A 46884-nucleotide genomic window follows, 5' to 3' on the forward strand; every position below is an offset into this window, starting at 1 on the left:
CCACCCCCACCGAGACCCGGATCAGGCCGTCGGCGATGCCGGCGGCGAGACGGACCTCGCGCGGCATGTTGACGCTGGTCGTCGAGGCCGGGTGGGTGACGAGCGTGCTCACCCCCCCCAGGCTGACGGCCAGTTTGCCCACGCGCAGCGCCTCCACGCACCGCGCGCCCGCGGCGACGTCCCCCCGCACCTCGAAACTGAGCATCCCGCCGAACCCGCGCGTCATCTGCCGGGCGGCGACCGCGTGCCGGGGGTGCACGGGCAGACCGGGGTAGTGCACGCGGGCGACCTTGGGATGGTCGGCGAGGTGCCGGGCGAGCGCGAGGGCGCTGGCGTTATGCCGGTCCACCCGCAGCCCCAAGGTCATCAGCCCGCGGAGGAGCAGGTATGCGGCGAACGGGTCCAGCACCCCGCCGAAGGTCCGCATCGTTGTTATGCATCGCCGGATCAACTCGCGCGATCCTACGATGACGCCGGCCGTGACGTCGTGATGGCCGCCGAGATACTTTGTGGCGCTGTGGCAGACGAGGTCGACGCCGAGCGCCAACGGCGTCTGGTTGTACGGCGTGGCGAATGTGTTGTCGGCGATCGTCCGGGCGCCGTGGGCCCGCGCCAGCGCCGCCACCCCCGCGATATCGATCACGCCGAGCAACGGGTTGTTCGGCGTCTCGATGTACAAGAGGCGAGTGCTCGGCCGAAGCGCCCGCTCGTACGCGCCGACGTCGGGATCGTCGAGCAGAGTCGCCTCAACGCCGTAGCCGGGCAGCACCGTGTTGAACAGGCCGAACGTCGCCTGGTAGACGGCGTTGGGGGCGATGACGTGATCGCCCGCGCGCAGGAGGCTCACCGCGGCGGTGGTGATCGCCGCCATTCCGGACGAAGTGGCGAGCGCGGCCTCGCCGCCCTCCAGCAGGGCGACCTTCTGCTCGAACGCATCGGTCGTCGGATTGCCCCAGCGGGTGTAAAAATACCCGGTCCCGGTCTCTGCGCCGAGCCGCGCCCCTTCCTCGACCGTATCGTACCGGAACGTCGCCGTCTGGTAGATCGGCGTCACCACCGATTTGTTTGCGTCGGGAACCTTTCCCCCGTGTATGGCCCTCGTGTTGAACCCCCACTCGTGTGCCGCCATCCGCGATGCCTCCTTACGTCCCCTGCCGAGAGTACTCGCCCATGACCACCCCCGCCAGGATCGCGGCCGCCCCCACCGCCTGGCGCCCGTTGAGGCTCTCCCCCAACCACAAGATCCCAAGGGCCAGCGCGGCCACGGGTTCAACCGTGAAGAGCAGTCCCACCCTCGCCGCAGAGGTAAACCGCTGGGCCCACGTTTGGACCAGATACGCCACCCCGGTGGCCGCCACGGCCATGAACGCCACCGCGCCGAGCGCCGGCAGGGGCACCTCACCCGGGAGGCGTTCAAACATCCCCGCCGCCGCAGCCAAGACCGCCACGGTCCCGATCTGGATGGTGGCGAACCCTCCCGGGGGAAGCGCGGCCGCGAACCGTCCGACGAGGACGATGTGCACCGCGATCGCGCCGGCACAGCCGAGCACCAGCAGGTCCCCCGCTCGCGGGCGCATGCCCTGCCAGGCCAGCAGCCACAACCCGCACGCGGCGGTGATCACCCCGGCGACGGTCAGGGGGGACGACCGCTGCCCGAGCCAGATCATGGCGAGCAACGGCACGATCACGACGTTCATCCCCGTGATCAGGCCGGCCTCGCTCGCCGTCGTCGAGCGCAGCCCGAGGGTTTGGAGCGCGTAAGCGCAGAACAACACGGCCCCCGTCACGACCCCGCGGCCGACCGCCTCGCGATTGGCGGATCGCAGGTCGCACCGGACGAACGGCAGCATCAGGACCGTCGCCAGCGCGAACCTCAGCCCCAGGTATTGGAACGGGCCGAGGTGACGCAGCACGATCTTGCCGAGCGGGAATGTCGCACCCCACACCACCGCCACGCCCACGAGCGATACGGCGGCGGCGGTGCGCTGCAGGGCCGGAGGCATGCCCTTGCGTTCGAGGGGCGTGGAGGCTCCTCCTCCGGACGCGTGCCTCGGCACAGCGCAGGAGATTCCCCCGCGCGGGCCCGAACCACTGCCCGTGCCTATCGGCGCCCACGTCTCGATCGCAGGCAAGATCTACCAGGCGATTCCCCGAGCCCAGGCGCTGGGCTGCGAGTGCCTCCAGATCTTTTACGGAAGTCCCCGGCAATGGCGCCTCGTCTCCTATCTTCCGCAGGATCTCGCGGAGTTCAAGCGGCGGCGGGCCCAGGCCGACCTCGGCCCGCTGGTCGCCCACGCGCCCTACCTGATCAATCTCGCCTCGCCCGACCCCCGCCTCCACCGGCGCTCGATCGATGCGCTGGCGCACAGCCTTCAAGGAATGGACGCCCTCGGGGGAAAGGCGGTCATCACCCACATCGGCAGCGCCATGGGCAGCCCCTGGCGGACGGCGCGCGCCCGCGTCGCGCGGGCCCTCCGCGCCGCCCTACGCCGCTGCGCGCACACGCACATCCTCCTCGAGGGCAGCGCGGGCGGGGGCCTGGGAGGGACATTTGCGGAGCTGCGCGAGATCATTGACGAAGCCGGAGGGCACCGCCGCCTCGGCGTCTGCTTGGATTCGGCCCATCTTTTTGCGGCCGGCTGGGATCTGCGCACATCGGCCGGCGTCGCCGAGTTGGTCGAGGCGTTCGACCGGGCGGTCGGGATGCGCCGTCTCCGGGCCCTCCACCTGAACGACTCCAAAGCCCACCTGGGATCCCACCTCGACCGCCACGAGAACATCGGGGAAGGCACCATCGGCCGGGCGGGGTTCCGCGCGATCTTCGGACATCCCGCGCTGCGCGATCTCCCCGCCTTTCTGGAGACGCCGGGGTTCGCCCGCGCCGGTCCGGACCGCGAGAACGTCGAGCGGCTCAAACAGCTGAGGGCCGCGGCCCTGCGCGCGGCCGAGATCTCCGCATGAAGTGCGCGACCCATCCCGACAGGAACGCGCTCGGCTACTGCGCGCAGTGCGGAAAACCGCTCTGCAAGGAGTGCCTGGTCCGGCTGAGAACAGGGAACTACTGCGAGGAATGCGCGAACAATCCGGGCGGCCGAGTGGCCAGGCCGCGCCGGCGCTTCCCCTGGTGGACGATCGCCCTCGTGGTGATGGGAATCCTCGCCCTCGCCTCGGTCCTCCGCTCGTTCATCCGCTGAACGCCGCCGGGAAAGGCGTCGCCGGACCGAGTCCCCCAAAGGGTCGATCAGTCCCCCGTCGCCGGCGATGGAATTCCCGGCCGGGGTGCGGGGGCTTCGGGAGCGGCCCCCATCCGCACGAACAGATCCTCCAGGATCACCCGCGGGTTCCCGTTATGCCGGAGCGCGGCCTTCGCCGCTTCGATGGCGTCGACGACGCGCCGGAGGTCTTCCGCCCGCCGGCGTCCGGCCCATTCCGCCACATCGCCTTCGCAGTCTCGGTTGGTGAGGAGGTCCGGATCGCCCGCCGCGCGCCAAACGACGAGATCGCGGAACCACCACTGCGCGATGTCGAGCCATCGCTCCACCTCATCCCGTTGCCTCGCCACGGCTTCCGCCGCGTCGAGGGCGCTGATGACATCCCCGCGCTCGACGGCCCGGAGCACGGCGAGCACCTCCGCGCGGCGGGTGAAGGGCTCATCGCCCGCGCCCGCGGCGTCGAGCGCGGCGCCGACACGACCGCCCGCGATCGCGGCCAGGTAGCGGGCGCGCGGCGGCGGGACGCCCGCCCGCGAAACCAGCGCCTCGGCGACCGCGGCGGACGGCACGAACGAGAAGCGCACGAGCTGCGACCGGGACACGAGCGTGGGGACGAGCGCTTCGGTCGACTCCGAGAGGAGGATGATCACGCTGCGAGACGGCGGCTCCTCCAGGACCTTCAGCAGGCTGTTGGCGGCCTCGGCCCGCATCTGCTCGGTGTCGACGATGATGAACACCTTCCACTTTGCCTCGTAGGGGGGATAGGCCGCCTCATGCTTGAGGTCCCGGACCTGATCGATCGCCACCGCGCGGCGTTCCCCTCCGGACTCGGCCCGCCCCGGGGTGATCACCCGGAGATCGGGGTGGGTCCCGACGGCGACCTTGCGGCAGGCCGGGCAGGTCCCGCACGCGTCGTCCCCCCCGCCGGCGGTGCAGAGGAGCGCCTGGGCGAAGGCGCGCGCGGCGGTCTGACGACCGACCCCAGCGGGGCCGACAAAAAGGTAGGCGTGGGAGATGCGGCCGCTGCGGAGCGCCCCTTGGAGCAGCCGGCGGGCGTGCGGCTGGCCGATGAGGTCGCGAAAGGGCATGGGGGGCGCTGGCCCTAGATCTTCACCAGCCGTTCCACGTCCACGACGAAAACGACGGCGCCCCCGACTTGGACTTTGACCGGCGCGGAGATGTAGGAGTCCACCGGCTCGACCACCGGCGGCAGCGGACTGACGAGCTGCTCCCGCACGTGACAGGTTTTCTGGATGATCGCGAGGACGTTTTCTACCCGGCTCTCGTCGACGCCGATGAGGATCGTGGTATTGCCTTCCCTGAGAAATCCCCCCGTGCTCGCCAGCATCGTCGCCTGAAACTCGGCTTTGACCAGATCCTCCATCAGGCGCCGCTTGTCTTTATCCTGGACGATCGCAAGGATCAGTTTCATCGGGACCCCTCCCTGCCGGGCCCCTCTCCCCGGCGACCCAGCATCTCCACAACAACCCGCCGGATCTGGTCCTGCACGGCGCCTACAGGGCCCCGCGCGTCGATCACCGCGATGCGTTGGGGCTCCTTCTGGGCTAGGGAGAGAAACCCCTCCCGGACCCGCTGGTGGAAGGCCAGCACCTCCTGTTCCATCCGGTCCCCCGCCCCCCGGGTGCGGGCGGAGACGTCGGTCTTGGCCCGGGCCCGCGCGAGCCCGGTGGCGGGGTCGATGTCCAGCAGCACGGTCAGATCCGGCGCGAGGCCGTCGGTCGCGGCCGCGTTGACGCTGCGAACGACCTCGACATCGAGGCCCCGCCCGACCCCCTGGTAGGCCAGCGATGCGTCGACGAACCGATCGCAGACCACCCACCGGCCGGCCCGAAGGGCGGGGACCACCACCTCCCGAACGAGTTGTGCCCGGGACGCGGCGAAGAGGAGCATCTCCGTACACGGTGTCATGTCGCAATGTGCGGGGTCGAGCAGGAGGGTTCGGATCCGCTCGCCGATCGCGGTCCCCCCGGGCTCGCGGACACAGACCACCTCCCGACCGCCGCCGCGGAGATAGTCCGCCAGCAACCGACCTTGCGTGGTCTTACCCGCCCCCTCGGGGCCCTCCAGGGTGATGAAGATCCCCCGCGAGGGCAGTGGGGAGCGCACTACGGCCCCGGCCTCCCCGCGGGGGTCATTGCGGGTAGATCACCACCCGCCGGAACGGATCCGTCCCCTTGCTTTCGGAACTCAGCCCGTACCGCTGAATGAACTGGTGCTGCATCCGCCGGATATAAGAGTTCTGCGGAGACAGTTCGACCGGCTGGGCCGATGCCATCACCTCGGAGATCGCCTCTTCGACCTCGCGCAGGGCCAGGTCGTCGCTGCTGAGACGGTTTTCGATCCCGAAGACCGTCCGCAGGCAGGACTCGATCTGGGAGAGCGTGTTGCTCTTGATCACATGCATCCGCAGCCCGCGCGTGCCGGCCTCCCGCACCCGTTTCGGCTGGCGCTTCTCCTGCGATTTCAGGGTGATGAGGAGATCCGCGTCGGCCAGGGTATTCGCGATGCCGGCCGGCACCCGCAGCTCGTGGATCGCCCGCTCCAGTCGATTCCGGCTCACGGCGTAAGGGTAGATCCGGACGATCTTGGCCGGAGCCTTGACCGCGGGCGGGTGACCGTCGAGAACCGCCGGCAAGCGCGGCTCCTCATCGCCGCTGATCCGCACCTCCCCCTCGGGGGTCCGGGTGCGAATCTCGGGGTGCGGAACGTCACCCCGGAGGAATCGATCCACGACGTGGGCGACATCGTGGTGCACCGCCAGCTTGTCCTGTTCCTGGATCTCGATCACAACCTCGAACGTGGGCGGGGCTTTGCGCTCCAGCACGGTCTTTTGGGTGCCACGGCGGCGTGCCTCTTCATCGCTCAGCGTTACGGCCTGGATACCGCCGACGAGATCGCAGAGGGTCGGATTCTGCAGCAGGTTGTCCAGCGTGTTTCCGTGCGCGGTAGCGATCAATTGGACGCCCCGCTCGGCGATCGTACGGGCGGCGAGCGCTTCGGCTTCCGTGCCGATCTCATCGATCACGATGACCTCGGGCATGTGGTTCTCCACGGCCTCGATCATCACCGCGTGCTGGAGCTCCGGGTACGGCACCTGCATGCGCCGCGCCCGTCCGATCCCCGGATGCGGGATATCCCCGTCCCCCGCGATCTCGTTGCTCGTATCGACCACCACGACCCGCTTGCCGATCTCATCGGAGAGCACCCGCGCGGCTTCCCGCAGCAGCGTCGTCTTGCCGACCCCCGGCCGGCCGACGAGCAGGACGCTTTGCCCGGCTTCGATCACATCGCGGATGATGTCGACGGTCCCGAACACCGCACGCCCGACGCGGCACGTCAGCCCGATGATCTCCCCGACCCGATTCCGGATCGCGGAGATTCGGTGCAGCGTCCGCTCGATCCCGGCCCGGTTGTCCTTGCCGAAGGTTCCTACACGTCCGATGACGTGCTGCATCTCCTCGCGGCTAACGAACTCCTCCGCGAGGCGGACGGCGCGGCCGGGGAACCGCGCCTCGGGCTCGCGGCCCAGGTCGAGCACGACCTCGAGCAACTCATCCAGTTCGGGCTGCTGCTCAATAGCCGAGCGAATGGGGGGAGGCAGGACGCCGAGGAGCACGTCCAGGTTGTCGGTGATGTGGATCTGGTGTCCGCTCACCCTGCGTCACCTCATCCCGGAATGCCGGGCGTTCGGTTGGCCCCCCGGGGGAAACAACAAGGAGGAGAACCCGGCTGCCTGGCTCTCCCCCAAACGGTATCGCGCCCGATATGCGGCTGGAACATCGCTGCTTCCATTATAGGGGGAGGGCCCACCGCCTGCAACTGATTCAACGGGCGTCCTCGTGGGCCGGCCGGTCCCAGGCCGCGGCGGGGGGACCCCCGATCACTCCACAGCGACGATCAGGCACTTGAGGTACCTCAGTTCGGGCATCGCGGGGTGGACCGGGTGGTCACGGGCCTGAGAACGTACCTCCAGGATACGGATGCGGCGCCGCGCGTCCCGCGCCGCCTCGTTCACCACCGCGACGAGATGTGCCTCGCTGACGTGATACGAACAGGAGCACGTCACGAGCCATCCGTCCGGACCCAGCACCTTGAGCGCGCGAAGGTTGATCTCCTTGTATCCGGCGAGACCGCCGGCGAGCGCCGCCTTGGTCTTGACGAAGGCCGGAGGGTCCAAGATGACCAGGTCGAACCCGGGTCCCGCAGCGGCGAGTCGCCGCAGCCCGTCGAACGCGTTTTCGCGCAGCCACCGGCACCGGTCCGAACAACCGTTGCGCGCGGCGTTCCGCTCCGCCCCCGCAACGGCGGCGCCCGAGATCTCCATCCCGGTCACCGAGACCGCCCCGTGGGCGGCGGCCTGGATCCCCCACGCCCCGGTGTACGCGAATCCGTCGAGGACGCGGGCGCCCGCGGCGAGCTCCGCGGCCCTCGCCCTGTTCTCGCGCTGGTCCAGGAAGAACCCCGTCTTCTGGCCCGCGGCGATGTCCACGAGGAAGCGGCAGCCTCCTTCCTCGACCTCCACCTCCGTCGGCCCGCCGCCTCGAATCCACCCGGTCTGGCGCGGGAGCCCTTCAAGCCGCCGCACCGTCGGATCGTTGCGTGCGTAGATCCCCCGCGGGTGGACGATCGCATCGAGTAACCCGGCGAGCATCTCCTTCCGCTTATCCATTCCCAAGGTGAGGGTCTGGATGACGAGCACATCGTTGTAGCGGTCGACGATCAACCCGGGCAGACCGTCGCCCTCGCTGTAGACCAACCGGCACGCGGTCAGCGCCGCGCCGAGGCGTGCGCGGAGCGCCGCGGCGCGGTTTAGGCGGTCGGCAAAGAATGCCTCATCGAGCGGGCGGTCGTCGGTGGTAAAAAGGCGAACCGTGATCACCGAGCGGGTGTTGAGGAGCCCCACCCCCAGGTGGCGCCCCGAGGCCGTCCGCACCGCGACCGCGTCCCCGTCCTCCGGCTCTCCCTCGATGCGGGCGATCTCGGTTCGGTACACCCAGAGGTGGCCGGCGCGAAGGCGCTGTTCGCGGCCGGGGCGGATGACGACCGCGGCGGGGGCCGGAGGAACCCTACCCGATCTGGCGGGAAGGGTGCCGGGGGCGGGAGCCATGGGGGCCGACTCGGTCGCCGATGTGGCAACACGGCACCAGCACGCGGCGGGAGGTCAAAAGAGGCTGGTCTGCGCCGGTTGATCCGCCTTCGGCTCTTCCGCGGCGCCCCCGAAGATCCGGATCTCGCCGAACACCCCGTCGTACCCCGGCCGGATCTGCACGCGTCCCTCGCGCACGCGCCGCAGACCCTCCACGACCCGTGGCCGGGCGTACCGGGTCACCTCGTCCAGCGGAACGTCCATGAGGACGGCGAACTCATTGCCGAGCGCCTGGACCAGCTTGAGGTACTCCTCGCGCACCGTGTTGGTCCCCGGCTGCGACCCGAGGGCTTCGGCGATGATCTCCTCGAGCGGGATGAGGTGGCGAAACGGCACCCGTCCGGGCCCCGCCGCCTCTTCCTGCCGGCTGGCCAGGGCATCAACCCTCGACATCACCCCCACCGTCAGGGGCCGTCCGCACGCCGGACAGATTCCCCGATGGGCGCGGGTGTCTTTGGGAGCGAGCCGCTGGTTGCAGGCCCGGTGGCCGTCAAAGTGATATTTCCCTTCTTCGGGGAAGAACTCGATCGTGAACAGGAATTTGCTCCGATCGCGCCGCCGCAGGATCCCCAGGATCTCCGAGTAGTCGAGGGCGCAGTCGAACACGTTGGCCTCTCGGCCGAGCTTTGCCGGTGAATGCGCATCGGAGTTGCTCACCAGCATCACCCCATCCAGTTCGGCGATCCGCCAGTTCATGGGGGGGTCGCTGCTCAGCCCGGTCTCCACGGCGTGGATGTGTCGCACCTGGTCACCGAAGCATTCCTGGAGGGAGTCGAACCCGGAGTTGCTTCCGTAGAGGGAAAACCACGGCGTCCAGACGTGCGCGGGAATCAGCATGCACTCGGGGGAGACCTCCATCACATACTCGACCAGCTTGTCGCTGGGCAGCGACAGCGTGGGGCGTCCGTCGGCCATCAGGCTCCCGAATCGCGCCAACACGGCGTTGATCCGATCGACCACCTCGAAGCTGGGGGCGAGCAGGATGTTGTGGATCTTCCGCAGGCGCCCGCCCTGCGGATAGATGTTGCTCACCTCAGAGGTGAGCAAAAAATGCCGGTCGCCAAACGTGTAGAGACCCCGGCCGTTGGGCTTCAGCTTAGCGCGGAGTTCGCGCAACCACACGGGATGGGTAAAGTCTCCCGTGCCGACCAGGGTGATGCCCTTCAGGGTGCACCATCGCGCCAAGGCCTCGACATCCATTTCCCGGCTGGTGGCGCGACTGAATTTCGAGTGCAGGTGCAGATCCGCGACGATGCGCATGGGAGAGAATTCGTCCCACCGAACGCTTATCCTCTTCGACGGGTTAGACTTGCGCCAGCATGCCGTGCAGGAGGGCTTTGCCGACGATCGAGAACAGCGCGGGCCGTCGCAATCCCGCGACGCCGAGGCCGCGCAGCAGCGGGAGGAACAGACGGGACTGGAACTGCGTATCGCCGACGTGTTCCACGCTGGAGCGGATCTGCGGGCTCTCCGCGATCAAGCGGAGCAGGACGTCCAGGTCGGCGTCCGACAACCGGTTGATGGCGCGGCGCCCGTACGCCGTGAACGCCACCTCGCGCCCAAACCGCCGCCGCCAGCGCCGTTCGTACTCGGCGAGCGCCGAGCGCTCCCCGGCAACGTACCGGGGTGCCACCTCCCCGGCGATGCGACCGGCGATCATCGCGTAGTAGATGCCGCCGCCGGATGTCGCCTTCACCTGGCCGGCGGCGTCTCCCACGATGATCATGCCGTCCGTACTCGCCGGACCGCCCGGCCCCACGAGCCCGACGCGACCGGCGACCTTGGCCTCCACCACCGCCCCGGCGAACCGGGCGCGCACCGCGGGGTGCGTGGCCAACAATCGGTCGAGGTACCAGACGGGGGGCCGGCGGGCGATCAGGGGATCGACGCACAGCCCCACCCGGGCGCGGTCCCCACCCAGCGGCATCACCCAGGCAAAGAAACCCGGAGCGACCGCCCGGCCGAAAAAGACCTCCGGGGTATCCACCGCCATGCCGCCCACCCCGCGCATCTGGTACTGCAGGCCCATCGCGTAGCGGCACGGCAGGGAAAGCCCGAGCGATCGGGGAAGTCTCGGCGCGGCCCCCTCGGCGTCGATCAGCAGGCGGCAGGAGGTCTCAAAAGCTTGACCGCGTTCCTGGCCGCTGACGATCATCCGGTCGCCCCCGCGGCGGGCCTCGGTGACGCGGATGCCCACCCGAACATCCACCCCGGCGGAAACGGCGCGCTCGACCAGCCAGCGGTCGAAGGCCACCCGATCGACGACATAGGAGTCGACGGTCGGCCGGCGGACGCGCACCCGGACCCCCCCGGGGGAGTGAAACACCGCCGCGCTGACCGCGTTCAGGGCCAGGGATTGGGGGATTTCGAACTCGGAAAACGCATGGCGCGAGAGCTTCCCGGTGCAGTGACTGGGCAGGCCGACGGAACGGTGCTCTTCGACCAGGAGCGTGCGCAGCCCGCCGCTGGCCGCGGCGCGCGCGGCCTCCGCCCCCGCCGGGCCGGCACCGACGACGATCACGTCATACCCCATCACCGAGGTGTGGGGGTTCGGGACCGCATCTGGGACTTCCTTTGCGGTCCCGCTCGTTGTGAGAAGTGATGACGATTCAACTCGCCGCGGCGCTCTCCCTGATCCTCCTGCTGGCGGCGCCGACGCCCGGGCCCGCGGTCGTCGCCCCCGAGGAGATCGTGCGGGAACTCGTCGATGTGCCTGGCGCGGCCGAGCCTCACACGCCGCCCGAATACAACCGTGCGCGGGCGTTCCGGTACCATGCGCCCGGCGGTCCCGCCCCCGCGGTCGTCCTCGTCCTCATCCCGGGGCTGAACTCGGGGCCGAACACACTGGACGTCCTGGCACGGGCGCTGATCGCCGGCCACGGCCCGGGGCTCGAGGTCTGGGCCGTGGCGCCGCGGGCCACGTTGCTCCAGGACCGCCGAGGCATCGTCGCGGCGCTGGCCTTTGGAAACCCCGACTTCGCGCTCGGGTACTATTACGGGGCACTGCCGATCGACGGCCACACCTTCCACCTGCTCAAAGGGTCGGAGGTCCCGTACATGGCCTACTGGGGATTGGACGTCCACCTGCGCGACGTGCACGCGCTGATCCATGAGGTCCGGCGTCGCGACCCCGCGGCCCGCGTGGTGCTGGGGGGACACTCCCTCGGCGGGGTCTTCGCCGCGGCCTACGCGGGGTATGACTTCTCCTCCATCCCCGGAGCAAACCCGTCGACCGCACCGCCCTCTCCTCCAGACATCGGCGCCCGAGGGATCTCCGGGCTGCTGTTCGTCGACGGCATGCCGCTCCACGTCCCCCTGCGCCTCTCGCCGTCCCGGTATCTCCACGGGGTCCGGATTCCATCCTTTATCCGCATCCCCGGGCTGGAAAACCTCATCACCACCGACCCTTCGAAGCGCGTCGCGCCGTTCACGAAAACCAGCAAGCTCGCGCGGACGCAGGACAGCATCCTCGTCGATGTGGTGAGCGTGTACGCGTACTTGAAACCCAACGACCGCAGCTACTTCCCGTTCTATCCTCGCCGGGGGCTGGCAATCACGAACAGCGCCCTCGTCGCCGCCATCTTCTCCGATCAGATGCAGCCCGATCGATTTGTCCGCGCCGCCGTCGAAGTCCCCGTGGGGGTGTTCAAGCGGGTGCCCGATCCGACGGGGATCAACCTGAGCGGACTCCTCGATCTGCAGGGCGGGCGGCCGGCACCCGGGCATCCCCTCATCTATCTGCCCGAGGAGAAGGGGCAGCCGGGGGTGCGCGTGCACCTGCGCCAGCTGCTGGGCGCCATCCTCAGACCGGGGGGGGAATTCACGGAATGGTACTTCCCCTGGAGGATCGTGCTCGACGTTGGGCTCGCAGATACCCTGGACACCAGCGACGCGTTTTCCCGACAGTACATGAACCTCACGCACGTCCGGGACACCGATGTGCCGATGCTCATCATCGGCGCCGGGCACGGGCTGGTCCGGTCCGTGGGGGCCACCGAGTTCTACCTGCGCCACGTCGCCACCCCGCGAGACCAGATCGCCGTCCGGATCTTCCCCGACTACTCCCACCTGGACGTCGAGGACGCTGATCCCAATCCTGCGGTCTCCCTCATTCTCACCTGGCTGAACAACGTGGTACACTAGGCGTCGCGGGGGGACGCGGATGCGAAAGATCCTGGGGACGATGCTCGTGCTACTGCTGGCCGCCTCCGTCGGAACCGGCCCCGGTTCCGCGTGGGCCGGGTGTTCCGCCCCGCTGTTCGCCTATCGGCACGGGACGGTGACCTTCAGCGAGGCGGGCCGCACCGCCCGGATCCGCGTTGAGATCGCCGACAAGAGCGACCAGATGGAAGTGGGGCTGATGTGCCGGCCGTCGTTGGATGCGGACGCGGGGATGCTCTTCGAATTTCCGTACCCGACCGAAGGCGCGTTCTGGATGAAGAACACGCTGGTCCCGCTGGCGATCGCGTTCATCGATTCTGACTGGCACATCGTGCGGATCATGGAGATGGCCGTGGCTCCGGACCCGACCGCCGACGATGCGAGCAAGTTTCCCCTGTACGAGCCCAAAAAGACATATCGCTACGCCCTCGAGGTGAACGCCGGGTACTTCACAAAACACAACCTGGACGAGCACGCCGAGGTGCGGTTCATCTCTGAGGGCAGCCTCGCTCCGGGGAGGGAGATCCCGGCTGAAGTGGCCAACGAACCGATGTCGACGCCTCATCCGTGAAGGCATGATTTGACGCTTTCTCGGTGGTGAAGATTGAATCCCGGCTGGGGGGGCGAGCCCGGACTCTCATCCTCGAAATAGCGCCATCTACCGCAGAAATACTCAAGTTTTCACCGTAATCCTTTCGATTTCTTATTGAATCGCTCCCCGGCCCTCTGTTATGATGGGGGCGCCCCAAATGTGAAGCTTTTCCACCTTAGATCGTGCAGAACAGCACAATTCGGCGCGCGCCAGAGCATTCGGGAGTCCGGAAGGCCGGGAGCTCCGACCGCGCCCGCGGGTTGCGGGGCACATTCTTCACTAAGGAGGACCGTGGATGAGCGAATCTGGCATCACCCTTCCGGCGTTCGGCAGGGTCGAGTCCACACTGCTGTGGCTCGTCTTCGCCGCCGGACTATGCGCCCTCGCCTACGGGTGGTGGCTGATTCGCGGCGTCCTCCGGCGGAGCCCGGGTCCGGCGTCGATGCAAGAGGTGGCCGCCGCCATCCAGGAAGGCGCCCACGCCTACTTGGGACGGCAGTTCCGGACGATGTCGGCGTTCATCCTGGCGATTACGGTTGCCCTCTACGCCCTCTATCGTCCGATCTACTCGAACCCCGTCCTCGCCGTCGGGGTTGCCCTGGCGTTTCTCTTCGGCTGCCTGGCGAGTTACGGGGCGGGGTACGTGGGCATGAACCTCGCGGTGCGCGGCAATGTCCGGACGGCGTTCGCGGCGACCCGCAGCTTCAAGGAAGCTCTGGAAACCGCCTTCCACGCGGGGACGGTGTCCGGCATGTTCACGGTCGGCCTGGGCCTGCTCGGGGCGACGGCGATCTTCGTGCTCTTCCGCGGAGACGCCACCCGGGTGCTCATCGGCTTCGGGTTCGGAGGATCCCTCGTGGCGCTGTTCATGCGCATCGGCGGCGGCATCTACACGAAAGTGGCCGATGTCGGTGCCGACCTCGTGGGCAAAGTCGAAGTCGGCATCCCCGAGGACGATCCCCGCAACGCGGCGACGATCGCGGACAACGTCGGCGACAACGTCGGCGACTGCGCGGGGATGGCGGCCGACGTCTTCGAGTCCTACGAGGTCACCCTGGTGGCGGCGATCATCTTGGGCGCAGGCACGCTCCTCGACCCGCGCTTCCGCGCGCTCTACGGGGGACACGCCTCGGCCTTCGCCCTCAAGCTGATCTTGTTCCCGCTGCTCGTCCAGGGGGTCGGCGTGTTCGCCTCGATCCTCGGCACCCGGTTCGTTCGAGTAAAGAGCGACGAGATCAGTGATCCGATGCGCCCCATCAACACGGGGTTGTGGATCTCCGCGGTGGCCGCGGTGGTGGGCTTCAGCGCGGTCAACGCCGCGTACCTGACCGACCCGAACACCGGCGCGGTGGATTGGCGGTTTTCCTTCGCCACGCTCACCGGTCTCGTCTTGGCGCTCGTCATCAAGTGGCTGACCGATCAGTATACGAACCCGGCGCGTCGGCCGGTCACCGAGATGGCGTACTCAACAAAGACGGGACCGGCGACATTCCTGCTGTCGGGGCTGGGGTTCGGCCTGGAGTCCTCGGTGTGGGCGATCCTCGCGGTCGCCGCCACCATTCTCGCGTCGTTCACCATCTTCCAGGGGGATTTGGCCCTGGCCGGATACGGGGTGGCGCTCGCCGGGTTGGGACTCCTCAGCGTGACGGGCTACATCCTCGCCATGGACACCTTCGGACCGATCGTCGACAACGCCAACGGTATCGTGGAAATGTCCGGCGCGGACGGGCGGGGCCACAGCGACCTCGCGACGCGGGTCGTGGCACAGCTGGATCAAGCCGGCAACACGACAAAGGCACTGACCAAAGGGTTCGCCATCGCCACCGCGGTGATCGCGGCCACCGCGCTCTTTCGATCGTTCGCGGACCAAGCCCAACTCACCGCCTCGGCCGATGCCCTCCGCCAGACGCTGGCCGCGGGGGGCGCGTCCGCGACCGCAGCGCTCGACCGGGTGGGGATTCAGGTCAACCTCCCCCTCATCTTCATCGGGCTCCTGATCGGCGGCGCCGTCCCGTTCCTGGTCTCGGCGTTCCTGATCCGGGCGGTGGGGCGGTCGGCGTTCGAGGTCGTGGAGGAAGTCCGCCGCCAGTTCCGCGAGATCCCCGGCATCATGGAGGGCAAGGCGAAACCGGAGTACCACCGCTGCGTCGATATTGTCACCCGCGCGGCACAGCGGGAACTCCTCTCCCCCGCGATCATCGCGATCGCCGCCCCGATTATGGTCGGATTCGGATTGGGGGCCGCCCCGCTCGGGGGCTTTCTGGCCGGCGCGATCCTCACCGGGCAACTGCTGGCGGTGTACATGGCGAACACCGGCGGGGCCTGGGACAACGCCAAGAAGAAGATCGAGGACGGGTTCCTGGGGGGGAAGGGCACCGAATACCATAAAGCGGGCGTTATCGGCGACACGGTCGGCGACCCGCTGAAGGACACCGCCGGCCCGGCCCTCAACCCGCTGATCAAGGTGATGAATCTCGTGAGCCTCCTCATCGCGCCGGTGGTGATCGCCCCGCTGGGTTGGGCGGTCCGCGGCACGATCGTGGCGGTGGCCGTGGTCCTGATGGCCGTCGCCGTCGCGGTGAACCGGCGGAGCGCGGTGACGCCCGAGGACATCGAGGCGGCGGCGCGGATGCCGGCGAGGGCGCAGTGAGGAAAGGATCCCGCCTCCCGGCGCCGGCGCTCGATGTCCGGGAGCAACTGGCCCGGAAGGCCGCGGAGATCTCGGCGCTGCGCGAGATCAGCCGGACGATCAGCGAGGCCACCGACCTCGATAGCACGCTCACCCTGATCACCCGCAAGACGGCCGAGGTCATGCGGATGGACAGTTGCTCAATCTACCTCCTCGACACCCCGCGCGAGTACCTCGTGCTCAAGGCGACCACCGGGCTCGCCGCCGAAGCGATCGGCCGCGGCCGCCTCCGTCTCGGCGAAGGGCTGACGGGGTGGGCGGCGCAGACAGGGCAACCCGCCGCCTCCGCCAACGCGCCGGCGGACCCCCGCTTCAAGTACGTCCCGGGGACCCACGAGAACCGGTTCCATTCGCTTCTGGCGGTGCCCCTGGCAACGGGCGGAAAGATCGTCGGAGCGATCAACGTGCAGACGACCGGCACGCACGAGTATCACGAGGACGAGGTCGAGCTGCTCAGCATCATCGCGGATCTGGCGAGCGGGGCGCTGGAAAAGGCCCGGCTCTACGACAGCATGCGGCGTCAGATCATGGAGCTCAGCACGCTTGCCGAAGTCAGCGAGACGCTGACCTCGCCGCTCTACCTCGAACAGATCCTGCGTCTTCTGGTGGAGATGGCGAGCCGCGTCTTCGAAGCCCGCCTCTGCACCCTGATGCTGCTCGATGGGGACGAGCTGCGCCTGGCGGCGGAACACCCCGAGAGCGAGCGGCCGCGGATGCGGCAGGCGCTTCGGATCGGCGACGGCATCCCGGGAGAGGCGGCCGCTTCCGGCCAGCCCGTCTGGAGCCTCGACCTCGACACCGATCCCCGGTTCCACCCTCAGCTGCTGCCCGAAGGGACCGCGGCCGGATCCGTGCGATCCATGCTCTCGGTGCCGCTGCGGGTGCGGGACCGCACGCTTGGGGTCGTGAGCTGCTATACCGGGCGACGCCATGCCTTCTCGCAGAACGAGATCAACCTGCTGCAAACGCTGGCGAACCAAACCGCGCTCGCGATCGAGAACGCCGGGCTGGTGGTGAAATCGGCGATGGTCCGCGAGATGCACCACCGCGTCAAGAACAACCTCCAGATGATCGCGATGCTCCTCAGGCTGCAGATGCGCGACGGCCGCGAGGTGTCCGGCCGGGAGGTGCTCACGGAAACGATCAACCGCATCCTCAGCATCGCGGCGGTGCACGAAATCCTTGGGGCCGAGGGTCTGCGCCAGGTGACGGTGCGCACGATGCTGGAACGGGTGGTGCACACGGTCACGCAGACGATGGCGCCGCCGGGGTTTGCGCTCGACGCCCGGATCGAAGGCGACGACCTGAGCCTGCCGAGCCATCAGGCCACGTCGCTGGCCCTGGTGGTCAACGAACTGCTGCAGAATGCGATGGAACACGCCTTCCCCGGCCGGTCGGCGGGCCGGGTCGTCATCACCCTCAGCGAGGGCCGCGACGAGATCCGGGTGGAGGTGCGGGACGACGGGGTGGGGCTCCCCGACGGCTTCTCCCCCAGCCGGTCGGCGGATCTCGGGCTGCAGATCGTCCAGACCCTTGTGCAGGACGACCTCAAGGGTCGCCTTTCGCTGACCAACGCCCGCGGAGTACGCGCCGCGATCACGATGCCCCGCGCCGCGGGGAGCTGATCGATGGCCGACGCGATGCGCATCCTCATCGCCGACGACGAGCCCGTCATCCGCATGGGCCTCAAGACCATGCTGGAGGAACACGGGTACAAGGTCGTCGGCGAAGCCCCGGACGGCGAGCAAGCGGTGACGCTGGCGGGGAAGAGCAACCCCGACCTGATCTTCATGGACATCAAAATGCCCGGGCTGGACGGGATCGCGGCGGCCTCCACGATCATGGCCCGATCGCCGAAACCGATCATCCTCCTCACCGCGTGGAGCGAGCGCGACCTCGTGCAGCGAGCACAAGAGGCTGGGGTCCTCGCCTACCTGGTAAAGCCCGTGCGCGAAACCGAACTCATCCCGGCGATCGAGGTCGCCATCGCCCGCTTCCAGGAGCTTCGCGCGCTCCAGCAGGAGGTCGGCACCCTCAAGGACACCCTGGAGACCCGGAAACTCGTCGAGCGGGCCAAGGGGATCTTGATGAAGCGCGAAGGGGTCGACGAGCAAGAGGCGTTTCTGCGCATCCAGCAGCAGAGCCGCAACACCCGCACGGCGATGCGGGAAATCGCCAGGGCCATTCTCGTCTCCGATGAGATGCGCCGGCATTCGACCCCGCCGACCTCCGGGCGGGTCGAGGTGCGGACGCCGGCGGATCTCCTGCGGGTGTTCTGCGGCGTCCGGATCCTCCCGGGGGCGCCCGGGGCGACCGACCTCTCGGTGTCGGGGATAGACCCGCTGGCCTATCTCTCGTTGGGGCCCGGGACCGAGGTGACCGTGGAAGGCTATGTCACCAGCCGGACCGAGGACGGGGAGTACGGCCTCGGCATCGGCTTTGGGATCGCGCCCAGCCCGCAGGCGGGAGAGAGTGAGGGCGTGGTGATGTGCGTGATCCAGAACGCCCTCCGCCCCGGCGCGTTGACCGCGGGCGGGACGGCCCACAGCGCCTACGCGCAACCGCTCGACGAGGTCATGGCCACCCAACAGCAGGTCACGGTCACCGGCCTGCTCCGCCTGATGCCCGACCAAGCCTCGGCGGGACATTCGATCCTCCCCCACCTGCTGGAGATCCATCCGGTGCGGAGCGTCACGACCGAACGCGGCCTGACCTTGCCGGCCATCTCCCTTGATGCGCCCGGTGGCCCCGAGTGGACCGAGGTGGAGACGGTCCACCCCATGCCCTTCGGCGACTTTTCGCCGCACACCCATATTGGGGTCATGGGGACGGTGCTGACGTTCCGCGAAGTCCCCCCGCTTGAGACGGCGTACGTGTACATGACCGGGCGGTTCCTCGGGGGGCGGAGCCAATTCGTCGAGGGACGGCCCTTCCTGTTCGCGTTCGGAGACGCTGCGGGTCGGATTCGGATCACCGCGGCCACCATCCCCGGGACCCCTGCCTACGAGGTCTCGCGGCGGTGGCTGTCCTCGCCGCCGACCGGACCGATGACGGTGGTCGGGCTACGCACATTCAACCTCCCCGCGCTGTTTGCGCCGGGCGGCGGGCGGGTGGAGGTGGTGCTCTGCCCGGTGTTCCGCATCTTCCCGGGAACGATCCGAGGCTCCTCCGCACCCGCGCCCACCGCGCGGTTCGAACTGATCCCCATCGGCGGCGAGCCGTCCATCAGCGAAGATGGCTCGCGTTCGGCCCGGCGCGGAAAGGCGAAGCGCCCCGGCAAGAAGCGCGCACGAACCGGGGCCGCCAAACCGCGGACGGCCAAACCCCACGCCGCCCAGAAGCGGCCCGGCGCACGGTCGGGACGCGGGCCCAAGGCCCGGGCGCGGAAACGCCCCTGACTGGGTTCCCCGTTCCACCCATTTGTCAGTTGACACTTACGTAAGACTAAACTAAAATATCGGGTGTGGAGGACGCCATCCGAGCCCTGGCCGAACCGCGCCGGCGCGTGATCCTGCGCCTCGTCTACGACACCGAGCTCTCGGCCGGCCAGATCGCCTCGCACTTCGATGTCACCCGGCCGGCCATCTCTCAGCACATCACGGTTCTTAAGCACGCCGGCCTGATCACCGAGCGGAGGGCGGGCACCCGCCGCCTGTACCGGGCCCGCCCGGAAGGGCTGGAAGAGCTGCGCGAGTTCCTGGAGGGTTTTTGGGACCACAAGCTCGACCTGCTCAAGCACGCCGCGGAGACCGAGGAAAGGGAGGCCGAACGGCATGACCATCGACGAGGCCACCGTCATCAGGCGCGTGATCCGCATCGCGGCACGCCCTGAGACCGTCTTTACCTTCTTTACGGACCCGAAAAAGATGGTGCGGTGGAAGGGGCGGCAGGCCACCCTTGACCCGCGAATCGGGGGGACCTACAGGGTCGACATCAACGGACGGAACATCGCCCTGGGGGCATTCGTGGAAATCGTCCCATATCGGCGCGTGGTGTTTACCTGGGGCTGGGAAGGAGACGGACCTCCCGTGCCGCCTGGTTCTTCGACCGTCGAAATCACGCTCGCCCCGGACGGCGACGGGACGATCCTCACATTGATCCACCGCGATCTGCCCGCGCCTACGCGCGAGGCGCACGCCCACGGATGGGAGCACTATCTGGCCAGGCTGGCGGACGCCGCGGCCGGCCGAGACCCAGGGCCGGACCCGTTGGCGACGCCTCCCGTCTCCGCGGGCGGCCCCGGGGAGTAGCCCCACCCGGCGAGAGGAACCCGGCCCGCGTCCCGGGACCGCGGATGTTATCGATTCGTCACACGCGTTCGGAATATGTTGATGGTACAAATCGCAAAAGGAGGAATCACCGGTGCCCAGAGTGGTGCATTTTGAGTTGGCCGCGGACAACCCCGAGCGGGCCGCGAAATTTTACGGTCAGGTATTTGGGTGGAAGATCACCAAATGGGAAGGGCCGGAGGACTATTGGCTCGTCACGACCGGCGACGACAAGCAGCCCGGCATCAACGGAGGCCTGATGCGCCCGAGGGGACCGCAGAAGGTCGTGAACACCGTCGACGTTCCCTCGGTCGATGAATTCACGGCGAAGATCACGAAGAACGGGGGCAAGATCGTCGCGCCGAAGATGGCCATCCCCGGCGTCGGCTATCTGGCGTACTGCCAGGACACCGAGGGCAACGCGTTCGGGATCATGCAGTCGGACGAAACCGCCAAGTAGCGGATGCGAGGAGGAATGACGATGGACGAACGGACGCTGCTCCAGCAACAACTCGCCGGCAGCCACCAGGCCGTCCGGTACGCCCTGAGCGAGGTCTCCGACGACGATGCGCGCCGGATGCCGCACTCGGCGCTGTCCCCGGTGATCTGGCAGGTGGGACACCTGGCGCTCACCAACGCGAACTTCAGCCGGCGCGCCGGCGTCACGCCCGGGTCGGCGCTGCCGGCGACGTACGCGGATCTGTTCAAGAGCGGGACCGGTGGGAAGGCTGAGTACCCCCCCCTCGCTCAGATCGTCCAGGCCTTCGACGACAGCCACGAGGCCCTGGTGCGAGTGGTGGCGGAGGCAAACCTTGACGCCGCGGATGAGGGCCCCCGAGGGCTCTGGAAGAACTACGCGGGGATGTTCAACTTTGCGAACGCGCACCGGTGGTACCACATCGGGAAAATCATGTCATTGCGGGCGCTCCTCGGGAAACCGCGCCTCTTTGGATAGAAAAACCAGGGGGAACGCCGGGGGCGCCCGCGACCGCGGGACCCTCGGCGTCCCCGAAAGGCGGTTGACTTCCCCTCGTGCGCATGGTATAAAAATCCCGTAGTGAATAGCGGTACCGGGGGCCATGACGCCTCCCGGGCGCTCAGCGCTCGGGGGGCTTTTTGTGTGCCCTCCAGCAGTGCACTCTGTCCCGGCCGGGACGCGGAGGTGGAGGAATGGCTGGTAAGGATATGACCGCACGCGAGGTGGTCGCGTACATCAAAGAGCACGGCATCAAGATGGTGGATCTGAAGTTCGTGGACGTTCCGGGCACCTGGCAGCACACCACCATCCCGGCCAGCCAAGTGGACGAGAGGACGTTCTCGCGGGGCATCGGGTTCGACGGCAGCAGTATCCGCGGTTTTCAGGCGATTCAGGAAAGCGACATGCTGTTGATGCCCGACCCGACGACGGCGCGTCCCGACCCCTTCACGGAGATCCCGACGCTGTCGGTCATCTGCAACGTCAACGACCCGGTCGCCGGAAAGCCGTATTCGAGGGATCCGCGGTATGTCGCGCAAAAAGCTGAGGAACACCTCAAAGCGTCTGGCATCGCGGACACGAGCTACTGGGGGCCGGAAGCGGAGTTCTTCGTGTTCAACAACGTGCAGTACGAGGTCCTCCCGCAGCGCATGGGATACAGCATCGACTCCACCGAGGCGACGTGGAACTCGGGGCAGCCCGGGCTGGCCAATCGAATGCGGGTCAAGGAAGGCTACTTTCCCGTCCCGCCGGCGGACACCATGCTCGACCTCCGCAGCGAGATGACGCTGGAGATGGAGAAGTGGGGGATCGAGGTGGAGATGCAGCACCACGAGGTCGGTCACGCCGGACAGGGCGAGATCGACATGAAGTACAATACCCTCGCCAGAACCGGGGATAGCTTGTTGGGGTACAAGTACATCGTCAAGAATGTCGCGCGCCGCCACGGGATGACGGCGACGTTCATGCCGAAGCCCCTGTTCGGAGACAACGGGACGGGAATGCACACCCACCAGAGCCTCTGGAAGGGCGGCCAGAACATCTTCTACAGCGAGGGCGGGTACGCCGAGCTCAGCCAGGAGGCCCTCTACTACATCGGCGGACTGCTCACCCACGTCGACGCGCTCCTCGGGCTGTGCGCGTGCACCACCAACTCCTACCGGCGGCTGGTCCCGCACTATGAGGCCCCGGTCAACATCGCCTTCAGCCAGCGCAACCGCAGCGCCGCGGTCCGCATCCCGATGTACTTCTCCGGCCCGGCGGCGGCGACGAGCAAGCGGATCGAGTTCCGGTGTCCGGACGCGACCGCCAACCCTTACCTGGCCTTCGCCGCCCAGCTGATGGCCGGGATGGACGGGATTAAGCGGAAGATCGACCCGCGGAAGGCGGGGTTTGGCCCGATGGACAAGAACACCTACGAACTGGAGCCCGAGGAGGCCGCGAAGATCAAGAGCGTGCCCGGATCGCTGGGGGCGGCGCTGAATGCGCTCGAAGCCGACCATGAGTTTCTCCTGGAGGGGGATGTCTTCACCCGGGACCTGCTCGACACGTGGATCGACTATAAGCGCACGAGGGAACTCCACGAGGTAAACATCCGGCCGGTGCCCTACGAGTTCTTCCTGTACTACGACGTCTAGGCGCAGACCCGCGCGGAATGTGACCGAGGGCCCCGCCCGGCGGCGGGGCCCTCGCCGTTCGAGGCTCAATGCTATAATGATGACTGGCTCAAACCTACCCTGTCTGCGGGGGGACCGAGATGAGTCGGTTTCGGGTCGCGATGGCCCAGATCAACACCACCGTCGGGGACTTCGAGGGAAACACCCGAAAGATCATCGAGCGGATCGAAGAGGCCCAGGCGCTGGGTGCGGACGTCGTCTCGTTCCCGGAGCTGGCGGTCACCGGGTATCCGCCCGAGGATCTCCTGATCAAGACGGATTTTGTGCACGAGAACCTGGCGTGCCTCGATGAGATCGCCCGACACGTCACCCGCACCGCGGCGATCGTCGGGTTCGTCGATTCCGGCGATCACCTCTACAACGCCGCCGCGGTTCTGCACGCGGGACGCGTCGCCGGAGTGTACAGGAAGATGCGGTTGCCGAACTACGGAGTCTTCGACGAGAAGCGATATTTCCAACCCGGGGTGGAGAGTCCGGTATTCGTGATCCGGGGAATCCCGGTGGGCGTGAGCATCTGCGAGGACATCTGGGCGCCCGGCGGACCGCTGCTCGCCCAATCGCTGGCCGGCGCACTCATCGCCATCAACATCAACGCCTCGCCCTATTCCACCGGCAAGTGGCGGGTCCGGGAGGAGATGCTCAAAACCCGGGCGCGCGACTACGCCATCGCGATCGCGTACAACAATCTGGTGGGGGGACAGGACGAGCTGATGTTCGACGGACTCGGGGTGATCCTCGATGCCGCCGGGGAGGTCGTGGCCCGCGGGCCGGCGTTCGAGGAACGCCTCATCACCGCGGATCTGGACATCGAAGCGATCCGCGGCATCCGCCGGTACAACCCGATCCGCACCTCCGATGCGCTGCAGAGCGAGGGCGTGCGGGTTCCCGTCCTCACGCTTTCGCGCGACGATCCCAGCGGAGCACCCGCGCCGCTCACCGCCCGCGCCATCGTCGATCCGCCTGAGGACACCGAGGAGGTCTATCGGGCTCTCGTCCTTGGGACGCGCGACTACGTCCGCAAGAACGGCATGCGGACGGTGGTGCTCGGGATGAGCGGCGGTGTCGACTCGTCGCTCGTCGCCTGCATCGCCGCCGATGCCTTGGGGCCGGAGTCGGTAAAGGGCATCCTGCTGCCCTCTCGATTCACCTCGGAGGCGAGCCGACGCTACGCGGGAAGCCTGGGGAAAGCGCTGGGCATCGAGCTTCTCGAGCTGCCGATCGATCCCGTCATCGCCGCCTACGACCAAGTGCTCGCCGGGACCTTCGCCGGCCGCGCCCGCGACGTGGCGGAAGAGAATCTCCAAGCCCGCACACGCGGCAATCTCCTCATGGCCCTCTCCAATAAAATGGGCTGGCTCGTCCTCACGACCGGGAACAAGAGCGAGATGAGCGTGGGCTATGCGACGATCTACGGGGATATGGCCGGAGGATTCGCGGTGATCAAGGACGTCCCCAAAACCCTCGTGTATCGCCTCGCCAAGTGGCGAAACGCCAAGGCGGGCCGACCCCTGATTCCGACGGGCGTGATCGAGCGTGCGCCGACGGCGGAGCTCCGGGAAAATCAGACGGACCAGGATACGCTGCCGCCGTACGAGGTGCTCGACCCGATCCTGCAGCTCTACGTGGAGGACGATCGATCGGCCGAGGAGATCGTGGCGCAAGGATTCAACACCCAGATGGTGGCGCGGGTGATCGCCATGGTCGATCGAAACGAATACAAGCGCCGCCAGGCTCCCCCCGGGATCAAAATTACGCCGAAGGCGTTCGGGAAAGACCGGCGGCTCCCGATCACGAACTGGTATCGCGGCCGGCGCCCCTTGGAAACCCCCGCCCATCCGACGGTGTCGTAACTTCGCCTGGTCCGGCAGTCGGGCCGGCCCCCCCCGACCGTTCGCGACCGCGGAGCATCCGGTTCCGGCTCATCGAACGCAGGGGTGCGGTCGCCTTCCGCGCCGCATTCGGGCGCGGTTCCCCTCCGGTTGACGCGTTTTCCCTCCCTCCCGTACAATAGGCGGGCGGAGGGTTTCTGATGACATTGTCCGGGATGCTCCCGCTGCTGATCCGCAGGCGGGAGTTTCTGTTCGTGTGCGAGCAACTCGCACAACGCCGCCACCCCTGGGTGACCGGTCCCAGCGGGGCGGCGAAAGCATTGGTGATCGGCGGCCTGGTCACCCGCGTCGACGCCCCAGCCTGGGTGATCATGACCCCCGAACGGGATCACGCGGAAAAGCTGGCCGACGACCTCGCGGCGTTCCTCCCTTCCGACCGCTACGCCGCGCACCTCCTGACGCCTTGGGAATCGTTCAACCCCGAGGACCGGCCGCCGGTCGAGATGGAGGGCGCGCGCCAGCGGGTTTTGGAGAGCGTTCGGCGCGGTCGGCCGCACGTCATCGTGACGTCGGCGGCCGGTGCCCTCCACCGCGTTGCCGACCCACGCTGGGTGGACACGGTGCGGGTGGACCTCACCGTCGGAGGCCGGGGGAATCTCGAACAGATCGTCCGGCAGCTTGCCGCCGCCGGGTACGAGCGCGCGGACCTCGTGCAGCGGCCAGGGGAGATGGCGGTGCGCGGCGGGCTGATCGACGTCTACCCGTCAACCGGCGGCGACCCGGTCCGCATCGAGTGGGCGGGTGACGAAGTCGAGTCGGTCCGCGTCTTCGATGCAGAAACCCAACGAACGGTGAAGGGGCTCGCCGGGATCACGCTGTTGCCGGCCCGATCCGACCCCGGTGCCGGGATCCCGCTCGTGGATCTCGTGCCGGACGCGGTGTGCATCCTGGACGAACCCAATGAACTCGAACGCCAGGCGCGCGGCCTGTACGACCAGGCGATCGCCGCCCGCCAGCGGGGGATGGAAACGGGCCGGGTGCCCCCCGACGCGCCCATGCCCCTGGTATCCTGGGAGACGATCGCCGCCGCGCTGGAAGCCCACCGCACCGGCGCCCTGTCGGCCCTCCACCGGCCCGCCCGTGGGCAGGCGGTCGAGATCCAGTTCGGTCCGGTCGAGTCGTTCGCCGGGCAGATCGAGGGGCTCGCCCGCGAACTCCGCAAGTGGGGCCAAGCCGGCCGCCGCATCGTCGTCGCCACCCGCCAGGCGCATAGGATGGTGGAGTTGCTCAGCGACCACCACCTTTCCGCCGGGCTCGCGGGGCGCCTGGACGAACCTCCGGCGCCTGGGAGCTTGCTCGTCGCCCCCCAAGCCCTGACCACCGGATTCACGCTGGACGACCTGGTCGTGGTGACCGATGCGGAGATCCTCGGCTGGCGGCGGCGACGGCGTCCCCTGAAGTGGCTGCACGACGGCGCGCATCTTTCGAGCTGGAGCGACCTCTCCCCGGGCGACTTGGTCGTGCACATTCATCACGGCATCGGTGTCTACCGGGGGCTTGAGCGGCTCGCCATGGGCGGCGGCGAGCGCGACTATCTGCACCTCGGGTACGCGCAGGGAGACGCCCTGTACGTACCGACCGATCAGATCAATCTCGTGCAGCGGTACGTCGGCGTCGAGGGGCAGGCTCCCCAGGTCCACCGTCTCGGCGGCACCGAATGGGAACGGGAAAAGCGCCGCGTCCGCGAGCGGACGCGAGAGATGGCCAGGGACCTGCTCACACTTTACGCGGCACGCGAGAGCAAAACCGGCCACGCCTTCGCCCCCGACACACCCTGGCAGCGAGAAATGGAAGAGGCGTTCGCCTACGAGGAGACCCCCGACCAATGGCAGGCGATCCAGGACGTCAAGCGGGACATGGAAACCTCGCGTCCGATGGACCGCCTCGTCAGCGGCGACGTCGGCTACGGAAAGACCGAGGTCGCCGTCCGTGCCGCGTTCAAGGCGGTGATGGACGGCAAGCAGGTTGCGGTGCTCGTCCCGACCACGATCCTGGCCCAGCAGCACTTCACGGTATTCCGCGAACGGTTCGCCGCCTTTCCGGTCCGGGTGGAAATGCTCAGCCGATTTCGCTCGCCCAAGGAACAGAACGCCGTCATCGAATCCGTCCGGACCGGGGCGGTCGACGTGCTTGTCGGCACACACCGGATCCTCAGTCGAACCGTCAAATTCAAGGACCTCGGGCTCGTCATCGTCGATGAGGAGCAGCGGTTCGGCGTCACGCATAAAGAGCGGCTGAAGCAGCTCCGCACACAGGTGGACGTGCTCACCCTGACCGCCACCCCCATCCCCCGCACCCTGCACATGTCGCTCGCCGGGCTGCGCGATCTTTCGGTCATGGAAACGCCGCCCGACGCCCGGCAGCCGATCCGGACCGTGATCCGTGAGGAGAATCCGGCGTTGGTGGCCGAGGCGATCGAGCAAGAGCTCGGCCGGGGGGGGCAAGTCTATGTCATCCACAATCGCGTGGAAACGATCGAGCGGGCCGCCACGCGCCTCCGGCGGCTCGCCCCGCAGGCACGCATCGCCGTGGCCCATGGGCAGATGCCCGAAGAGCGCCTGGAACGGATCATGCTCGATTTTCTGGGAGGGCGGTACGATGTCTTGGTGTGCACAACAATCGTTGAGATCGGGTTGGATATCCCGCGGGTCAACACCATCGTGATCGAGGACGCCCACCGCCTTGGCCTCGCCCAACTCTACCAGTTGCGCGGGCGGGTCGGGCGGGCGGACCGCCAGGCCTACGCCTACCTCCTGTACCCCCGGCACGCCCGGCTCACCGGGGAGGCCGAGCAGCGCCTCATGGCGATGCGTGAGTTCGTCGAGTTGGGGTCGGGGCTGCGGCTGGCGATGCGCGACCTGGAGATCCGGGGGGCGGGGAACCTTCTCGGCCCGGAGCAGCACGGCCACCTGGCCGCGGTCGGGTTTGACCTGTACACGCAGCTCCTCGAGCAGGCACTCCGGGAAACCCGGGGGGAGTCCGTCGAGGAGCCGATGGAGGTGGCGATCGACCTGGACATCGCCGCGTACCTGCCGGACACGTATATCTCGTCGCCCGCGCAGCGCATGGCCGCCTACCGACAACTGGCGGCCGCCCGGACGGTCGAGGAGGGCCGGACCGCGGTCGACGAACTCCGGGACCGCTACGGTCCGCTCCCCCAACCCGTCCAGCACCTCGCCGAAGTCATCAGGCTCCGCGTCCTGGCTCGTCGGGCTGGGGTCGCGTCGATCTCGCAGGAACGGACCGGGGTGCTCCTCCGCCTCGCCGATCCGTCGAATACGGGCGACCGTGCGCGAGTGCTGGCCGGAGCATGGCCCGGCCGGATCGAACTGACCCCGGAGGGCATCCTGGTCCGCGCCGACGCCGGCGGGTTGCCGGAGATGATCCCGCGGGTCGGCGACCTACTCGACGCGCTGGCCGTTCCCGACAAGGCCCCGGTGCGGGCCGCCCGAGCGCCGCTCGGCCGGGCCGAGCGGTAAGGGGCAGCGGTCCATCCCTCGGCCGGAGGAGCGGTGATGAGCACCAAGAGGGCGACGTTCAACGACCTGGTGGCCACGATGGGCCGCCTGCGGGGCCCGGGTGGCTGCCCGTGGGATCGCGAGCAAACCCATGCGACGCTGCGAGCGTATCTCGTGGAGGAAACGTACGAGACCCTTGAGGCGATCGACTCGGGCGCTTCCGATCGTCTCCGTCAGGAGCTCGGGGACCTGCTGCTCCAGGTTGTCTTCCACGCGCAGATGGCCGCGGAGGCCGGCACGTTTACCATCGACGATGTGGTCTCCGGCCTCGTGGAGAAGCTCATCCGGAGACACCCGCATGTCTTCGGCGATACGCAGGTGACCGGATCCGGAGAGGTGCTGGCCAATTGGGAGGTGATCAAGGCGGAAGAACGCGCGGAGGGGCTCCACGGCCCCGCGGCGCAGGACTCGACGGAACGGAGCGCGGTGGACGGCCTGCCGCGTGCGCTGCCGGCGCTCGCGCTGGCGCAGCAGATGCAGGAACGGGCGGGCCGCGCCGGATTCACACGGCCGGCCCTGGACCAGGCCGTTGCCAGCGGTCACGAAGCGTTGACGGCGCTCGCCGCGGCCCCGGGCGGAGATCCCACCCCCCTCCCCGAGGTCATCGGGGATTTGCTCTTCACCGTCGCCGGCCTACCGGCGTGGTTTGGGCTCGACGGGGAGCAGGCGCTTCGCGATGCGTGCGCGAGGTTCCGCGAACGGCTCAAGCGCCTGGAGGCCAGCGCCCGCGCACGCCCGGGTCGCGAGTGCACGCCGGACGAACTGTTTGCGCTCTGGCATGCGACTCGATAAGTTCCTGCAGGTGAGCCGGCTGGTCAAGCGCCGGGCGCTGGCGAACAGCCTGTGCCACGCCGGACGGGTCACCGTCAACGGCCGGGCCGCCGCGCCCGCGGCGCCGGTCCGGCCGGGCGACATCCTCGCCATCGACGTGGGGATGCGGCGGCTCCGCGCCCGCGTGCTCGTCATCCCCAGCGGGCGACCGGGGCGAGCCCCGTGTGTGGACGTCCTCGACGAACACCCGCTGATGTAAGGAGGCGAAATTGTGTCGGCGATTCGGACAATCAGGGCGCGCGAAATCCTCGATTCACGGGGGAACCCCACGGTGGAGGTCGAGGTCACGCTCTCCACGGGCACGCAGGGGCGGGCCGCGGTCCCCTCGGGAGCCAGCACCGGCGCGCACGAAGCGGTGGAACTGCGGGACGGCGACGCAACGCGGTATCGTGGACTGGGAGTGCGCCACGCCGTGTCCCACGTCGGCGACACGATCGGCCCCGCGCTCGTCGGCCGCGAGGCGCAGGATCAGGAGGAGATCGACCGACGTATGATCGCCTTGGACGGGACGGCGAATAAAGGGCGCCTCGGCGCCAACGCGATTCTTGGAGTCTCACTCGCCGTCGCGCGCGCGGCGGCCGCCGAAGCCGGCATCCCGCTGTTCGAGCGCTTGGGCGGCGCGGAGGCCACCACGCTCCCCGTCCCCATGATGAACATCCTCAACGGCGGCAAGCACGCCGATAACGCCCTGGACTTTCAGGAGTTCATGGTCGTGCCGGTGGGCGCCCCCACGTTCGCCGAGGCCCTCCGGATGGGGACCGAGACCTATCACGCCCTTCACCACGTCCTCAAGACACGCGGGCTCAGCACCGGCGTCGGCGATGAGGGCGGATTCGCGCCGCACCTCGAGAACAACGAGGAGGCCCTGGGGCTGTTGGTCCTCGCGATCGAACGGGCCGGATTCGCGCCGGGCCGGGACGTTGCCTTGGCCATCGATCCCGCATCGACCACCTTCTACCGGGACGGCCGGTACGCGCTGCAGCAGGGGGGGGACGTCCGCCCGACGGAGGGGATGATCGACTACTACGCGGGCCTCCTGAATCGATTTCCGATCGTATCGATCGAGGACGGGCTCGCCGAAGACGACTGGGACGGTTGGGTGGCGCTGACGCGCCGGCTGGGGGACCGCGTCCAGTTGGTGGGGGACGACCTGTACGTCACCGCCCCCGCCCGGATCGCCCAGGGGATTCAGCGCGCGGCGAGCAACGCCGTCCTGATCAAGGTCAACCAAGTGGGAACGTTGACCGAGACGCTGCAGTCGATCGGCATGACTTGCGGGCACGGTTGGCACGCGATCATCTCCCATCGGTCGGGAGAAACGGAGGACGTGACGATCGCCGACCTCGCCGTCGGCACGGGGGCCGGGCAGATCAAGACGGGCGCCCCGGCGCGGAGCGAGCGGGTCTGCAAGTACAACCAACTCCTGCGGATCGAGGAGGCCCTCGGGGCGCGCGCCCGCTACCAGGGCGCCGCAGCGCTTGCCCCGGCGCCGCGCCCAGCGGGCGGCCCTTAGGCACCCACGCCGTGCGGCCGCGAAACGCGCACGCCACGATTCGCGGGAAGGATTTCCCCCGGCCCCCCAGAATTGTGGCCGGGATGCCCATCGGTCGCCGCCCGGGAGGGGCGTCCCGATGGATGATCGCCTACGTGATCGTCTGTCTGGCGGCCCTCCTACTCGCAGCTACGGTTCTCTACCTCACCACGGTTCACGTCGCGGCCGCGGTCGCCCGCCTGCCTCTTGAAGCCGGGCTCGATCGCCCCGTGCACGGAATCCCGTTCGCGGACCTCATCAACCGCATCGCCGAGGCGCACCACCTCAACCCGGCCCTCGTCGCCGCCGTGGTGGCCGCCGAGAGCGGATTCAACGCCCGAGCTCGATCGGCCCGCGGTGCCTACGGCCTGATGCAAGTTCTGCCAAATACCTGGCGGGAGCTCCCTTCCGGCGCCCCCTGCGCCCCCGAGATCGCGCATCTCACCGACCCGCCCTGCATGGACGATCCGGCGGCCAACCTCGAGGCGGGCACGGCGTATCTCAAGCGGCTTGTGGACCGGTTCGGAGGGAACTTCCCGTTCGCGCTCGCCGCCTACAACGCGGGGGCCGGCACCGTCGAGCAACACGAGGGTGTGCCGCCATTCCCGGAGACCACCCGATACCTTCGGCAAGTGGCCCTGGCGTGGTTTCACCTCCAGCACGACGGGACCCTCACCCCGTTCTGGCGGCGCTTCATCCACTCGGTGAACCGCGGCCAGGAGGCCAGGGTCGCGGTCTTGTTGTGCTTGATTGCGCTGGTCATCCCCGTGCTCTGGCGCACGCCAAAGGCCTATCCGCCACCTCTGAAGCAGGGGTACCGACGGTGAGAGCCGCAAGCCCCAAACGCCGCCGCCCATCTTCGTGGGCAACATCGCTATCGCTTCAGGCTCGGGTTCTGGCGATCGTGATCGGGTGCCTGGCCGGGTGGATTCTCGTCGCGCTTGTCGGTCAGTACGTCCGCACCTACGCGCTGGAGCGAGAGGCCGCGCGATTGGAGCGCCATCGCCAGGAACTTCTTGCCGAAAACGCCACCCTCGACGCCGAGATCCACCGATTGCGGACCGATGACCAGTATATCGAGCGCCTCGCCCGCGAGCAGCTCGGTATGCTCCGGCCCGGGGAAATGGAATTGGTCATCGTCCCACGGCGGACCGCGGGGGAGTCCCGGGGGCCGGGCGCGGCGCCGCCTGGGGCCGCGCCTCCCGATTCGAACGCCCTTCCTCCTCTGATCACCCGGATTCGGGATTTCCTCGCGCACCTACTGGATGCACCCTAAGAGGCACTGCAAATCCAGAAGCGAGGCCGGGTACCCCCGTACGGGCGTTCGACGAGGGAAGCCTCCCGAGACCGGAATTGACACCCCATGGAGGGTAGGCTATAATTCCCTTCGCATCTCTTTGGGGAGGGACACGTATCGGGTATGAGTCTTGAAGCAGGCACCGTCCTGGAAGGCGTAGTCGTAAAGATTACTCACTACGGCGCGTTCGTCGAGCTTCCGGATGGCAAGAGCGGCCTTGTGCACATCTCCGAAATCGCCGACACTTACGTCAAGGACGTGCGCGACTACCTGAAGGAGCAGGAAAAGATCAAGGTCAAAGTCCTGGGCTACAACGACAAGGGCAAGCTGGACCTCTCCGTCAAGCAGGCGCTCGACCCCTCCGAGCGGCACTCCCGGGTTCGTTCAAAAGCCTCGTTCGATGAGAAACTCGCGAAATTCATGAAGGAGAGCGAGGAGCGGCTCCTCGATCTCAAGCGAAACACCGAGGCGAAGCGCGGGGGCCGCCGTCGGTAGCCGAAATCCTGGTCATTCGATTCCAAGCATCCACGCGATATCCTCGAACGCCTGCCAGATAATTTCGTCATTCTGCATCAGCCGGCTTTGATCGCGGATCTCGGCAAGGCCCTCCAGCTGTTCGAGTTCGTCCTGCATCTTCTTCAAGCGATTCCGAAGCCCCATCACCTGTTGGTCGTCCGTTGACTCGGGGATCAGCTTCCGAACCTTCTCGATCGCCTCACGCTCAACCCGTCGCGCCATCCGATCGATCTCGACGGGCTGAAGGCGCGAGTACACGACCAATCCCCGCCGCTCTTCGACGGCCTCCGCAACCAGGCCCTGGAGCCGCTTCAGCACCTGCTCGCTCATGAACCCCCTCCCCTATCGCACACGGTTCGCCCGCATCACCGATGGTGCCGCTCTAGCCCTCGACGGTCCCGCCCCGTTCGGCATCTCCGGGGGATGATGCGACCCCGTAGGCCAGCAAGGCTCGAAGCGCTCCAAGGGTCACCTCGACATGATAGAACGCTCCGTCCTCCGAGAGCCATGAACCGTCGGAGAGTGCCATGGTGCGTAATCTTGCCAGTCCGCGCCGGACGACGGGGACCGACATCGGCACGCCTGAATCCGCCAAACATCCCAGCATCCCGGTGAGCGCTCCCGGATGCCACCGGGCGTCCTCGATCGCCGCCAGCGCGTCGATAGCCCGGGTACCCGTGACAGACCCGGCGCCCTCGACGGTGCGGAAGACGGCGGCCGCCGTCCAGGTGGTCCGGAGATACCCGAGAAATCGCCCCTCGGCCGCCTGCCGGGTCCGGAGGTAGGCCATCGCCCGCGTGACCGCGTGGTCCTGACGGTACCCGAGGAACACCAGCCAGTAAGCAGCCACGGCCGTGCAGAGGGCCTGGACGCGTGCATCCCCCGGCAGGAACCGGGGAGGCGGGCCGTACTTGAGCAACCCCGGGGGCTCATCCCACGAGCCGTCGGGTCGCTGCGCGGCGAGCAGGTAGGTCACGGCGCGCTGCGCCGGCGCGCGCTCGAGGATGGCGAGGTCCTGCATCCACCCGAGGACGAGCGCGGTGGCCTCGATCGATGAGGATCGCCCCGCCACCAGCTCATTGGGAAACCCGCCGTCATCGTTCTGGCGGGCTTCGAGCGTGCGGACGATCTTGGCCTCCGGCCGGGGCCGCCCCAGCAACCCCCGCAGCCTCGCCCGCTCCATTTCGTTGCCGCTCTGATCGATGTAGGCGATCGTCCGGCGCCAGTCGTAGATCACAACCGCTACCCCGCCCGGGCCCGACTCTCGGCGATGGTGGGGCACGCCCCCCGCTGTCCCACCTCGGCGAGGTTCGTGCCACCCGACACCCTCGGGTCAGAGACCGGGCAGGGGGTTCGTGCGGTCCTCACAAGGTCGCCCCTAGGAACGCACCGGTCGCACGTGCCCGAGGTGATCCGGGGCACCAATCTCGTGTTGTCGCCTGCGGAGGATACCCCGCAGTTCTCGCCGAGATCGCAGGTCGATGGCGGCACCGATGCGCTACCCTCCTGCTCCCTGGATACGGCCCGTCGGAGAGGAAGCCCTCCTCTCCGACCAGAACTGTCCCGGCATGAACGAGCGCATCGGTTTTGTCGGCGTGGGAGCCATGGGGGAGCCCATGGCCGCAAACCTCGTGAAGAAGGGATTCCCCCTCACCACGGTGATCCACCGACGGCCCGACCCGGCGCGGGCCTTGGAGGCCAAGGGTGCCCGGATCGCCCCGTCGTTGAGCGCGTTGATCGAGGAGTGCCCGGTGGTAATCGCATGCCTGCCGACGTCCACCGAGGTGGAAGCGGTGGTGCTCGGACCGGGAGGCATCCTGGAGAAGGCGGCGCGGGGCGGCATCTTCGTCGACATGGGCACGAGCCGTCCATCCTCGACCCGGATGCTGGCGAAGCAACTGGAAGCACGCGGCATCGCGATGCTCGACGCGCCAATCACCGGTGGAATTCGCGGCGCACGGGAAGGCACCCTGACAATTTATGTGGGAGGGGCGCCAGAGGTGTTCGCCCGCGTGCGGCCCGCACTCGAGGCGATGGGCCGGACGGTCCTGCACATGGGGACCACCGCGGCCGGGCATGTGACCAAGCTGATGAACAACATACTCTCCCTCGCTTCGATGGCCGTCCTGGCCGAGGTACTCCCGCTGGGGGTCCGCGCCGGCCTCGATCCCGCGAAACTGATCGAGGCCCTCGCCGCCGGATCGGGCGCCAGCGCCCAGATCCCCGGGCGCGGCGATCGAATCCTGCGGCGGCACTTTACGCCGTCGTTCCGGGTGGATCTCGCACACAAGGACCTCCGGCTTGCTCAAGAGCTAGCGCAGGAAGTGAATCTGGCGCTGCCGATGACCTCCGCGGCGCTGATCACCTTCACGATGGCCCGAGCGCTGGGGTGCGATGGGGAGGACACCACCGCCGTGGTCAAGGTCTGGGAGCAGGTGGCGGGGGTGGAAGTGCGAGGAACCGCAAAGCGACCGTAGTGAACTTCGAGAGGACGCCTCGACTCCGCACCGTGAGCTCCGGGATTCCGTTCCTCAGGTTCGGCCATCGCGCGGCCGAGCGCCGACCCCCCACGGCGTCCGCACCGGAGGCCCCGGCGACCTTTGCGGGTGGGCCGATCGGGACCAGCGGACGGTGGCCCCCCACCCCCCCCTGAGCCCTGCGTCAACAGCCCGCAGGATCCCGCGGCGTCTTACCGCTGGCAGGTCCGGCAGTAGTAGGTACCTCGACCGGCGGTCCTCGCCACCGCGAGTTCGCGCCCACATCGCGGGCAGGCGCCCCCGGGAGCGCGCGCGTCCAGAAGGTCGCCGATCGAGCCCCGATCGCGGGTCAGCACCCCGATCCCCCGCCCCAGCACCCGGCGGATCACCCGGTGCAACCGCCCCACCTCAGCCTGGCCCAGCGACACCACCGGCCGCGCTGGGCGGAGCCGGGCCTGAAAGAGAATCTCGTCGGCATAGAGGTTGCCGATCCCGACGACGAGGTCCTGGCGCAGCAGCAGCGCTTTGAGCGCGCCGCGGCGGCCGCGGAGTAACGCGCGAAAGCGCGCCAGAGTGAACCCGCGACCCATCGGTTCGACCCCGAGCCGCAGGATCCCGGGGAGGGAGGGGACGCGGGCGGTGGAGAGGAGATCCATGTGCCCGAACCGGCGTTGATCGGTGAAGCGCAGTTCCTCGTCGCCGAGCGAGAACACGACCCGCGTGTGGGGGGACGTGGGGGTCCCGGGCGCGGCCAGGACAAAACCCCCGGTCATTCTGAGATGGACGACCACGGTGAGACCTCGATCGAGGTCGATGAACAGATACTTTCCGCGCCGACGGACTCGGCCGATCATCCGTCCGCGCACGCGGCGGCGAAAGGCGTGCGCGGACGGGGAACGGATGGTGGAAGGGGTCAAGATCTCCACCCGGCCGATCCGGCGTCCGGACGCTCTCCGACGCAGCATCCTCGCGATGAACTCCACGTCGGGCAATTCGGGCATCTTGTCCCGGTTGGACCGCCGTCTCGGCCGGGTTAGGTGAGTCCGTCCTCTCGATCCCGCCGGATCGCCTCAGGGGCTCGAGCGCTCGGATCGCCGTACCCCGCCCCCCCGGGGGTCTGGATCACGAGCGCATCGCCCCGATGGAGGTGTGTGGTGTGCTTCGGCGGGAGCACCTCTTCGGTGCCGTCGGCGTGCCGCACCAGATGCCGGGCTAACCCGCCGGGTCCACCCCCTTCCAGACCCCACGGCGCTACTCGGGTGCGCTCGGTGAGGATCGACACGGTCGCCTCATCGGCCAGGAGCTCCCACTCCCGGCGGATGCCGCACCCGCCGCGCCACCGCCCGATCCCACCGGTGCCGGGCCGCAGCTCGTAGGTGCGGAAGCGCATCGGCAGGGACTGCTCCATCGCCTCGATCGGGGTGTTCATTGTGTTCGTCATGTTGCAGTGGATCCCGTCGATGCCGTCGAGCCCCGGCCGACCACCCATGCCCCCCCCGATCGTCTCGTAGAACGTCCACGTGTGCCCGCGGCCGTCATCGAACCCTCCCACGGTAACGTTGTTCATCGATCCGTTGCATGCGGCGGGAACGCGCCCGGGCGCCGCTTGTGCCAGCGCACGCAGGACCGTGTCGGCGACGCGCTGGCTGGTCTCCGTGTTGCCCACACCCACCGGCGCCGGCCGCACCGGCCGGATCACCGTCCCCTCGGGCGCGCGGATCGTGATCGCCCGGAGCCAGCCGTCATTCATCACCGAGTAGGGGTCGCAGACGCTCTTCAGCGCGTACACGACCCCGGCGGTGGTGACGCCAAAAATCGCGTTGATCGGCCGCGGGACCTGCGGGTCGGTGCCCGCGAAATCCACCGTGATCCCGCTTACCTCCACGGTCACGGCGACGCGGATCCAGCGCAGCCCTCCCTCGGCCAGATCGTCTTCGAGACAGTCCTCCGCGGCATACCGCCCGGGGGGGAGCACGGCGAACGCCCGGCGGGCGGCGGCCTCCCCCTGGTCCATGATCGCCTCCCACGCCGCCTCCGTCGTCTCACGCCCGTACCGATCGAGCAGTTCCCCCACCCGCCGCTCCCCGAGTAAGGCCGCGGCGATCTGCGCCCGCAGGTCGCCGCGCGTCGTCTCGGGCGACCGGACGTTGGCGAGGATGAACTCCACGGTCTCGGGAACCTCCTCTCCACCCCGGAGGATCCGGAGGAGCGGAATCATCACCCCCTCTTCGCAGAGCTCCCGGGCGTCGCTGCTCAGGCTCCCCGGTGTTCGTCCGCCAACGTCGACGTGGTGCGCCTTGTTCACGCTGTAGCCCACGATCGACCCCTGCCAGAAGATCGGCCGGACGACCGTGATGTCGTTGAGGTGCGTGCCCGCAATATACGGATCGTTGAGAATGAACACATCGCCGGGCTGTTGGGGGCGGTCGCGCAGCAGGGTGAGGGTGTTCCGCACCCCCCAGGGAAGCGAGCCGAGGTGAGCCGGGATATGCTCCGCCTGCGCAATCAACCGGGCTCCGACGTCGAAGAGCGCGCACGAGTGGTCCATTCGCTCTTTGATGTTGGGAGAGTAGCTGGCGTTTCGCAGTGCGATCCCCATCTCTTCGGCACCGTAGATCATGGCGTTCCGGATGACCTCCACGGTGACCGGGTCGGGCTTCATGATTGCCTCCGCTCTAGGCGCAGCGTCCCCGCCGCCCCCGCCTGAATGGTCCACCCGGGCGGCACGATCGTGGTCGCCTCGTCTTCCTCCACGACCGCCGGACCGGGCACGGGGCCCTCGGCGGTTAACGCGCCGCGGGCGATCACGGGCACTTCCGCCCACCGGCCCTCGAAGTAGGCGCGCCGGGTCCCGGGCGTTGCGGTCTCCCCCCCTCCGGCCGACGGTTTCCAAAGGGCGAGCGACGGCATGATGCCGAGCGCCGTCACGCGCGCATTCACCACCTCGACCGGCTCCTTGGTGGGCGCGTAGCCGTAAATGTCGGCGTGACGGACCCGAAACGCCTCCGCCGCAGCGGACAGCGCGACCTCTCCCGGGACGGTCAACTCAAACGACTGCCCGACGTACCTGAGGTCCAGAGCGCGCCGGAGGACGATCTCCCGCTGGCCGTCGCTGTCTCGGACCCCCTCGCGCGCTTCAAATTCGAGGCGGCGAAACCGCTCCTCCAACCAGCTGGCTTCGACTCGATGGAGAGGCCGCATCACGCTCTCCACCCGGTCGCACCGCAGATCCGCGCTCAACAGACCAAGCGCAGAGAACAACCCCGGGTGTGGTGGGATCACCACCTCCCGAATCCCCAACTCATCCGCGAGCGCGGCGGCGTGCATCGGCCCGGCCCCCCCAAAGGCGATCATCACCATCTCGCGGGGGTCGTATCCGCGTTCGAGGGACACGATCCGAAGAGCCCGGACCATCTGCGCGTTCACGACCTGAACCACCCCGGCCGCCGTTGCCGTCTCGTCGAGGCCCAAGGGGTTGGCGACCGACGTCATCGCCCGCACCGCGGCGCCCGGGTCGAGCGGCATCCTTCCGCCGAGCAGGCCCTGGGGGGAGAGCCAGCCGAGGAGCAGGTGGGCGTCGGTCACCGTGGGCCGGTCCCCGCCGCGGCCGTAGCAGGCCGGGCCGGGATCCGCGCCGGCGCTGAGCGGCCCGCACCTGAGCGCGGTGCCGTCGACCCAGGCCACCGTTCCCCCGCCCGCGCTCACCTCAGCGAGATCGATGAACGGCGCGCGGACAGGGTACCCGCTGCCCCGCACCATCCTCCCGGCGTGGACGGTCCCCCCCACCTCGTACTCGGGGACGACCTCCGGGTGGCCGCCGATGACGGCGCCAGCTTTTGCGGTCGTCCCGCCCATATCGAAGCTGAGGAGGCGCGCGTGCCCCAGGCGCCGGCCCAGCGCGGCCGCCCCAACCACCCCGGCGGCGGGGCCCGATTCGATCAGCGTGGCCGGGGTGGACGCCGCGCCTTCGATGGTGGTGATACCACCGCTCGACTGCATCGCGTACAGGGGGACGGTACTCCCCTGCTCCCGCAGCCGGGCCGCCAGTCCACGCAGGTACCGGGAGACCACGGGAGAGAGGAGCGCGTTGATGACCGTGGTGCTCGTCCGCTCGTACTCGCGGTACTCCGGATCGACCTCGTGAGAAGCGACCACCACCGCTCCCGGCAGCGCTGCCTGGAGGATCGCCTTGGCGCGCCGCTCGTGGGCGGGATTGGCGTAACTGTGGAGGAAGGCGACGGCCACCGCCTCCACCTGCTCCTCCGCCAGCCGGGCGGCGGCCGCGTGGACCGCGCGCTCATCGAGGGGGCGAATCACGCGTCCGGACGGATCCATGCGCTCCGGGATGCCGATCCGGCTGCGGCGGTCGACGAACGGCCGGGGCCGCTGATAAAAGACGTTGTAGAGTTCGGCCCGGCGCTGGCGGCCGATCTCGAGCACGTCGCGGAACCCTTCGGTGGTCAACAGCGCCGTCCGGGGAAGATCGAGTCCGATCTGCCCGAGGAAGAGGTTGGCTCCGATCGTGGAGGCGTGCACGAGATAGGTCTGCCGGACGGGGTGACCCTCCCGGAACCGCCGGAGCGCCTCGAGCACTCCGTCCGCGGGCGCCCGGGGCGTGCTGGGCACCTTCACGGGCACCACGGCCCCCCCCTCCTCATCGGCCGCCACCAGGTCGGTAAACGTTCCTCCCACGTCGACGCCGATCCGATACTGCATGCTGCGCATCACCCTCCCAGATGTAGGCTCGACGCGTCTTTGCGGTCCGGTCGCCCGCTCAGACCGCGCGGGGGGGTTCCCGCACGTATGGAGTCGTTGCCGGCGAATCCCGTGCGGTCGGTCCGCGGTTTGGCCGCTCCCCGATTGAGTCAGCCGACGGCGAGGTCCTCGTCCAGCAGATCCGTAATGAACATGTGGCCGGGAGCGTGGGTGATCATCAACTCGACCTTGGCCGCCCGCGCAACCGCTTGCGTGGTAACCCCGCACGCCCAGAACACGGGGACCTCTTGGGGCTGCATGGACGGCGGGTCGCCAAAATCGGGATGGGCGAGGTCGCGGATGCCGATCGCCCCGGGGTCGCCAATATGCACCGGAGCCCCGTGGGCCCGCTGGTAGCGTCCCGTCACGAGCGTAGCGCGAGAGATCCCCCCGGGAGGGAGCGGGCGCATGCTCACGACCATGGGCCCGTGCAGCGCTCCGGCGGGCCGGCAGGGAATCGAGGTGATGTACATCGGCACGTTGCGGCCCCCCTCGATATGCCGGACGGGGAGGCCGGCATGCTGCATTGCCATTTCGAACGTGAACGAGCATCCCAGGAGAAACGCCACGAGGTCAGGACGCCAGTACCGCACGATCTCCGTGACCTCGGCTTCCATCTCCCCGCGCCGGTAGATGCGGTACTTGGGGAGGTCGGTCCGAAGGTCCGCCCCTGGGGCGGCGTACGCCGGCTGAGGGCTGCCCGGGTCGGTGACGTCGATCAGCGGACACGGTTTGGGATTGCGCTGGCAGAACACCAAAAAATCATAGGCGGTATCCCTGGGAAGCACCACCAGATTGGCTTGAGCAAAACCGGACGCCAATCCCGCCGTCGGCCCCTGCCACTCCCCGCTGCGCATCCGTTCCCGGAGATCGCGGGGTGCCGCCCCATGAACTGGCGCCAGGTCGCTGATCGGTGACATGGCCGGAGTATTCCCCGGCGTGAAAGGGTGATCCTTCGGCCGCTTCGCCCCCACGCGCACGCGGGAGCGGCGTGGTGCCGCCCCCGCGTATCCCTCCGCGCGTGGCGCCTACTGGAAGACTTCGGAGAAATACACCAGGTTCAAGTAGACGAACCGCGGCGTCAGCGGCGGCAGCAGGTTCGCGTTGTTGAAGCTGACGTCGTAGAACCAGCGCCGCGTCGGCGGCGAGTATCGCTGGTTCGTCCAGAACCCCTGCGGGAACCCGGAGCACGGGTACGTGGGATCGTTCGCGACCGCGATCAGCTGGGTGGCGTCCTCGAAACAGGTGTGGTCGGGCAGGCCGATGGCCACAAAGGATCCCTGGTACCAGAACTTGACTCCCGACCAGTCCTCGTGGAACCTGGGATAGTTCTCAAGGCCGCCGCTGTAATTCGACTCCCCGCAGTTGAGCCCGCTGGGCGTGCCCGAGCACCACGTCTGGTCGTTGTTGGCCAGGAACGCGGCGTTCACGATGGTCTGCGTCGCCGCACAGCCATTCCCGCCGCAACTCACGCCGTCGACCGTCCCCGACTGAGATGTGCTGAGCTCGTCCTGCAGCCGACAGCCGGTCCCGCACACGGGGCCCCACTGATCCGTATCCATTTGGTAACCGTTGCCGCTCGGCCCGGTGCAGGCCGTTCCACTGCCGACGGCGTTCGGCGAGGCGATCCAGTTGCAGGACAGGACGTTCGCCGTATCGGCGACGATGGAGGTCGGTTTCTGCAGCGACGTCGACCCGGTCGGCGGCCAGACCGCGTCGCCGCACGACGCCGGCGAAGTATCGACCGGGTTGCTGGGTGGCTGTGGGCAGTTGAAGTTGCCGGTGACGTACGCCGCCTGGTCGCTCGCGAACGTCACCCCCGGATCCGTGCTCCCCCGGCGGGCCCGCGCCGCGTCGTAGATCCGCACGCCGTAGTTGTCGGCTTTGAATCCTTCGGTGCCGGTAGTATCCTTCACCGACATGAACACGACCAGCCCGTTGTTGGTCGTCACGTTCGGATTGAAGAAGGGCGTCCCGTTGTTGCGGTTCCACTCCTCAAGCGCCATCCAATCGACGTTCATCATCAAGATGGGTTTGTCTTCGCGCCAGTTGAAAAACCCCCCGTACCGGTAGTCGTAGCAATAGTTGGACCCGGCCACCCCGACCGGGATGGGCTTGATCTGCGCCCTGGGGCCGCGGTTCACCGTGCATCCCAGCGTCCCGTTCTTCGGGAAGGCCTGAGTGTAGCTGCTGCTCTTGTTGTAGGCGTCCGTCTCACACGTCGCATCCGTGCTGCAGTTCCAGCTACCGGTGGGCACATCGGTATACGTGATCGCCCCAGGCTCGGCCTTCATAAAAGTGGTCAGGGCCGTCGTCGCCACGCCGTTGACGCTGCCGTCGACGTTCAGCACCCGGACCGGGTACAGGCACGGGGCCGTCGTGCTGCCCGGGCACGCCGAGCCGTTCAAGGCCTGGGTGGTTGTCGTGTCGAGCACGAGTCGGAAGTTGGAGTTCTGCCAGTACGTCCCCTGCGTAGACGAACACCCGGTGATCCACGGCACACAGAGGGTGTTCTTCGGCGTGGGCAACGTGATGTTCTCGATGCCCGTCGTCACCCGCGCCTGCCCCGGGCTGTTGATCAAGTTGAGATCCCCCGTCGCGATCTGCCGGACGTTCACCTGCGCGCAGCTCGTGCTGCCCGGGGAATCCGTGCCGAACACCGCCATGTTCCCGGAGGTGCCGTCCTTCGAGATGTAGACGTTGTTCCAGCTGAGCGACGAAGTGTCTTTGCGACCGCGGAACACGGTCCCGGCGGTGGTAATCTGGCCGAGGACGTTCATTCCGTCGTTGATCGACGCGCCGCAGTCGTCGGAGTTGAGGTAAATGTTGCCGTTCGCGTGCAGCCGGCCGTTGACGATCAACGTCGGTCCGGGCAGGTATTCGAGATCCCCGGCGTAGAAGGCCGCGAACTGGAACATCGGGATGAGGTGGGAATCGAACTGGTTGTTGATGCTCGCCTCCGTGAACCCCAGCGCATTCGTCGAAAAGGAGACCAGGTTGTACTTGTACACCTGCGCGTTCAGCCCGGCAAACGGCGTGTTCGCCTGCTCCGTCGTCCTGAGCGGCACCTCGGTGCAGGACCCGGCCGATCCGTTGTAGGGGGCGCCCGTGGGGACGCTCAGCTTGTAGGTCACGGTCCGCCCGTTGAGCGGGAAGGATGTTCCGGTCGTGGTGCAGTTCGTCGGCAGCGCGAAATTCTGCATGGCGTTGAGCACAGTGACCGCCCCGACGTGAATCCCGGCCTCGGCCGCGTTGAATCCGGCGACGTTCTTCTGGAACGCGGACCGCAGTTCGGTGTTCCGGTCGACCGCGAGGATGATGAAACCGCCTACGGCAACCAGGATGAAGATCCCCAGCACCACCAAGATCAGTGCGGCGCCAGCCTGCTGATGAGCCAATCGTCTCATGAATGTCCTCCTACAAACGTCCGGGATTCTGGGGGAACGTCAAGTTCCGGGGAGAGATCTCAAACGACGCGGGCTCGTGCAACAATCGATCGGCGCTGCCCGACGCCCGCACCGTGATCGTCGACTGCGCATCCACGTTGGCAACGATCGCCCGAACCAGGTTCCAATCGCCGGCGAGCGACGGGGCCAACCCGGGCAGGTTGACCACGCACAGGTTGGGCGTCCCTCCCGTCTGCGCGTTGCAGGCGGATCCATTGGGATTACCGGGATCGTTCCACAAACGGTTGAGGACGTATTGAATCTTGAAACTATCGACCCCCTTGACCAGGGGCAGCTGGCTACCGCCCAGCAGCTGGACGGTCAGGGTAGGGATATTGTTGCACCCGGCGCAGGAGGTGCTGACCGCGAACTTGCGCTGGTCGGCGCCGGTGACCTGGCTGGTATTCCGGGGGTAGCTGCCGGTGAGAGAGGGCCCCTTGAGGGTATCAACGTTGACGGTTCCCGGAGCTCCGACGACGACCGTCGAGATGAGAAAGAACTCCCCCGCCCCGGCGTTGGAGATGAACGCCCACTGCCCGCCGGTGAAACCCGTGCTGTCGGAGACGGTGATGGACGAGCACCCGTTGCAATTATTGGTCACGACGTTGGCGTTTCCGCAGGTGGGGTTCGCGCTGACCGTGATCGTGTCGTTCGTCCCATTCGTTCCGGCCAGCGGGACGAAGTTGGGAGCGAGCGACTGGTTCAGGCTGTTCACCGGCATGCAGGCGCCCGCGATCCGCACGTCGCGGTTCAGCGCCTCGATCGTCGACCGCAGACTCTGCTGTACCTGCGTCCGCGCTTGATGTTCGGACCAGGCCCGGGTAACGAACACGAACCCCGTGCCGACCCCAAAAACGACCAGCGACGCAATCGACAGCGCCACGAGGACCTCACTGAGCGTGAATCCCCGGACTCCTCGACTACTGGAGCGGGCTGATAATGGTCTGCGTAACATAGCTTTTCCCTCCACTCCAGCTCTGTCCCCCATTCCAGGTGACGGTGACAATGATCGTCAACATGTTCGCCTGTGGGGTATTCGCCTGCAGGGACGTCTGCACGTTATACGTCTGCGACCCCACCGTGGGCGTGGTGGTGATCGTTTGGGTCCCTCCGGCACCGACGACGGCGTTCAAAAGATTGATGAAGTTCTGGTCCCGATACACCTCCACCGTCTGTTGGGCCAAGGAGGCAGCATCGCTCTGCTGCCGGGCCAACGCAACCTGCCCGGTCGCCATCACGACGAGTTGGGCGGTCGCGATCAAACCCACCCCCAAGAGAAACGCCGCAACGATTACCTCGAGTAAGGTAAAGCCGCCCTCGGATCGTCGGCACCGCATGCTCATTGCTTATCCACCATCCCCACCGGATTCACCGTGACGAGCTTGGTCCAATGAGTCGACAGCGTATTGCCGTGGCGGGTATCGTGCAGGGTAAACGTCACCGCTGTTGCCGGGGCCGCGAGGTACCCGCGGGTGTTGAACTCTGCGGCGGTCCCGATGGTCAGGGCGTCAAAAACGATATTGGGCCGCAAGCTAATCGTGCGCTCCGTCGCCCAAGCGGTACACGAACTGCCGAAGGCGGTGCACCGCTCGATCAGGTACTGGGAGGCCACCGTGGCCTTCAGGTGATAGTGCAGAGAACGGCTCGTCGCCAATTCGCGGGTCAGCTGGAGGTTGTTTTGAAGGTCCTGCACGTCCGCGGCGAGGGCGGTGGGGCTGGAGTTGAATATTGGCCAGGCGATGGCAATCGCCGCCGCCACGAGCGCCAGGGCGACGATGATCTCCAAGAGACTAAAGCCGTCGGATGCACCGGCCGTTCGGGCAATCACGACCCCAAACCCCTCCCGTTGTGACACCATGGTTATATTCCCCTTCGGTCCAGTTTCTAGAAGGGGGGTTCGAGTCAGATGAACATCCCCCTTGGTTCTAATGGGGGAAAGCGCCCGCCATTCGAACGAGGGGGTCCCTACCATTCGAACGCGTCATTCGTTTTGGTGAGAAGTTTATGAGAAGTTTTGCGAAAGGTGCGGGGCGGTTTGCGCCGAGCCCCGAATCACCTCATGCATCCTCTCGGCGGGCATCAAATGATCGACAGAACCTAACGCATTGCCTCGCGCATCTTCGCGGGACCAGTCCCATGCACCGGTGTGCGCGGCGTCTTCGACCCTGGTCATCAGTGGGTCGGAGAGGCGCGGGTGCGCCGGGAGTCCTCGACGCGCCGCGGCGGTGGTGCTAGGAGCGATAGCGACGAAGACCCAACCGCAGGCCGCGGCTACAGTTCCGAGCACGAACACGAGACACCGTCAGGGGGAAGATGAGTTACCCGAGGGTCGCACACTCGGATCAGCGTTTTCCGCGCGGAAGCGAAGTCAGGAACGGGTTGGTCCGCCGCTCCTCCCCGATCGTCGTCTCAGGGCCGTGGCCTGGGTAGCAAACGGTCGGGTCGGGCAGGGGCAGCAATACCCGGGTGATTGAGGCCAGCAAGGTTGCCGCGTCAGCCCCCGGCAGATCTGTACGGCCGATACTTCCGGCGAACAGCGTGTCGCCGACAAAAACCAGCCCGTCCCCCAGCAGGCACACGCCCCCGGGACTGTGGCCGGGTGTGTGGCGCACCGTGACCGCCAGTTCCCCCACCCGAAGTTGATCCCCCTCCGCGAGCCACCTGTCCGGGACGGGCGCGGGCGGAAGGTCGAGCCCAAACATCGCCTTCGCCCGAGCCGGACCGTGCGTGAGAATATCGCGTTCCGCCTCATGAATCCAGAACGGCGCCCCCGTCGACCGGCGCACCACGTCGACCGCGAGGATATGATCGAAGTGCCCATGCGTATTGACCAACGCGAGAGGGCGCGCACCCAACCGCCGGAGCGCCTCGAGAATCCGGTCCGGTTCGTCGCCGGGGTCGATCACGAAAACCTCGCGGGTCGTGTCGTCGCCGAAGATGTAGCAATTGGCTCCTATCGGACCGACGGGGAACCCCTCGAGAATCATAGTGGCGCGGAACCCGGCAGCGTCAAGCCGGGCCCCGCGCTCTCGACAAGACAGATACGACTGGAACGCGGCACAGGAACACACCCGTCCCGCACAACGACCTCGCCCCCACCCGTCCGGTCAGGTTCGAGCGGTCACCTTTGCCGTATTCAGCACCTTGATTATTTCGCGGCAGAACGCGGGGAGATCGGGCGGGGTGCGTGATGAGATCAGGTTCCCATCAACGACCACTTCTTTGTCAACGTAATGCGCGCCAGCGTTGATGACATCGTCCTTGACGGCACTGACGCAGGTCATTGTCTTCCCCTTGAGAATCCCGGCGGAGATGGGCACCCAGGCGGCGTGGCAGATTGACGCGACGACCTTGCCCGATTGAAATGCCTCCCGAACAAGCCGGAGCATGGCTTGGTGGCGCCGCATCCGGTCGGGGGCATATCCTCCGGGGACGATGACCGCATCAAAATCCGCGGCGTGGGCGTCGTCCATCGATAGATCGGCCTTGGCCGGATAGCCTTCCTTGCTCTTGTAGGACTCCCCCGCCTTCGGCCCCACGATCGTCACATGGGCACCAGCCTCCCGAAGACGCAGCACAGGGTACCAGAGTTCAAGGTTCTCATAGTAATCTTCCGCAAGCACCGCCACACGCTTACCGGTGAGCTCCATCGCTGTCCCTCCCTGATGAAAGAAGTTCTGATGCATCCTTGCGGTCAAATTCAGTATACGAGTCGGCGCAATTCGTGGTCAAGCGCCCGACGGGGATAGGAGATAGAGCCTCCTGAAACTGCCGGAACCGTAACGCCCAGGCCCATTTCAGGCCCTATTTTCTCCGCGTCCCGCTTCGTCTACGCTTTCGCCGACTCCCGTGTCCCGGTACAATTAGTGCTAAGGACGGCATG

42 protein-coding genes are annotated in these 46884 nt (G+C 67.7%); 21 read left to right on the plus strand and 21 right to left on the minus strand.

Annotated features, from left to right (window positions below; all coding sequences use genetic code 11):
* Positions 1–1129 (minus strand): PLP-dependent aspartate aminotransferase family protein (locus VKV57_16670; protein HLW61536.1); only part of this gene is annotated, 1129 nt, incomplete at its 3' end.
* A gap of 13 nt (positions 1130–1142) precedes the next feature.
* Positions 1143–2003, minus strand: coding sequence for a DMT family transporter (locus VKV57_16675; protein ID HLW61537.1), 861 nt, complete (start codon positions 2001–2003; stop codon positions 1143–1145).
* 94 nt (positions 2004–2097) lie between these two features.
* On the opposite strand from VKV57_16675, the gene VKV57_16680 reads away from it, so the two are divergent.
* Together VKV57_16680 and VKV57_16685 are read left to right on the plus strand one after the other, a co-directional pair.
* The gene (locus tag VKV57_16680) at positions 2098–2961 is read left to right on the plus strand and encodes a deoxyribonuclease IV (GenBank protein ID HLW61538.1); all 864 of its coding nucleotides are present in this window, start codon (positions 2098–2100) and stop codon (positions 2959–2961) included.
* Positions 2958–3194, plus strand: coding sequence for a B-box zinc finger protein (locus VKV57_16685; GenBank protein ID HLW61539.1), 237 nt, complete (start codon positions 2958–2960; stop codon positions 3192–3194). The genes VKV57_16680 and VKV57_16685 overlap by 4 nt, the downstream gene beginning before the upstream one ends.
* Before the next feature lie 47 nt (positions 3195–3241).
* On the opposite strand, the gene holB is transcribed toward VKV57_16685, so the two are convergent.
* From holB to VKV57_16720, 7 genes are all read right to left on the minus strand, one after another.
* Entirely contained in the window at positions 3242–4300 is a 1059-nt protein-coding gene (gene holB / locus VKV57_16690) for a DNA polymerase III subunit delta' (GenBank protein ID HLW61540.1), read from the minus strand.
* 14 nt (positions 4301–4314) lie between these two features.
* Entirely contained in the window at positions 4315–4644 is a 330-nt protein-coding gene (locus VKV57_16695; GenBank protein HLW61541.1) for a cyclic-di-AMP receptor, read from the minus strand.
* Entirely contained in the window at positions 4641–5339 is a 699-nt protein-coding gene (gene tmk / locus VKV57_16700) for a dTMP kinase (protein HLW61542.1), read from the minus strand. Before tmk ends, VKV57_16695 begins: the two co-directional genes overlap by 4 nt.
* Before the next feature lie 25 nt (positions 5340–5364).
* Positions 5365–6888, minus strand: a complete 1524-nt coding sequence (locus VKV57_16705) for a R3H domain-containing nucleic acid-binding protein (GenBank protein ID HLW61543.1) — start codon at positions 6886–6888, stop codon at positions 5365–5367.
* Between the two features lie 225 nt (positions 6889–7113).
* Positions 7114–8340: a class I SAM-dependent rRNA methyltransferase gene (locus VKV57_16710; protein HLW61544.1), complete on the minus strand. Its 1227-nt coding sequence runs from the start codon at positions 8338–8340 to the stop codon at positions 7114–7116.
* A gap of 54 nt (positions 8341–8394) precedes the next feature.
* The gene (locus VKV57_16715; protein HLW61545.1) at positions 8395–9639 is read right to left on the minus strand and encodes an endonuclease Q family protein; all 1245 of its coding nucleotides are present in this window, start codon (positions 9637–9639) and stop codon (positions 8395–8397) included.
* 43 nt (positions 9640–9682) lie between these two features.
* Entirely contained in the window at positions 9683–10912 is a 1230-nt protein-coding gene (locus VKV57_16720) for an NAD(P)/FAD-dependent oxidoreductase (GenBank protein HLW61546.1), read from the minus strand.
* A 68-nt stretch (positions 10913–10980) separates the two neighbouring features.
* On the opposite strand from VKV57_16720, the gene VKV57_16725 reads away from it, so the two are divergent.
* The 18 genes from VKV57_16725 to VKV57_16810 all read left to right on the plus strand — a co-directional run bounded on the left by VKV57_16725 (position 10981) and on the right by VKV57_16810 (position 32302).
* Positions 10981–12522 (plus strand): hypothetical protein, encoded by a 1542-nt coding sequence (locus VKV57_16725; GenBank protein HLW61547.1) that lies wholly within the window; start codon positions 10981–10983, stop codon positions 12520–12522.
* A gap of 19 nt (positions 12523–12541) precedes the next feature.
* The gene (locus VKV57_16730) at positions 12542–13111 is read left to right on the plus strand and encodes a DUF192 domain-containing protein (GenBank protein HLW61548.1); all 570 of its coding nucleotides are present in this window, start codon (positions 12542–12544) and stop codon (positions 13109–13111) included.
* Positions 13112–13427: 316 nt separating this feature from the next.
* Positions 13428–15782 (plus strand): sodium-translocating pyrophosphatase, encoded by a 2355-nt coding sequence (locus VKV57_16735; protein HLW61549.1) that lies wholly within the window; start codon positions 13428–13430, stop codon positions 15780–15782.
* Positions 15779–17446, plus strand: a complete 1668-nt coding sequence (locus VKV57_16740) for a GAF domain-containing protein (GenBank protein HLW61550.1) — start codon at positions 15779–15781, stop codon at positions 17444–17446. The genes VKV57_16735 and VKV57_16740 overlap by 4 nt, the downstream gene beginning before the upstream one ends.
* Before the next feature lie 3 nt (positions 17447–17449).
* A complete protein-coding gene (locus tag VKV57_16745) occupies positions 17450–19219 on the plus strand; it encodes a response regulator (GenBank protein ID HLW61551.1) in 1770 nt (589 codons plus the stop codon).
* Positions 19220–19284: 65 nt separating this feature from the next.
* Complete coding sequence (locus VKV57_16750; protein HLW61552.1) at positions 19285–19653, plus strand: metalloregulator ArsR/SmtB family transcription factor; 369 nt, start codon at positions 19285–19287, stop codon at positions 19651–19653.
* Positions 19601–20071 (plus strand): SRPBCC domain-containing protein, encoded by a 471-nt coding sequence (locus VKV57_16755; GenBank protein HLW61553.1) that lies wholly within the window; start codon positions 19601–19603, stop codon positions 20069–20071. The genes VKV57_16750 and VKV57_16755 overlap by 53 nt, the downstream gene beginning before the upstream one ends.
* A 112-nt stretch (positions 20072–20183) precedes the next feature.
* Positions 20184–20549: a VOC family protein gene (locus tag VKV57_16760; GenBank protein ID HLW61554.1), complete on the plus strand. Its 366-nt coding sequence runs from the start codon at positions 20184–20186 to the stop codon at positions 20547–20549.
* A gap of 21 nt (positions 20550–20570) precedes the next feature.
* A complete protein-coding gene (locus tag VKV57_16765; protein ID HLW61555.1) occupies positions 20571–21044 on the plus strand; it encodes a DinB family protein in 474 nt (157 codons plus the stop codon).
* Positions 21045–21259: 215 nt separating this feature from the next.
* Positions 21260–22702 (plus strand): type I glutamate--ammonia ligase, encoded by a 1443-nt coding sequence (glnA, locus tag VKV57_16770; protein HLW61556.1) that lies wholly within the window; start codon positions 21260–21262, stop codon positions 22700–22702.
* Positions 22703–22821: 119 nt separating this feature from the next.
* Positions 22822–24591 (plus strand): NAD+ synthase, encoded by a 1770-nt coding sequence (locus VKV57_16775; protein HLW61557.1) that lies wholly within the window; start codon positions 22822–22824, stop codon positions 24589–24591.
* A 179-nt stretch (positions 24592–24770) separates the two neighbouring features.
* Positions 24771–28109, plus strand: coding sequence for a transcription-repair coupling factor (mfd, locus tag VKV57_16780; protein HLW61558.1), 3339 nt, complete (start codon positions 24771–24773; stop codon positions 28107–28109).
* 36 nt (positions 28110–28145) lie between these two features.
* Positions 28146–28940: a nucleoside triphosphate pyrophosphohydrolase gene (gene mazG / locus VKV57_16785; GenBank protein HLW61559.1), complete on the plus strand. Its 795-nt coding sequence runs from the start codon at positions 28146–28148 to the stop codon at positions 28938–28940.
* Positions 28927–29178: a S4 domain-containing protein gene (locus VKV57_16790; GenBank protein HLW61560.1), complete on the plus strand. Its 252-nt coding sequence runs from the start codon at positions 28927–28929 to the stop codon at positions 29176–29178. Before mazG ends, VKV57_16790 begins: the two co-directional genes overlap by 14 nt.
* Positions 29179–29190: 12 nt before the next feature.
* Positions 29191–30492, plus strand: a complete 1302-nt coding sequence (gene eno / locus VKV57_16795; GenBank protein HLW61561.1) for a phosphopyruvate hydratase — start codon at positions 29191–29193, stop codon at positions 30490–30492.
* Between the two features lie 122 nt (positions 30493–30614).
* Positions 30615–31337, plus strand: coding sequence for a lytic transglycosylase domain-containing protein (locus VKV57_16800; protein ID HLW61562.1), 723 nt, complete (start codon positions 30615–30617; stop codon positions 31335–31337).
* Positions 31334–31786, plus strand: a complete 453-nt coding sequence (locus tag VKV57_16805) for a septum formation initiator family protein (GenBank protein ID HLW61563.1) — start codon at positions 31334–31336, stop codon at positions 31784–31786. The genes VKV57_16800 and VKV57_16805 overlap by 4 nt, the downstream gene beginning before the upstream one ends.
* A gap of 144 nt (positions 31787–31930) precedes the next feature.
* The gene (locus VKV57_16810) at positions 31931–32302 is read left to right on the plus strand and encodes a S1 RNA-binding domain-containing protein (protein ID HLW61564.1); all 372 of its coding nucleotides are present in this window, start codon (positions 31931–31933) and stop codon (positions 32300–32302) included.
* A 12-nt stretch (positions 32303–32314) separates the two neighbouring features.
* Here VKV57_16810 and VKV57_16815 read toward each other — a convergent pair whose 3' ends face one another.
* Together VKV57_16815 and VKV57_16820 are read right to left on the minus strand one after the other, a co-directional pair.
* Entirely contained in the window at positions 32315–32653 is a 339-nt protein-coding gene (locus tag VKV57_16815; GenBank protein HLW61565.1) for a hypothetical protein, read from the minus strand.
* A gap of 52 nt (positions 32654–32705) precedes the next feature.
* Positions 32706–33605 carry a prenyltransferase/squalene oxidase repeat-containing protein gene (locus VKV57_16820; protein HLW61566.1) on the minus strand — a complete coding sequence of 300 codons (900 nt, stop codon included), beginning with the start codon at positions 33603–33605 and terminating at the stop codon, positions 32706–32708.
* 211 nt (positions 33606–33816) lie between these two features.
* Between VKV57_16820 and VKV57_16825 the strand changes: the two genes are divergently transcribed.
* A complete protein-coding gene (locus VKV57_16825; GenBank protein ID HLW61567.1) occupies positions 33817–34800 on the plus strand; it encodes an NAD(P)-dependent oxidoreductase in 984 nt (327 codons plus the stop codon).
* Between the two features lie 212 nt (positions 34801–35012).
* On the opposite strand, the gene mutM is transcribed toward VKV57_16825, so the two are convergent.
* The 10 genes from mutM to VKV57_16875 form a co-directional block, all read right to left on the minus strand.
* Positions 35013–35801: a bifunctional DNA-formamidopyrimidine glycosylase/DNA-(apurinic or apyrimidinic site) lyase gene (gene mutM, locus VKV57_16830; protein ID HLW61568.1), complete on the minus strand. Its 789-nt coding sequence runs from the start codon at positions 35799–35801 to the stop codon at positions 35013–35015.
* Between the two features lie 32 nt (positions 35802–35833).
* Positions 35834–37462 (minus strand): hydantoinase B/oxoprolinase family protein, encoded by a 1629-nt coding sequence (locus VKV57_16835; protein HLW61569.1) that lies wholly within the window; start codon positions 37460–37462, stop codon positions 35834–35836.
* Entirely contained in the window at positions 37459–39525 is a 2067-nt protein-coding gene (locus tag VKV57_16840) for a hydantoinase/oxoprolinase family protein (protein ID HLW61570.1), read from the minus strand. Before VKV57_16840 ends, VKV57_16835 begins: the two co-directional genes overlap by 4 nt.
* 140 nt (positions 39526–39665) lie before the next feature.
* Positions 39666–40475 carry a putative hydro-lyase gene (locus VKV57_16845; protein HLW61571.1) on the minus strand — a complete coding sequence of 270 codons (810 nt, stop codon included), beginning with the start codon at positions 40473–40475 and terminating at the stop codon, positions 39666–39668.
* Between the two features lie 108 nt (positions 40476–40583).
* Complete coding sequence (locus VKV57_16850; protein ID HLW61572.1) at positions 40584–42962, minus strand: hypothetical protein; 2379 nt, start codon at positions 42960–42962, stop codon at positions 40584–40586.
* 10 nt (positions 42963–42972) lie between these two features.
* A complete protein-coding gene (locus tag VKV57_16855; protein ID HLW61573.1) occupies positions 42973–43884 on the minus strand; it encodes a hypothetical protein in 912 nt (303 codons plus the stop codon).
* Positions 43885–43921: 37 nt separating this feature from the next.
* A complete protein-coding gene (locus VKV57_16860; GenBank protein HLW61574.1) occupies positions 43922–44344 on the minus strand; it encodes a prepilin-type N-terminal cleavage/methylation domain-containing protein in 423 nt (140 codons plus the stop codon).
* Positions 44341–44859, minus strand: coding sequence for a prepilin-type N-terminal cleavage/methylation domain-containing protein (locus tag VKV57_16865; GenBank protein ID HLW61575.1), 519 nt, complete (start codon positions 44857–44859; stop codon positions 44341–44343). The genes VKV57_16860 and VKV57_16865 overlap by 4 nt, the downstream gene beginning before the upstream one ends.
* Before the next feature lie 484 nt (positions 44860–45343).
* Positions 45344–45988 (minus strand): MBL fold metallo-hydrolase, encoded by a 645-nt coding sequence (locus VKV57_16870; GenBank protein ID HLW61576.1) that lies wholly within the window; start codon positions 45986–45988, stop codon positions 45344–45346.
* 120 nt (positions 45989–46108) lie between these two features.
* Positions 46109–46651: a type 1 glutamine amidotransferase domain-containing protein gene (locus tag VKV57_16875; protein HLW61577.1), complete on the minus strand. Its 543-nt coding sequence runs from the start codon at positions 46649–46651 to the stop codon at positions 46109–46111.
* Positions 46652–46884: the final 233 nt, after the last annotated feature.

It is taken from the genome of bacterium (genome assembly GCA_035307765.1).
Classification (GTDB): Bacteria; Sysuimicrobiota; Sysuimicrobiia; order Sysuimicrobiales; family Segetimicrobiaceae; genus Segetimicrobium.

Coding starts and splice junctions, on each gene's coding strand:
- VKV57_16675 (HLW61537.1), bottom strand. CDS start 2,003: ATGCCTCCGGCCCTGCAGCGCACCGCCGCCGCCGTATCGCTCGTGGGC.
- VKV57_16685 (HLW61539.1), top strand. CDS start 2,958: ATGAAGTGCGCGACCCATCCCGACAGGAACGCGCTCGGCTACTGCGCG.
- holB (HLW61540.1), bottom strand. CDS start 4,300: ATGCCCTTTCGCGACCTCATCGGCCAGCCGCACGCCCGCCGGCTGCTC.
- VKV57_16695 (HLW61541.1), bottom strand. CDS start 4,644: ATGAAACTGATCCTTGCGATCGTCCAGGATAAAGACAAGCGGCGCCTG.
- VKV57_16710 (HLW61544.1), bottom strand. CDS start 8,340: ATGGCTCCCGCCCCCGGCACCCTTCCCGCCAGATCGGGTAGGGTTCCT.
- VKV57_16715 (HLW61545.1), bottom strand. CDS start 9,639: ATGCGCATCGTCGCGGATCTGCACCTGCACTCGAAATTCAGTCGCGCC.
- VKV57_16720 (HLW61546.1), bottom strand. CDS start 10,912: ATGGGGTATGACGTGATCGTCGTCGGTGCCGGCCCGGCGGGGGCGGAG.
- VKV57_16725 (HLW61547.1), top strand. CDS start 10,981: ATGACGATTCAACTCGCCGCGGCGCTCTCCCTGATCCTCCTGCTGGCG.
- VKV57_16730 (HLW61548.1), top strand. CDS start 12,542: ATGCGAAAGATCCTGGGGACGATGCTCGTGCTACTGCTGGCCGCCTCC.
- VKV57_16735 (HLW61549.1), top strand. CDS start 13,428: ATGAGCGAATCTGGCATCACCCTTCCGGCGTTCGGCAGGGTCGAGTCC.
- VKV57_16745 (HLW61551.1), top strand. CDS start 17,450: ATGGCCGACGCGATGCGCATCCTCATCGCCGACGACGAGCCCGTCATC.
- VKV57_16765 (HLW61555.1), top strand. CDS start 20,571: ATGGACGAACGGACGCTGCTCCAGCAACAACTCGCCGGCAGCCACCAG.
- glnA (HLW61556.1), top strand. CDS start 21,260: ATGGCTGGTAAGGATATGACCGCACGCGAGGTGGTCGCGTACATCAAA.
- VKV57_16775 (HLW61557.1), top strand. CDS start 22,822: ATGAGTCGGTTTCGGGTCGCGATGGCCCAGATCAACACCACCGTCGGG.
- mfd (HLW61558.1), top strand. CDS start 24,771: ATGACATTGTCCGGGATGCTCCCGCTGCTGATCCGCAGGCGGGAGTTT.
- mazG (HLW61559.1), top strand. CDS start 28,146: ATGAGCACCAAGAGGGCGACGTTCAACGACCTGGTGGCCACGATGGGC.
- VKV57_16790 (HLW61560.1), top strand. CDS start 28,927: ATGCGACTCGATAAGTTCCTGCAGGTGAGCCGGCTGGTCAAGCGCCGG.
- VKV57_16800 (HLW61562.1), top strand. CDS start 30,615: ATGATCGCCTACGTGATCGTCTGTCTGGCGGCCCTCCTACTCGCAGCT.
- VKV57_16810 (HLW61564.1), top strand. CDS start 31,931: ATGAGTCTTGAAGCAGGCACCGTCCTGGAAGGCGTAGTCGTAAAGATT.
- VKV57_16815 (HLW61565.1), bottom strand. CDS start 32,653: ATGAGCGAGCAGGTGCTGAAGCGGCTCCAGGGCCTGGTTGCGGAGGCC.
- VKV57_16825 (HLW61567.1), top strand. CDS start 33,817: ATGCGCTACCCTCCTGCTCCCTGGATACGGCCCGTCGGAGAGGAAGCC.
- mutM (HLW61568.1), bottom strand. CDS start 35,801: ATGCCCGAATTGCCCGACGTGGAGTTCATCGCGAGGATGCTGCGTCGG.
- VKV57_16835 (HLW61569.1), bottom strand. CDS start 37,462: ATGAAGCCCGACCCGGTCACCGTGGAGGTCATCCGGAACGCCATGATC.
- VKV57_16840 (HLW61570.1), bottom strand. CDS start 39,525: ATGCGCAGCATGCAGTATCGGATCGGCGTCGACGTGGGAGGAACGTTT.
- VKV57_16845 (HLW61571.1), bottom strand. CDS start 40,475: ATGTCACCGATCAGCGACCTGGCGCCAGTTCATGGGGCGGCACCCCGC.
- VKV57_16850 (HLW61572.1), bottom strand. CDS start 42,962: ATGAGACGATTGGCTCATCAGCAGGCTGGCGCCGCACTGATCTTGGTG.
- VKV57_16860 (HLW61574.1), bottom strand. CDS start 44,344: ATGAGCATGCGGTGCCGACGATCCGAGGGCGGCTTTACCTTACTCGAG.
- VKV57_16865 (HLW61575.1), bottom strand. CDS start 44,859: ATGGTGTCACAACGGGAGGGGTTTGGGGTCGTGATTGCCCGAACGGCC.
- VKV57_16870 (HLW61576.1), bottom strand. CDS start 45,988: ATGATTCTCGAGGGGTTCCCCGTCGGTCCGATAGGAGCCAATTGCTAC.
- VKV57_16875 (HLW61577.1), bottom strand. CDS start 46,651: ATGGAGCTCACCGGTAAGCGTGTGGCGGTGCTTGCGGAAGATTACTAT.